This is a genomic window from Deinococcus multiflagellatus (genome assembly GCF_020166415.1).
Taxonomy (GTDB): Bacteria; Deinococcota; Deinococci; order Deinococcales; family Deinococcaceae; genus Deinococcus; species Deinococcus multiflagellatus.
In genome coordinates, this window is record NZ_JAIQXV010000004.1 from 167,640 (window position 1) to 223,075 (window position 55,436).

General features: G+C 69.2%; 51 protein-coding genes, 3 tRNA genes and 1 pseudogene (2 of these 55 cut by a window edge). 29 read left to right on the top strand and 26 right to left on the bottom strand.

From position 1 onward, the window contains the following. The 4 genes and pseudogenes from K7W41_RS07835 to K7W41_RS07845 all read right to left on the bottom strand — a co-directional run. Positions 1–230, bottom strand: partial view of a hypothetical protein gene (locus K7W41_RS07835; RefSeq protein ID WP_263489636.1) — the beginning only. It extends 1,420 nt beyond the left edge of the window; only the first 230 of its 1,650 coding nucleotides appear in the window; its start codon is at positions 228–230; its stop codon lies off the left edge, out of view. 15 nt (positions 231–245) lie between these two features. Further along, positions 246–404: pseudogene (locus K7W41_RS23480) on the bottom strand (eCIS core domain-containing protein); the annotation flags it as partial. 363 nt (positions 405–767) lie between these two features. Further along, positions 768–1,160 carry a hypothetical protein gene (locus K7W41_RS07840; RefSeq protein ID WP_224606588.1) on the bottom strand — a complete coding sequence of 131 codons (393 nt, stop codon included), beginning with the start codon at positions 1,158–1,160 and terminating at the stop codon, positions 768–770. A 73-nt stretch (positions 1,161–1,233) separates the two neighbouring features. Then, entirely contained in the window at positions 1,234–2,022 is a 789-nt protein-coding gene (locus K7W41_RS07845; RefSeq protein WP_224606591.1) for a histidinol-phosphatase HisJ family protein, read from the bottom strand. Between the two features lie 76 nt (positions 2,023–2,098). On the opposite strand from K7W41_RS07845, the gene K7W41_RS07850 reads away from it, so the two are divergent. From K7W41_RS07850 to argC, 9 genes are all read left to right on the top strand, one after another. Next, a complete protein-coding gene (locus K7W41_RS07850) occupies positions 2,099–2,458 on the top strand; it encodes a VOC family protein (RefSeq protein WP_224606594.1) in 360 nt (119 codons plus the stop codon). An 82-nt stretch (positions 2,459–2,540) separates the two neighbouring features. Next, on the top strand, positions 2,541–3,341 hold the full coding sequence (locus K7W41_RS07855; protein ID WP_224606597.1) for an ABC transporter permease subunit: 801 nt from the start codon (positions 2,541–2,543) through the stop codon (positions 3,339–3,341). A 157-nt stretch (positions 3,342–3,498) separates the two neighbouring features. Then, positions 3,499–4,329: a hypothetical protein gene (locus K7W41_RS07860; RefSeq protein ID WP_224606600.1), complete on the top strand. Its 831-nt coding sequence runs from the start codon at positions 3,499–3,501 to the stop codon at positions 4,327–4,329. A 490-nt stretch (positions 4,330–4,819) separates the two neighbouring features. Then, positions 4,820–6,820 carry a M14 family zinc carboxypeptidase gene (locus K7W41_RS07865; RefSeq protein ID WP_224606602.1) on the top strand — a complete coding sequence of 667 codons (2,001 nt, stop codon included), beginning with the start codon at positions 4,820–4,822 and terminating at the stop codon, positions 6,818–6,820. Positions 6,821–7,089: 269 nt separating this feature from the next. Continuing rightward, positions 7,090–8,013: an ornithine carbamoyltransferase gene (argF, locus tag K7W41_RS07870; protein ID WP_224606852.1), complete on the top strand. Its 924-nt coding sequence runs from the start codon at positions 7,090–7,092 to the stop codon at positions 8,011–8,013. 133 nt (positions 8,014–8,146) lie between these two features. Beyond that, complete coding sequence (locus tag K7W41_RS07875; protein WP_224606604.1) at positions 8,147–8,797, top strand: SIMPL domain-containing protein; 651 nt, start codon at positions 8,147–8,149, stop codon at positions 8,795–8,797. 9 nt (positions 8,798–8,806) lie between these two features. Further along, a complete protein-coding gene (locus K7W41_RS07880) occupies positions 8,807–9,325 on the top strand; it encodes a GNAT family N-acetyltransferase (RefSeq protein ID WP_224606606.1) in 519 nt (172 codons plus the stop codon). Beyond that, a complete protein-coding gene (locus tag K7W41_RS07885; RefSeq protein WP_224606607.1) occupies positions 9,322–9,837 on the top strand; it encodes an NUDIX hydrolase in 516 nt (171 codons plus the stop codon). The genes K7W41_RS07880 and K7W41_RS07885 overlap by 4 nt, the downstream gene beginning before the upstream one ends. Before the next feature lie 315 nt (positions 9,838–10,152). Next, the gene (gene argC / locus K7W41_RS07890) at positions 10,153–11,073 is read left to right on the top strand and encodes an N-acetyl-gamma-glutamyl-phosphate reductase (RefSeq protein WP_224606609.1); all 921 of its coding nucleotides are present in this window, start codon (positions 10,153–10,155) and stop codon (positions 11,071–11,073) included. Between the two features lie 284 nt (positions 11,074–11,357). On the opposite strand, the gene K7W41_RS07895 is transcribed toward argC, so the two are convergent. The 3 genes from K7W41_RS07895 to trpS form a co-directional block, all read right to left on the bottom strand. Further along, a complete protein-coding gene (locus tag K7W41_RS07895) occupies positions 11,358–12,530 on the bottom strand; it encodes a low temperature requirement protein A (RefSeq protein ID WP_224606611.1) in 1,173 nt (390 codons plus the stop codon). A 215-nt stretch (positions 12,531–12,745) separates the two neighbouring features. Further along, the gene (locus tag K7W41_RS07900) at positions 12,746–13,567 is read right to left on the bottom strand and encodes a segregation/condensation protein A (RefSeq protein ID WP_396115319.1); all 822 of its coding nucleotides are present in this window, start codon (positions 13,565–13,567) and stop codon (positions 12,746–12,748) included. Positions 13,568–13,579: 12 nt separating this feature from the next. Beyond that, entirely contained in the window at positions 13,580–14,578 is a 999-nt protein-coding gene (gene trpS / locus K7W41_RS07905; RefSeq protein WP_224606613.1) for a tryptophan--tRNA ligase, read from the bottom strand. Positions 14,579–14,811: 233 nt separating this feature from the next. Here trpS and K7W41_RS07910 point away from each other — a divergent pair, with 233 nt between their 5' ends. After that, the gene (locus K7W41_RS07910) at positions 14,812–15,831 is read left to right on the top strand and encodes a DUF4142 domain-containing protein (protein WP_224606615.1); all 1,020 of its coding nucleotides are present in this window, start codon (positions 14,812–14,814) and stop codon (positions 15,829–15,831) included. Between the two features lie 67 nt (positions 15,832–15,898). Here the strand turns inward: K7W41_RS07910 and K7W41_RS07915 are convergent, their stop codons facing one another. Further along, entirely contained in the window at positions 15,899–17,803 is a 1,905-nt protein-coding gene (locus K7W41_RS07915) for a peptidyl-prolyl cis-trans isomerase (protein ID WP_224606617.1), read from the bottom strand. Positions 17,804–17,843: 40 nt separating this feature from the next. On the opposite strand from K7W41_RS07915, the gene K7W41_RS07920 reads away from it, so the two are divergent. Further along, positions 17,844–17,920: transfer RNA gene (locus tag K7W41_RS07920), tRNA-Arg, on the top strand. A gap of 187 nt (positions 17,921–18,107) precedes the next feature. After that, positions 18,108–19,106, top strand: a complete 999-nt coding sequence (locus tag K7W41_RS07925) for an SIS domain-containing protein (protein WP_224606620.1) — start codon at positions 18,108–18,110, stop codon at positions 19,104–19,106. 611 nt (positions 19,107–19,717) lie between these two features. Here K7W41_RS07925 and K7W41_RS07930 read toward each other — a convergent pair. Then, positions 19,718–20,395: an NUDIX hydrolase gene (locus K7W41_RS07930; RefSeq protein ID WP_221088062.1), complete on the bottom strand. Its 678-nt coding sequence runs from the start codon at positions 20,393–20,395 to the stop codon at positions 19,718–19,720. Between the two features lie 171 nt (positions 20,396–20,566). Continuing rightward, positions 20,567–22,609 (bottom strand): amylo-alpha-1,6-glucosidase, encoded by a 2,043-nt coding sequence (locus tag K7W41_RS07935; protein ID WP_318010902.1) that lies wholly within the window; start codon positions 22,607–22,609, stop codon positions 20,567–20,569. Positions 22,610–22,733: 124 nt separating this feature from the next. On the opposite strand from K7W41_RS07935, the gene infC reads away from it, so the two are divergent. From infC to K7W41_RS07950, 3 genes are all read left to right on the top strand, one after another. Beyond that, positions 22,734–23,342, top strand: coding sequence for a translation initiation factor IF-3 (gene infC, locus K7W41_RS07940; RefSeq protein WP_221088508.1), 609 nt, complete (start codon positions 22,734–22,736; stop codon positions 23,340–23,342). Positions 23,343–23,472: 130 nt separating this feature from the next. Then, the gene (locus K7W41_RS07945; RefSeq protein ID WP_221088060.1) at positions 23,473–23,718 is read left to right on the top strand and encodes a glutaredoxin domain-containing protein; all 246 of its coding nucleotides are present in this window, start codon (positions 23,473–23,475) and stop codon (positions 23,716–23,718) included. Between the two features lie 207 nt (positions 23,719–23,925). After that, complete coding sequence (locus tag K7W41_RS07950) at positions 23,926–24,345, top strand: DUF805 domain-containing protein (protein ID WP_224606626.1); 420 nt, start codon at positions 23,926–23,928, stop codon at positions 24,343–24,345. Positions 24,346–24,413: 68 nt separating this feature from the next. Here K7W41_RS07950 and K7W41_RS07955 read toward each other — a convergent pair whose 3' ends face one another. Then, on the bottom strand, positions 24,414–25,457 hold the full coding sequence (locus K7W41_RS07955) for a metallophosphoesterase (protein ID WP_224606630.1): 1,044 nt from the start codon (positions 25,455–25,457) through the stop codon (positions 24,414–24,416). Positions 25,458–25,509: 52 nt separating this feature from the next. Here K7W41_RS07955 and K7W41_RS07960 point away from each other — a divergent pair, with 52 nt between their 5' ends. Beyond that, the gene (locus K7W41_RS07960; RefSeq protein WP_224606635.1) at positions 25,510–25,950 is read left to right on the top strand and encodes a DUF805 domain-containing protein; all 441 of its coding nucleotides are present in this window, start codon (positions 25,510–25,512) and stop codon (positions 25,948–25,950) included. Positions 25,951–26,182: 232 nt separating this feature from the next. On the opposite strand, the gene K7W41_RS07965 is transcribed toward K7W41_RS07960, so the two are convergent. Continuing rightward, entirely contained in the window at positions 26,183–27,196 is a 1,014-nt protein-coding gene (locus tag K7W41_RS07965) for a phosphotransferase enzyme family protein (protein ID WP_224606638.1), read from the bottom strand. 88 nt (positions 27,197–27,284) lie between these two features. Here K7W41_RS07965 and K7W41_RS07970 point away from each other — a divergent pair, with 88 nt between their 5' ends. Together K7W41_RS07970 and K7W41_RS07975 are read left to right on the top strand one after the other, a co-directional pair. After that, entirely contained in the window at positions 27,285–27,788 is a 504-nt protein-coding gene (locus K7W41_RS07970) for a GNAT family N-acetyltransferase (RefSeq protein ID WP_224606641.1), read from the top strand. Positions 27,789–27,888: 100 nt separating this feature from the next. Next, on the top strand, positions 27,889–28,452 hold the full coding sequence (locus K7W41_RS07975) for a GNAT family N-acetyltransferase (RefSeq protein WP_224606644.1): 564 nt from the start codon (positions 27,889–27,891) through the stop codon (positions 28,450–28,452). A gap of 1 nt (position 28,453) precedes the next feature. Here K7W41_RS07975 and K7W41_RS07980 read toward each other — a convergent pair whose 3' ends face one another. Then, positions 28,454–29,284 (bottom strand): PH domain-containing protein, encoded by an 831-nt coding sequence (locus K7W41_RS07980; RefSeq protein ID WP_224606646.1) that lies wholly within the window; start codon positions 29,282–29,284, stop codon positions 28,454–28,456. A gap of 245 nt (positions 29,285–29,529) precedes the next feature. Here K7W41_RS07980 and thrS point away from each other — a divergent pair, with 245 nt between their 5' ends. Continuing rightward, positions 29,530–31,479, top strand: coding sequence for a threonine--tRNA ligase (gene thrS, locus K7W41_RS07985; protein ID WP_224606648.1), 1,950 nt, complete (start codon positions 29,530–29,532; stop codon positions 31,477–31,479). A 71-nt stretch (positions 31,480–31,550) separates the two neighbouring features. Here thrS and K7W41_RS07990 read toward each other — a convergent pair whose 3' ends face one another. From K7W41_RS07990 to K7W41_RS08005, 4 genes are read right to left on the bottom strand one after another with little or no spacing between them, the layout of a single operon-like run. Beyond that, on the bottom strand, positions 31,551–32,807 hold the full coding sequence (locus K7W41_RS07990; RefSeq protein WP_224606650.1) for a permease prefix domain 1-containing protein: 1,257 nt from the start codon (positions 32,805–32,807) through the stop codon (positions 31,551–31,553). After that, complete coding sequence (locus tag K7W41_RS07995; RefSeq protein ID WP_224606652.1) at positions 32,804–33,145, bottom strand: PadR family transcriptional regulator; 342 nt, start codon at positions 33,143–33,145, stop codon at positions 32,804–32,806. The genes K7W41_RS07990 and K7W41_RS07995 overlap by 4 nt, the downstream gene beginning before the upstream one ends. A gap of 57 nt (positions 33,146–33,202) precedes the next feature. Then, the gene (locus K7W41_RS08000; protein ID WP_224606654.1) at positions 33,203–34,228 is read right to left on the bottom strand and encodes a DsbA family protein; all 1,026 of its coding nucleotides are present in this window, start codon (positions 34,226–34,228) and stop codon (positions 33,203–33,205) included. A 21-nt stretch (positions 34,229–34,249) separates the two neighbouring features. After that, positions 34,250–35,122: a glycerophosphodiester phosphodiesterase gene (locus tag K7W41_RS08005; protein WP_224606656.1), complete on the bottom strand. Its 873-nt coding sequence runs from the start codon at positions 35,120–35,122 to the stop codon at positions 34,250–34,252. 198 nt (positions 35,123–35,320) lie between these two features. Here K7W41_RS08005 and K7W41_RS08010 point away from each other — a divergent pair. The 4 genes from K7W41_RS08010 to K7W41_RS08025 all read left to right on the top strand — a co-directional run bounded on the left by K7W41_RS08010 (position 35,321) and on the right by K7W41_RS08025 (position 37,084). After that, positions 35,321–35,394: transfer RNA gene (locus K7W41_RS08010), tRNA-Cys, on the top strand. 26 nt (positions 35,395–35,420) lie between these two features. Beyond that, positions 35,421–35,495: transfer RNA gene (locus K7W41_RS08015), tRNA-Val, on the top strand. A gap of 112 nt (positions 35,496–35,607) precedes the next feature. Further along, the gene (locus K7W41_RS08020) at positions 35,608–35,922 is read left to right on the top strand and encodes a hypothetical protein (RefSeq protein ID WP_224606658.1); all 315 of its coding nucleotides are present in this window, start codon (positions 35,608–35,610) and stop codon (positions 35,920–35,922) included. Between the two features lie 136 nt (positions 35,923–36,058). After that, entirely contained in the window at positions 36,059–37,084 is a 1,026-nt protein-coding gene (locus tag K7W41_RS08025; protein ID WP_224606661.1) for a PIN/TRAM domain-containing protein, read from the top strand. A 98-nt stretch (positions 37,085–37,182) separates the two neighbouring features. On the opposite strand, the gene K7W41_RS08030 is transcribed toward K7W41_RS08025, so the two are convergent. Both K7W41_RS08030 and K7W41_RS08035 read right to left on the bottom strand, forming a co-directional pair. Further along, positions 37,183–39,921: an AAA family ATPase gene (locus K7W41_RS08030; RefSeq protein WP_224606664.1), complete on the bottom strand. Its 2,739-nt coding sequence runs from the start codon at positions 39,919–39,921 to the stop codon at positions 37,183–37,185. Positions 39,922–40,030: 109 nt separating this feature from the next. Beyond that, positions 40,031–41,209, bottom strand: a complete 1,179-nt coding sequence (locus K7W41_RS08035) for an exonuclease SbcCD subunit D (protein WP_224606667.1) — start codon at positions 41,207–41,209, stop codon at positions 40,031–40,033. Positions 41,210–41,346: 137 nt separating this feature from the next. On the opposite strand from K7W41_RS08035, the gene K7W41_RS08040 reads away from it, so the two are divergent. The 3 genes from K7W41_RS08040 to recR all read left to right on the top strand — a co-directional run bounded on the left by K7W41_RS08040 (position 41,347) and on the right by recR (position 43,023). Then, positions 41,347–41,928: a GNAT family N-acetyltransferase gene (locus K7W41_RS08040; protein ID WP_224606670.1), complete on the top strand. Its 582-nt coding sequence runs from the start codon at positions 41,347–41,349 to the stop codon at positions 41,926–41,928. A gap of 83 nt (positions 41,929–42,011) precedes the next feature. Further along, positions 42,012–42,302 carry a YbaB/EbfC family nucleoid-associated protein gene (locus K7W41_RS08045; protein WP_221088046.1) on the top strand — a complete coding sequence of 97 codons (291 nt, stop codon included), beginning with the start codon at positions 42,012–42,014 and terminating at the stop codon, positions 42,300–42,302. Positions 42,303–42,420: 118 nt separating this feature from the next. After that, positions 42,421–43,023, top strand: coding sequence for a recombination mediator RecR (recR, locus tag K7W41_RS08050; RefSeq protein WP_224606672.1), 603 nt, complete (start codon positions 42,421–42,423; stop codon positions 43,021–43,023). A gap of 69 nt (positions 43,024–43,092) precedes the next feature. Here the strand turns inward: recR and K7W41_RS08055 are convergent, their stop codons facing one another. Next, complete coding sequence (locus K7W41_RS08055; RefSeq protein ID WP_224606676.1) at positions 43,093–43,791, bottom strand: polysaccharide deacetylase family protein; 699 nt, start codon at positions 43,789–43,791, stop codon at positions 43,093–43,095. After that, positions 43,784–44,995: an MFS transporter gene (locus K7W41_RS08060; protein ID WP_224606679.1), complete on the bottom strand. Its 1,212-nt coding sequence runs from the start codon at positions 44,993–44,995 to the stop codon at positions 43,784–43,786. The genes K7W41_RS08055 and K7W41_RS08060 overlap by 8 nt, the downstream gene beginning before the upstream one ends. Positions 44,996–45,033: 38 nt before the next feature. Between K7W41_RS08060 and K7W41_RS08065 the strand changes: the two genes are divergently transcribed. Beyond that, the gene (locus tag K7W41_RS08065; RefSeq protein WP_224606682.1) at positions 45,034–45,708 is read left to right on the top strand and encodes a glycosyltransferase; all 675 of its coding nucleotides are present in this window, start codon (positions 45,034–45,036) and stop codon (positions 45,706–45,708) included. Here the strand turns inward: K7W41_RS08065 and K7W41_RS08070 are convergent. Beyond that, positions 45,668–46,849, bottom strand: a complete 1,182-nt coding sequence (locus K7W41_RS08070; RefSeq protein ID WP_224606685.1) for a glycosyltransferase — start codon at positions 46,847–46,849, stop codon at positions 45,668–45,670. The genes K7W41_RS08065 and K7W41_RS08070 overlap by 41 nt on opposite strands. Before the next feature lie 211 nt (positions 46,850–47,060). Between K7W41_RS08070 and K7W41_RS08075 the strand changes: the two genes are divergently transcribed. Then, a complete protein-coding gene (locus K7W41_RS08075; protein ID WP_224606688.1) occupies positions 47,061–48,083 on the top strand; it encodes a YkoP family protein in 1,023 nt (340 codons plus the stop codon). A 422-nt stretch (positions 48,084–48,505) separates the two neighbouring features. Here K7W41_RS08075 and K7W41_RS08080 read toward each other — a convergent pair whose 3' ends face one another. From K7W41_RS08080 to K7W41_RS08095, 4 genes are all read right to left on the bottom strand, one after another. Further along, on the bottom strand, positions 48,506–49,030 hold the full coding sequence (locus tag K7W41_RS08080) for a hypothetical protein (protein ID WP_224606691.1): 525 nt from the start codon (positions 49,028–49,030) through the stop codon (positions 48,506–48,508). Positions 49,031–49,353: 323 nt separating this feature from the next. Then, positions 49,354–52,326 (bottom strand): GAF domain-containing sensor histidine kinase, encoded by a 2,973-nt coding sequence (locus K7W41_RS08085; protein WP_224606693.1) that lies wholly within the window; start codon positions 52,324–52,326, stop codon positions 49,354–49,356. A 137-nt stretch (positions 52,327–52,463) separates the two neighbouring features. Further along, positions 52,464–53,144 carry a response regulator gene (locus K7W41_RS08090; RefSeq protein WP_221088038.1) on the bottom strand — a complete coding sequence of 227 codons (681 nt, stop codon included), beginning with the start codon at positions 53,142–53,144 and terminating at the stop codon, positions 52,464–52,466. 76 nt (positions 53,145–53,220) lie between these two features. After that, positions 53,221–54,966 (bottom strand): ABC transporter substrate-binding protein, encoded by a 1,746-nt coding sequence (locus tag K7W41_RS08095; RefSeq protein ID WP_224606696.1) that lies wholly within the window; start codon positions 54,964–54,966, stop codon positions 53,221–53,223. Positions 54,967–55,251: 285 nt separating this feature from the next. Here K7W41_RS08095 and K7W41_RS08100 point away from each other — a divergent pair, with 285 nt between their 5' ends. Then, positions 55,252–55,436: the 5' portion of an Hsp33 family molecular chaperone HslO gene (locus tag K7W41_RS08100; RefSeq protein ID WP_224606699.1), read on the top strand. Its footprint extends 724 nt past the window's final position; 185 of the gene's 909 nt are visible here — the first part of the coding sequence; its start codon is at positions 55,252–55,254; the stop codon falls past the right edge of the window.

The window sequence follows — 55,436 nt, forward strand, 5'->3', positions numbered from 1 at the left end:
GTAAGCGGAGGGTTCGCGGCTGCCGTTTGACGCTGCACCGCCTGAGTTCTCTGCGGTGGTGCCTTTTGCTGCACCCGCTGGGCAGCCCGTGGACCTGGAGGTGCTGGCAGCACTGCCAACCTAGCGCCCATCGTCCGGGCCTCGCGTTCCAGCCCCGCATCAGGGTCGATGCCGGTGCCCACACGCCCTTGCGACTGCTGCACGGTATGGGTGACTTCATGCGCCAGCAATTCCAGGCCAGATTGGCTGTTCGGATTGAACCGCCCACTCTGGAAAAAGATGTCGCTGCCCGTGGTAAACGCAATGGCATTGACCCCTTTCGCCAGCGTGTCCGCCTCCGCATCATCGTGAATACGAACATGGGACAGGTCGTGGTTGAGCCCTTGTTCGAGGTGCCGTTGAATCGCTTAGGGCAGAGGATTGCCTGCGCCCCGTCGGGCTTGAATGCGCTGCAAGACCGGTTGCGTCGCTTCCGCGTCCAGTTCGGCCAATTGGCGCTGCAAGCTCTGACGTTGAGCGAAGGTCGCGGCCAGCCCTGCTTCGGCCTCGTAGCGTTGCACGGCTGCGTCAACCGCCCGTTGAAGCGCGAGTCGTTCGCCAGCTGGGACCATGCCCAGCACCACGCGACTGACTGGCGCACTGATCGCATGCCGTTGCAACGTGGCCAAGTGTTCGCCGTAGGTGTCGTAGCGGGCTTGGGCGGGGCCGCGATCTGCACGGAAGCCTTGGACCAAGGTATTGGCCACCTGCCGTTGAAGCGCCGTGAACTAGGCGTATTGCCGCGTATCTAACGCTTGGCCTTCGACCTGTTCGGCTCGATGACGCATCACCGTCACCCAGTCCGCCGGACTCTGGGGCTTCGCAGGCACGGGCTGGGCGGCCCGTTGAATCGGCTGACCCTCCACCTGGGGCAGGGCAGCCAATTGCTCGTTGACGGCTTGGCGCTGAACGGCGAGCCGTGTCACCTCCTGCTGCTCTAACCCGGACGCCCGCAGCACCGGCCCCGTCACCTGCCTCTGCAGGGCCACTGGCCGGGCGGTATGCCGCTGAAGAGCCTGCTGCGCCGCCGACAGCTGAATGGCTGGATCTTGACGAGGCGCAGGCGTGATGGGGCGGGCTTGTTGCTGCCGAACCCGCTTTTTGAATTCGGGCGCGCTCATGCCCGCAGCCTATCCCACAGTTCAACTGCTGGTCAGCGCATTTGAGGCGTCAATGTAGACCACGATGTCCAGATCAGTCTGTTCGCCGCACCCCGCCCCGGTAGGTCACCACCCGGGCGCCCACATCCTGCAAGAGCTTCAGGGCGTCGGTAAAGCGGAAGCCCACCTCTACGGGCCGGTGGGCGTCGCTGCCCAGCACAAAGGGAATGCCGCGCTCGGCCGCCTGCCGGGTCAGGTTGGGGGCCGGGTAGGCTTCGGCCACCAGCTTGCGCCAGCCAGCGGTGTTGAAGTCCAGGCTCAGGCTGTGGTCCGCAATCACGTCCAGCGCGCGCAGCGCCGCAGCCCCCAGCGGGTCGCGGTGCCCGAACTTCTTGGGCAGGTCCAGGTGGCCTATAGCGTCGAACAGGCCGCTCCTGGCCGCGCCCTCCACCAGGGCGTAATACTGCGTGTACAGCGCGCCCAGGTCGCGGCTCTCGTATTCGGCCACGAACTCGGGGTTGTCAAAGCCCCAGGCGCCCAGGTAATGCACGCTGCCAATCACGTAGTCCCAGGGGTGCATGGCCAGCACCCGCTCCACAAACCGCTCGGTGCCCGGGTGAAAGTCGGCTTCCAGGCCCAGGCGCACCTCCAGGCGCCCGGCAAACTCGGCCTGCACCGCCTGAACCGTCTCGATGTACCCGGCCAGTTGATCCAGCCGCATGCGCCAGGGGGCGTCGTACCACGCGGGCATGGGCATGTGGTCGGTAAAGCACACCCCCCGCAGCCCGGCGTCCAGGGCCGCCTGCGCGTACTCGCGGGGCGAGCCACTCGCGTGCCCGCACAGGGGCGTGTGCAGGTGAGAATCAAAGAGAAGGGCGCTCATGGGCTCCAGGGTAGAGCACGGTCCCCAGTTGGGCACCTGCGCTTGAGCCGCCGGCACAGGCCCCGTACGCTGAGCCATGTCCCCAGGTCCCCTGTGCACCCTGACCCTGGCCGTGCGTGACCCGCAGGCCTCGCGCGCCTTTTATCAGGCGGCCTTTGGTCTGAAAGACGCCCCGCAGGCCGCGCCGGGCTTCGTGATGCTGGTGGCGGGCACGGACCTGACCCTGATCCTGCAGCCGCACGCCGCCAGCGGGGCGGCCCCGCAACCGGGCGGCGCCGAACTGGGCTTTGCGGTGCCTGACGTGGCGGCGGCCTGCGCCACCCTGCGCGCGCTGGGCGCCGTGGTGGGCGAAGTGCAGCGCATGGGCTGGGGCGAAGCCGCCGATGCCCGCGACCCCGACGGCCACGCCCTGACCCTCTTCCGCGCCGACGGGTGAGACGGCCTGCCGCCCATTGTCAGAAATCCGTTCCTTTCCTTCTCGCTGTGCGGCGCAGCTGGGGCAGTCCAGGGGAGGCCGCATGAGGGGGCTGGGCACCGTGCTGGGCCTGCTGGGCTGGCACGCGGCGCTGGTGGTGGGCACGCCGCGCCACCTGCCGCTGCCCGAGCGCGTGCTGGCCTATCCGGGGGTGCTGGCCTCTGTGTTTGCCCCCGAGATCCTGGGGCCGGTGGCCGAAGCCGCGCTGCAGAGTGCGGCCTACCTGCTGGGCGGGGTGGCCCTGGCCTGGGGACTGGCGGGGGTGCTGCGCCGCGCGCCGCTGGGCCTGCTGTGGGTGCTGGACACCGTGCCCCCCTTTCTGCTGCTGCTGCTGGGCGTGGCCCTGGGCCTGGCCGTGACCCTGCGCCAGGGCTGGACCTTCCCACTGACCCCCTGGTCGCCCCTGATGCTGGCCCTGATGGTGGGCAGCCTCGCCCTGCCGATGGCCGCGCGGGCCGCTGGCCAGGGGCGCGCCGCCTACCACGAGGCACTGGCGGCCGACCACAGCCGCGCGGCGCGGGCCATGGGCCTGCCCGAAGCGCAGGTGCAGCGCCGGGCCGCCGCGCTGGCCCGCCCGGTGCAGGCGGCCTCGCTGGGTGCCGACGCCCTGGGGCTGGCGCTGTCGCTGGCCCTGCTTGAAGGGCTGCTGCACTTTCCCGGCGTGGGCGACACGGTGTATCTGGCGGTGCAGGGGCAGTTCTCGGAGACGGGGCAGCTGGAAGGCGAGCGCCTGACCCTGTTCGCGGGGGCGCTGCTGGCCCTGCTGGTGCTGGCCGCCCTGGCCCACCTGGGGCTGCGCTGGGCCGCTGCGCGCCTGGACCCGCGCCCACTGGCGGAGGCGTGAGACGGCTTCGGAAGGCTGACGGCGATGCACGAATTGAGCTTCGAAAGCGCCGGGGGCAGGGAGCATCCAGACCCGCGCTGGGGGGTCTGAACAGGGCCGGCATTCGGATGGGCGCAGCACCGGGACCAACCAGAAGGGCCGGGGGCCCGCAGCCCCGATGAGATGGCTGCTGCTCCCCCTGGTGCTGCTGGCACTGCTGGCCCCGCGCCAGGAATGCGAGGTGCGCACGCTGGTGCCGCTGGCCGCCCCACAGGTCGCCCAGACCGGTGCGGAGGTGCCGTTTGCCGTGCCACCGCTGCGCCCCGGGCACCCGGCCGCGCCCCTGGGCACCGACCGCTTTGGGCGCGATCCACGCTGTCTGGCGCCGCGTGCCCTGGGCCGCTCGCTGGGACTGGCGGCCGGTACGGTGCTGCTGGGGCTGCTGCCCGGGTTGCTGCTGGGCCTGTGGCACGGCTGGGTCCGCCTGCGCCTGCCGCCCGAGGTCCCCACGCTGCTGGTGCTGGTGTTGCTGCTGGGCCGGTCCTCCTTCCGGGCAGTGCTGGTGCTGGGCGCCGCGCTGCTGACTGCCCGGCTGGTGGGGGCCCAGGTGGCGGCCCTGCGGCGCGAACCCTTCATGGACGGCGCGCGGGCCCTGGGGGGCGGCCCCTGGCATGTGTGGCGCACCCACCTGTGGCCGCACCTGCGCCACCGGGCCGCCGCTGTGGTCGCCACGGTGCTGGGCGGCGTGTTTCTGTGGCTGATGGAACTGGGCGCCCTGGGGTTTCACGACCAGCCCACGCTGCGCGTGGCCTTCAGTGACGGCCTGGACCCGGTGCCGGACATCACCGCCATTCCCCTGAACGCCGACCTGGGCCAGCTGATCAGTTTTGCGCGCTGGGCGTGGCTGGACACCCCCGAAGGCCTGCTGTGGCCCGCCGCCCTGCTGACCCTGCTGGTGCTGGCCCTGAAGGATCTGGCGCGCTGGCTGGAGGGCCGTGGGTCAGGCTAGGCCTGGGAACGCTGACGCCGGCCCCCTCCCCTTCCATAAGGATTCCGGTTCATCCATTCTTCCATAACTGGTGAACCCGACCGGAGGGGCTCGCAGAGCGGCGCAACAGAGAAGGAACAACGGTGACGGAGAGGCACGGAAGCACCGCAGCGACGCGGAGGGGCGGCAACGGATCATCCGGCATCCGTAGCAGGCACCTGTCTAGAACAGCGCACCGGGACCGTCTGGCCAGCGGCGCCCTGAAACGGAGCCCAGGTCTGGGCGGTTCACGCGCGCCAGCAGGGCCTGGGTTCTCTGCCGGCGCTAGCACGAAAGCGTCACGCTGCATGTCAGATTTCACCAGCGCGTTCGGCAAAGCAGGACAGAGGCATCCTGAAGGGCCGAAGGGGGGTGTTACAGTGCCGGGGTACCACACAACGCAGGCGCCCTGTGGCTTCCCGGCTGGTTCAGAACGGCCCTCCCGGGCAGGTGTGCCACGCCCGGAGGTTGTATGACGCGACGGTTCCCTGCCCTTCTTCTCAGCTCGTCTCTGCTGCTGGCCGCCTGCTCGCAGACCCCCACGCCCCAGGCGGTCGCCCCGGCGACCCCCGGCAGCTCCCTGGTGGCCACCGCCGACGAGTGCAGCACCTTCCAGCAGAACCCGGTGGTTGTCTCGCGCATTGATTTTCAGACCGAGCGCGACTGGATTGACATTGTCAAGACCTTCGAGCCGCTGGGCGGCAGCGCCCAGGAGAAATTCGTGCTGCTGGATGTGGGCAAAGACGACTTCGAGCGCCTGCGCGTGACGGGCCTGACCCGCGGCTGGACCATCCGCATTGACGCGGCGGAAACCGCCAAGCACAGCGGCTCTCTGAAGCAGAACCTGGGCAGCCTGTCCATCAGCGGCTATTCCTGCTACCGCACGGTGGAAGAAACCTATGCCAGCGCGCAGAGCATCGTCTCGCAGTACCCCAATCTGGCCAGCTGGTCGTCCATCGGCTCGACCTGGCTGAAAACCAAGGGGCGCGGCGGCTACGACATGAACGTGCTGAAGCTGACCAACAAGAGCATCACCGGCACCAAGCCCCGGCTGCTGATCACGGCGTCTATTCACGCCCGCGAATACACGCCCGCCGAACTGGCGACCCGCTTTGCCGAGTATCTGGTCAGCAACTACGGCAAGGACGCCGACGTGACCTGGATGCTCGATAGCCAGGAAGTCTGGCTGGTGCTGCAAAGCAATCCCGATGGCCGCAAAAAGGCCGAGGCCGGCGCCTCGTGGCGCAAGAACGTGAACGACACCCAGGCCTGCGGCAACGGCCTGTTCGGGGCCGACCTGAACCGCAACTTCACCTATGCCTGGGGCACCGGGGGCTCCAGCACCGACCCCTGCAATGAAACCTACCGCGGGGTCAGCGCCGGCTCTGAGCCCGAAACGCAGAACCTGCAAAACCTGATCCGCGCCGCCTTTGCCGACAACCGCGGCCCGGCTCGCACCGACGCCGCGCCGGCCAGCACGCCCGGCGTGTACATGGACATTCACAGCTACTCGCAGCTGGTGCTGTGGCCCTGGGGCGACACCACCACCGCAGCCCCCAACGGCGCGGCGCTGCAGTCGCTGGGGCGCAAGCTGGCCTACTTCAACGGCTACACCCCGGAGCAGTCGGTGGGCCTGTACCCCACCAGCGGCACCACCGATGATTTCGCCTACGGCGAGCTGGGCGTAGCCGCCTACACCATCGAACTGGGCACCGCGTTCTTCGAGCCGTGCAGCACCTTTACCGGCACCACCCTGCCCAAGAACCAGGCGGCGCTGCTGTACGCCCTGCGGGTGGCCCGCGCGCCCTACCAGCTGGGCAGCGGCCCGGACAGCGTGAGCCTGTCGGCGCCAGCCAGCGTGGCCACGGGGGCCAGCTTTACCCTCAGCGCCAGCGCCGATATGACCCGCTTTAACACCAGCAACGGCGCCGAGCCTGCGCGCACCATTGCGGGCGCCGAGTACTTCATTGACACGCCCCCCTGGGCCGGCGGCACGGCGCGCGCCATGACGGCCACGGACGGCAGCTTCAGCAGCAACCGTGAAGCGGTGCAGGCCACGGTGTCCACCAGCGGCCTGAGCGCCGGCAAGCACACCGTTTATGTGCGCGCCCGCAACAACAACGGCACCTATGGTCCGGTGTCGGCCCTGTTCGTGACGGTGGGCGGCAGCACCACGCCCACCCCCACCACCTACACGGGCAGCGTAAGCAGCGGCACCAACTCGTACCAGCCGGGCAGCGCGGGCTTTTCGTACGCGGGCGGCACCCTCAAGGGCAACCTGACCGGGCCCAGCGGCACCGACTTTGACCTGTACCTGCAGAAGCTCTCGGGCAGCACCTGGAGCGACGTGGGCGCCAGCGAAGGCAGCACCAGCACTGAGGCCATCACCTACGCCGCCGCCAGTGGCACCTACCGCTGGCGCGTGTACGGCTACAGCGGCTCGGGCAGCTACACCCTGACCGAAACGAAATAAGCGCGTAAAAGCGGGGCGGCGCCTTCCTGCGGGGAGGCCCGCCCCGCTCGTGCATGTTCACGCACCAATAGCGAATAAACATGCGTCGTCCGACCAGGTGATTTCGCCCTGACCCGTACAGGGTATACTTCTTCCCTATGCCGAAGGCCGACACCAAAGCCAAAAAAGGGACACAGGGGAAAAAGGGCAAGGGTGAGGTGGCTGACAGCCCCTTACCTCCCATGAATAATCCTGCGCTCCTGACCCCAGAGACCCTGCCCGCCCCCGTGATGGCCGGGCGCGACTTCCTGAGCAACCTCGATATGTCGGGGGCCGAACTGCGCGCCGTGCTGGACACCGCGCACGCCATGAAGCGCGGCGAGTGGCGGCAGGTCAAGCCGCTCGCGGGGCTGTCGCTGGCACTGGTGTTTGAAAAAGCGTCCCTGCGCACCCGCACCACCTTCGATGTGGGCATGTACCAGCTGGGCGGACACGCCATTACCCTTTCGAACACCGAGATTGGCCTGGGCACCCGCGAACGCGTGAGCGACGTGGCGCGCAACCTGGAACGCTGGGTGGACGGCGTGATGGGCCGCGTGTACCTGCAGCAGACCCTGCAGGAACTGGCGCAGCACGCCTCTATTCCGGTCATCAACGGCCTGTCGGACATGCTGCACCCGGCGCAGCTGCTGGCCGATTACCAGACCATCGAGGAGGAATTCGGCCACGACCTGCGTGGCAAGCGGGTGGTGTACATCGGGGACGGCAACAACCTCGCCAACAGCCACATTCACATGGGCATTCTCACCGGCACCGACGTAACGGTGGTGACCCCGGTGGGCTACGAACCCAACGCGGGCGTGCTGATGGACGCGGTGCGCGCGGGCGTGAAGGTGACCCTCACCAACGACCTGGGCGCGGTGGAAGGCGCCGACGTGCTGTACACCGACGTGTGGATCAGCATGGGCCAGGAGGCCGAGGCCGACATTCGCCGCCGGGCCTTCCGGGGCTATCAGGTAACGCCCGCGATGCTGGAGACCATTGCCCCAGACGGGATTTTCCTGCACTGCCTGCCCGCCCACTACGGCGAGGAAACGGTACCCGAAGCCACCGAGCACCCCAAGAGCCGCGTGTTTGATCAGGCTGAAAACCGCCTGCACGCGCAAAAGGCGCTGCTGTACCACCTGATGGGCCACCTGAAACCGCGCTGGTAAGGGCGCAGGGGTCTTGAGCCTATCCTCGCATGGCACGCTGCCGCGCACCAGACCCCGAAAAGGGGCGTTCCAGCCGGGAAAAACGCTGGGTACACTGGCGCTCCTGTCCAGACGGACAGCACCGGAGGTCAGCATGGCAGAGTACGCAATCATCGAGCGGCCCGTCGGCGTCAGTGTGTTCGGTTCCTCTGTGCAGCGGGTGCGGCCTGACCGCGTCATCCTGCAGTTCACAGTCCGGCACACCGACCCAGAGCCCCGGCAGGCGTACGCCCGGACACAGGCAGACGCGCGGGCCATTGCCGCCTTCCTGAGCGAACAGCCCTACCTGACATTCGGGCAAAGCGGCAGCGACCTGTACCCGCAAGACTGTCACCGCCGGAGTGAATCTGGTCCACCGACCTACCTGGCCAGCACGAAGTTCGAGGTGCGCCTCACCGACCTGACACGCCTCGAATCCCTTATGACCGCGCTGGTGGACTTTCAGGTGCAGCAGTTCGACCGCACGGCCTTCACCACGACCCGGCTGCGTGAGGTGCGGCAGCAGGTCCGGCGCGAGGCGGTGCACTCGGCCCGCCAGAAGGCGGCGCTCTACGCCGAGGAAGCCGGCGTGCAGTTGGGGCCTCTCCTGCACCTTCAGGACCTGAACCCCGATCACCTGCGGCGCTCTCAGGGCCATCACGCCGAACCCCGCCACGACGATCTGCTGCTGCGCGACGAAATGTCCCTGCACCCCCACGCCGTCACCGTCGGGGCCGCCGTGACCCTCGTGTACGCTCTCGCGTAAGGTCCCCCCATGACGACGCTGCACACCCCCCGCCTGACCCTCCGGCCCATCACCCCTGCCGACCTGCCCGAGGTGGTGGCCTACCGCAACGACCCGGCCGTGGCCCGCTTTCAAGCCTGGCCCCTGCCGGCGACCCTGGAAACCGTGCAGGGCCTCGTGTCGGACCGGCCCCTGGGCGCCCCCGGGTGGGTGCAGCGGGCCGTCACACTGGGCGGCGGCCCCCTGCTGGGCGACGTGGCCCTGAACACCCACGGCCCCCAGGCCGAACTGGGGGTGACCCTGGCCACGGCCGCCCAGGGCCAGGGGTACGCCGCCGAAGCCCTGCGCGCGCTGATTGACCACGCCTTCGGCCCGCTAGGGCTGCACCGCCTGCACGCCAGCATCGACCCGCGCAACGCGGCGGTGGCGCGGCTGCTGACCCGGCTGGGCTTTCGCCACGAGGGCACCGCGATACAGGGGTACTGGCACCGGGGCGAGTGGACCGACGACGCCTCTTACGCCCTGCTGGCCGCAGAATGGACCCCATGACGACCCACACCGAATGGCTGGACCTCGTGAACGAGCGCGACGAGGTGGTGGGCGCCGTCACCCGCGACGACGCCTGGGCGCGGCGCCTGCCCGTGCGGGTGGTCAATGCCTTTCTGGTGAACCGCGCCGGGCAGCTGTGGATTCCCCGCCGCACCGAGGCCAAGCGCACGTTTCCCGGGTGCCTGGACATGAGTGTGGGCGGCCATGTAGAGCGCGGCGAGAGTTACGAAGCGGCTTTCCGGCGCGAGACGCAGGAAGAACTGAACCTGGACCTGAACACGGTGCCCTGGCGCGAAATAGCCGCCTTCTCACCTGTTGAGACCACCCTGAGCGCCTTCATGCGGGTGTACGAACTGCGCTCAGAGGTGGCCCCGGCCTTCAATTCCGAAGACTTCAGCGGCGCCGAGTGGCTGACCCCGGCCGAGTTGCTCGCCCGTATTGAGGCGGGGGACCCGGCCAAGGGCGACCTGGCGGAACTGGTTGCGCGGTGTTATGGAGCCGGGCATGGCTGAGGCGCCGTTTCTCCTGGCCCGATTTCACCTGCCCGACGATTACCCCAGCGCTTTCCTGAGCCGGCAGTTCGGCGGGCATCTGGGCCCTCTGGACGGCGACATCGCCGTGTTTTCTCGTGCAGGTGAGGAAGTCCGGGCCTATACCCAGTGGACAACAGTAGAACCGGAGGGAGTGGCACGAGGCGAAATTGGTCTTGTCCGCCTCACGCCAATGCACCCGCCGCTCTGGCGCCATCTTCAGGCGGGACAGACCCTCCATCTCCACTTCGCTCGCCTGTCCCTCCAACTTACTCAACCCCTGACGGAGTCCCCTGTATGACCCTTCCCAAAGTGTTTATTGACGGTGAGGCGGGCACCACCGGCCTGCAGATTCGCGCCCGGCTGGCAGGCCGCACCGACCTGGAACTGCTGCGGATTGACCCGGCGCGGCGCAAGGACCCGGCCGCCCGCGCCGAACTGCTGAACGCCGCCGACGTGTCCATTCTGTGCCTGCACGACGACGCGGCCCGCGAGGCCGTGACCCTGACCACCAACCCATCCGCCCGGCTGCTGGACGCCAGCACCGCGCACCGCGTGAACCCGGGGTGGGTGTTTGGCTTTCCCGAACTGAATGCCGAGCAGCCTGCGCGCATCCGCGCCGCCCGCTTCGTGGCGAATCCGGGCTGCTATTCCACGGGCGCCATTGCCCTGCTGGCCCCGCTGACGGCCGCCGGGCTTCTTCCCGCCGACTTTCCGGTCAGCATTCAGGGGTACAGCGGGTACACGGGCGGGGGCCGGGCCCTGGTGGACGCACACGAAAAAGACGAGCCCCACCCCATGCGCGGCGCGTTTCTCAGTTACGCCCTGGGCTTGGCGCACAAGCACATCCCGGAAACGATGCGCTACGGCGGCTTGACCCGCACGCCCATCTTCACGCCCAACGTGGGCGCCTGGGCCCAGGGCATGACGGTGACGATTCCGCTGCACCTGCAGGACCTGGGCGTGTCGGCCGGGGCGCTGCACGCGGCCCTCAGGGGGCACTATGCCGGGCAACGCTACGTGCGGGTGTTCGACCCCGCCCAGAACCCGGACCCGCTGGACCCCCAGGCCCTGAACGACACCAACGATCTGGAAGTGTTCGTGTACGCCTCGGCCGATGGTGAGCGGGCGCTGCTGGCCGCGCGGCTGGACAACCTGGGCAAAGGGGCCGGCGGCGCCGCTGTGCAGAACCTGAACCTGATGCTGGGCCTGGACTGAGCGGGGCTGAAGCATGGGTCGGCATTCGAGCGGCGCGGGCATAAACATGCGTGGCGCTGTCCGGACTGATGGGCGTCCTGGCAGGGGCTACCCATTCCACACACGGCATCAAGAACAGCCCTCCGATTCCACTTCACCCTCTCTTAATTTGTTCGCCTCAACGTGGCCCCGGGTGCAGCCCTGGGGCCGCTTTGGATGCCTCGCTGAAAACCCGCAGAAACGCCTTTCCTCTCCCCTACTGCACAACGCGCAGGGGCCGGGCAGCCTCCTGCCCATCCCCCGCCCTAATGCACGTCGGTGCGGCCCACCTGATCGCTGCGGTACCACGCGCGCACGCCCACAGCGGCGTGTAGGACGTGCAGCCCCACCAGCGCGGCCACCAGGCCGTCCAGACCCAGGGGCAACGCGGCCAGCAGCAGGGCGGCGCCCGCCGTGCCCACACGCAGGGCCGTCACCGCACGGATGCCCAGTAAGCCGTCGTCGCGCACGGTGAATTCCAGGGCCGCCACTGCCAGATAGAACACCGCGAAGCCCAGGGCCAGCAGCCAGCGCACGCCGGGGGCGTCGTCCAGGGTGACGGCGTGGGTGGTCATGGCCCCCACCACGGTGATGCCCAGCACCAGCGGCAGGTGCAGGTAAGACCACGCGAACAGGCGCCGGGTGCGCGGCTGCGGCTCCCGGCGCCCAATAAAGTCGAAGTACACCCACCACAGCCCAAAACCCAGCAGCATCGCCAGCACAAAACGCAGGGCCACGCCCAGGTTCAGCGCCTTCAGATCGGCTAGCCCGTTGACCACGCCCACCAGGCTCTCGCCCAGCACGATGATCACGAACAGCCCAAAGCGTTCGGGCAACTTGCGAATGGCCGCCGGAAACAGCCGCCGCTGGGCTCCCAGGGTCAGGGCCGGGGTCAGCAGGTCGGCCAGCAGGCCCAGGGCGCGCAGCACCAGCCCCACGCCCGGCGGCACGAAGATGGACGCCACCCACAGCACAATGCTGAGGCTGAACCCCAGCGTAAAAACGTCGGTCACCGGGCGCAGATGCGGGTTGTGCCGCCCGGCGCGCCACCACATGAAGGTGATCAGCACGCGCGCCGCCACGTACGACAGGGCAAAGGCGGTTGCGGTTTTGCCCAGGCCGTATTCGGCGCTGGCCGCCATGCCCGACACCGCCAGCAGGTGCAGCAGCGTAAAGACCCGGAAACTCAGGTCGTAGGTTTCAAAGCGTTCGCTGTAAACGGTCAGGCCAATCCAGACCCACCACACCGGCACAAACAGCAGCGCAAAATCGCGTGCACCTGCCAGATCCGGGTGGAGGGTGAGGTGGTGGGCCAGCCGGGCAATGACCACCACGAAAATCAGGTCGGTGAACAGTTCCAGAAACGTGACGCGCCGGGCCTCGTCGCCCTCTGGGTGCAGCGCCGGTTTTTGCCACCACAGTCGGTGATTGGGCACCATCTGTCTCCCCCTTCTCTGGGCTGCCGGTTGAGACCGCCACCCCATTCCAACAGCGCTAGGGGTTGACCCCATGCCCGAAAGTCCGTTGTTCAAAGCTGCCCCGAAGGGCGGGCTCAGGCTGCTGGAACTGAACCGTTGTCGCACACGCTAGGGCTGAAATCCGTACGAAGGGACGCTGGTCCAGTGAGCGAGCGCGTCCCGCCCCCAGCTTTCGTTCAGCGGGCGCCGCTGGCCGCGCTGGCTTCGTCCCCATCCCGCTCTTCAGGCAGGTTCGAGGTCACGGCAATCTCGCCGTAGGGCTCGGCCTGTTCTGCGCTGAAGGTCCCTTCTTTCACCCCCTCCAGCAGCGCCGCGAAGTAGGTGGTGCGCTCGCCCCAGTCCTGGGCGGGAATGCCGCGAAAGGTGAAGGTGCGCAGCCGGGCGCCAAAAGCCCGCAGCGCCCCCAGGGCGCCCTGCAGCGTCAGGCGCTCGCGGGCCAGCAGGGGCACCTCCACCTGCCGCACCGCTGAGCGCGCCGCACGAACCAGCCGGGCCAGACTGCCCTGGGGGTTGCGTGGCCGCTCGCGCCGGGGCAGGGCCACCGGAACGGGCCGGGCCGGAATCAGGCCCTCGCGTTCGCGGCGCCGGGCAGCCAGAAAACCCACCAGGGCGTCCAGTTCCGCCAGGGCTTCCACGCCCTGCAGGACCTCGTCCTCCGGGGCCTCGTCAAACGCGGGGTCCGGGGGCAGGTCGTCGTCCTCGGGGGGCGGCAGCAGGAGGCGGGCCTTCAGGGCGATCACGGCCGCCAGGGTGGGCAGCAGGTCAGGGTGGGCGTCGGCCAGGCCAGTGGGGCCCGCGCCCGTCACCTGCCCGGCCCAGGCCAGCACCTCGCGGGTGAGGGCCAGCAGCGGCACCTCGGCCGGAGACACGCGCCCGGCGCGCAGGGCCGCTGCCAGTTCGCCCAGCGTGCCCGTGAACCCGGGCAGTGCCGCCACAAAGCCGCCCGCCCCTGCCTGGGGCGGTACGGGGGGAGCGGCCGGAGCCAGGGTCGCCGTCACGGGGGGGCCAGCTTAAAGGTGCAGGAAGCCGACCCTGGCCCGCGCCTCGTCCATCACCGGCTGGGCAATGGCGCGCGCTTCCTTGGCGCCCTGCACCAGGGCGTCGCGCACGTAGTCGGGGTCGGCCTTCAGCACGGCGGCGCGCTCCTGAATGGGGGTCAGGTGCCCGGTGATGTTCGCCATCAGCTTTTTCTTGCAGTCCACGCAGCCAATGCCGGCCGTGCGGCAGCCCACATAGATCTCGGCCAGCGTATCGGCGTCGCTGAACAGCTTGTGGTAGTCGCCCACCAGGCACTTGTCGGGATCGCCGGGGTCGGTGCGGCGCACACGGGCGGGGTCGGTGGGGGCCACGCGCAGCTTCTGCCAGATCGAATCCAGCGGCTCCAGAATGCCCAGGGTGCTGGCCTCGCCCTTGCTTTTGCTCATCTTGCCCTGGCCGTCCACACCGGGAATGCGCAGGGCGCCCTCGGCCAGCACCGCCTTGGGCTCGGGAAAGGTCTCGCCAAACGCGTGGTTGAACTTGCGCGCAATCTCGCGGGTCAGCTCAATGTGCTGCACCTGATCCTCGCCCACGGGCACGGTGTCGGCCTTGTAGAGCAGGATGTCGGCGGCCTGCAGCACGGGGTACATCAGCAGGCCGGCCGGGGTGCTTTCCAGTTTCTGGGCCTTGTCCTTGTACTGGGTCATGCGTTCCAGCTCGCCCACCGGGGTCAGCAGGGTAAACAGCCAGCCCAGTTCGGCGTGCTCGCGCACATGCGACTGCACGAAGAAAATCACCTTCTCGGGGTTCAGGCCCGCCGCGAAGTTCGCCACCGCCATGTCCAGGGTGCGCTGGGACAGCAGCGCCGGATCAAAGGCCGCCGGGTTGGTGGGCGCGTGCAGGTCCACCACGCAGTAAATCGAGTTTTTTCCGTACTGCTCGCCCAGCGCCACATAGTTGCGCATGGCCCCGAAGTAGTTCCCGATGTGCGGCTCACCCGTCGGCTGAATTCCAGAAAACACGCGCGGCATAACCGGCCGATTCTAGTGCATGGCGCGAGACGGCACGGCCCCCAGGGCTGCCCCCTTCATGAGGGAGGCCCCAACGGCCATTGACCCAACCCAGGCGTGGGCACGCAGCCGGGCCCCCGGGCGCTGCATGGCCTCTTCACCGCCCCCGCAGGCCACTCTCCGAAGCTGGGGACGATCCCGGCGTGGCCTGGGGGCCAGCGGGCCCTGGCGCCCGGACCATCAAAGGAGACCCCATGACTGCTCTTCGATCCCTGCTGCTGCTTCCGACCCTGCTGCTGGGCGCCGCTGCCCAGAGCACGCCCTCCCAGAGCAGCACGACCCAGAACACCTCCCAGAGCGCCAGTACGCCCTCGACCACTGTCCTCGCGCCCAGCCCCTCACCCAGCGCGCTGTGCGGTCTGGCGACCTCTGGCACCAGAGCAGCCCCCGCAACGACGACGGGCGCGGCGGCCGGCACGGGCGGCACCCGCAGCGGCGCGGCGTCGGGTTCGGGCGGGACCAGTGGTGCGGCCACCAGTGGGAGCGGCGCTGGGCAGACCGGCGGCAGCGCCAGCACGTCAGGCACCGGGACAGGCACGGGCTCATCGGGCCCCGGCTCGGCTGGCACTGGGGCAACCGGCAGTGGCAGCTCGGGCAGCGGCCAGGGCACGGGCAGCCAGGGCAGCGGCAATTCGGGGTCTGGGAGCCAGAGCACGGGAAGCGCTGGTAGCGGCAGCCAGACCCAGGGGAGCCAGGGCACTGGGGGCCGGGGGACCAGCACCCCGGGCAGCAGCGCGGCCACCGGGACCGGCAGCGGGGCAGGCACCAGCACCGCCGCCCGCACCACCGACGCCTGTTTTGCCACCCAGGCCGCCCTGAGCGACCAGTTCGAAATTCGCACCTCGGGGCTGGCCGCCAGCCGCAGCGCGCGCCCAGAAGTCAAGGCCTTTGCCCAGCGCCTGATTCAGGACCACACCGCCGCCACCCGCCGCCTGACGCCGCTGGCTACCCCTCTGTTGCAGCGCCTGCCCACGGCGCTGGACACCGCCCGCGAACTGCAGTACCGCGCGCTGCAGGTGCAGCAGGGCGACGCCTTTGACCGGGCTTTCCTGGCCGCGCAGGTCTCGGCGCACGAGCAGGCGGTCAATCTGTTTACCGCCTACAGCAAGGCGGGCACCCACGCGGGCCTGCGCGCCCACGCTGCCGCCAGCCTGCCGGCCCTGCAACAGCACCTGCAGCGCGCCCGCGAACTGCTGCGCGCTGTGGCGAAGTAACCCAGGAGCAGAACACAACGAAACCGCCGCCCCGTGAACGCGGGGCGGCGGCGCTGTGGGTTAAAGGTTAGCGGTTGCTGGTGCCGCCGGCGGGGGCGCCGGTGCTGCCCTGGCCGCTGCCTTCCTGGGCCGGGGTGTCCGTTTTAGAGGTGTCGGTCTTGGGAGCGTCCGTCTTGGCGGGGGCCTTGGGGGTCTGGGCGGCCACGCGCTTTTCCTGGGCGGCCAGCACGGCCTTCAGGTTGTCCGTGGGCTTCAGGGCGGCCACCTGGGTTTCCAGGAACTTCTGGCCGGCCTCGCTCTTCTTCTGGGCCAGCACCTGCGCTTCAATCTCGCTGCGCACGGCGCTCAGGGGCTGGGTGGTGGCGGGCTTCAGGTCGGTGACATACAGCACCACGAAGCGCTCGCCCACCTTCACCACGTCGCTCAGGCTGCCTTCGCCCGCGTCTTTCAGGCTCTTGGCGGTGAACACGGCCGCGTTCAGTTCTTCGCTCAGGGCGCCGTCGCCCGCCGTCACGGTGCCGCGCTCGCTGACGGTGCCGCCCGCCTTGCTGGCCGCCGTGACAAAGTTGCCGCCCGAGAAACCATTGCGGAACGCCACGGCCTTTGCCTGGTCCTTGAAGTTGGCTTCGGCCACCGCCGCGCTGGCGGGGTTCTCGTACTGCGCCTTGTTCTGGGTGTAAAAGGCCTGAATGTCGGCGTCGGTCACCTTGGCGCTGCGTCCGCCGTAGGCCGCCAGCGCCGCCGCCAGTTCCTGGCGGGTGCCGGTGAGGTTCAGCTTCAGGCGCTCGGCAATCGTAGGGGCCGCGTAGGCCTGAATCAGCTGCTGCACCGTCTGGGGCTTCAGAATGCCGTTTACCAGACCGGCGGCCTGTTCGGCGGGCACCTGCTGCAGCAGACCCGCGAACTGCTGGTTGTTCACCACCTGCCCCACCAGATCCGAGTAGGGAATGTCCTGGCCGGCCACGCTGGCGACGGTGGGGTTCTCCGTCTTCCAGTTGATGTCCTTGTACTCGACCTTCACGTCTTTTTTCAGGTCGCGCACCCAGGCTTCCAGGGCGGCGTTCTGCTTCTGCTCAGTCACGGCGGTCGTCAGGTCGCTCTTGGCGTCCTCAAAGGGCTTGGGGGCGGGGGGCAGGTACTTTTCCACCTTCACGATGTAGAACTTGCCGCCGCTTTCCACCACGTCGGTCAGGCCACCCTCGCGCAGCGCAAAGGCCGCCGCGCCCACCTCGCTGGGCAGGGCCACCTGCGCCACCGGCCGGGGCACGCCGTTCTCAATGGGCCCCAGGGCGCCGCCCCGGTCCTTGAACTCGGTGCTGTTCTCGCCCGCCAGCTTGGCGAAGTCGGCGCCGCCCTTCAGCTGCTTCAGCAGCTCCTGCGCCTTGGCCTTGTCGGCCACCACGATCTGGCGGCCCTGAATGCGGGCATCGGTCTGGAAGCGCTCGGGGTTCAGGTCGTAGTAGGCGCGCAGTTCAGCCTCGGTGGGAGCGGGCACGGCCTTTTTCAGTTCGTCGACCTTGCGCTCAATGGCGAGGCTCTGGCGCACCTGCTCGCGGTAGCTGGCGTCAGTCAGGCCCGCGCCCTGCAGCGCGTCGGTCCACTTCTTGTTGTCGGTCAGGTTGTTCGCCTCGCGCACTTCCTTGACCTTGGCGCTGACGTCATTGCGGCTGACCTTGATGTCCTTGACGGCATTGGTCACCAGGGTCTGCTCGACCTTCTGGGCCACCACGTAGGTCTTGAAGTCGTCGGCCAGCAGGCCGGTGTCGGTGCTGCTCAGAACCGGGTTGCTGCGGCGCACCGCTTCCAGGTCCTCCACGGTCACGGTGGTGCCGTTGACCGTCAGGGCCGGGGTGCCTTGCTGCTTGCGCCCAAACAGGTCGCCCAGGTTGGGCGTGAACTGATAGGCCATGCCCACGATGAGCAGCAGGGCCAGAACGCCCATCAGGACGTTCACGAGTTTCTTCTTGTTCACTTGATCTCCTTCATACGAAGTGCTAGGGTACCGGAGCTTTGCGCTCGTAGCTCAGGTGGATAGAGCGTTGGCCTCCGGAGCCAAAGGTCACTGGTTCGAGTCCAGTCGAGCGCGCCACCCCCCTCACCCTGCCACTCCGGCGGGGTGATGTGTTTTGCCCTCACAGGGGCCGTCCAGAAGCGCACGCGCCGGATTCTAGCATGCAAGGTTAAGTGGAGGTGAAGGCCTGCGGGCCCGTCTGGCAGGGGCTTTTTGGCCCCGGCCCAGCCGCGTGCCGGGCCCCCACTGAGCTACCCTGAACCCTATGAGCGCTCACCTCCTGACCCTGCTTGAAACCCTGCCCGGCGCCTACGCGGGCCCCGACCGCCCGGAAGAGGGGCCCTACGGCTTAGTGGGGACCGGCGAGGGCACCCTGGCCGCGCACCTCGCCCAGAGTCTGGTGCCCGGCACCCTGGCGCGCAGCGGCACCCAGTTCGTGCTGGGCAGCCCCGACGCCGGCGCCCTGGCCACCGACTACGCCGATCTGGCCACTGTGGCGGGCGCGCAGGTGCGCCGCGTGGCCACGGGCGGCACCCCCGAGGAAATTGACGTGCTGGTGCCGGGCGGCCCCCTGGCCACCTACCACTTTGCCCAGTACGTGGCCCACGCCAGCGGCCACAACGAGGACGCCCGCGCCGCCGACGCCCTGCTTCAGGACCTCGCCGCGCGTTGCGCGCCCCATGTCACGGAAGGCAACCCGGCGCGCGACCTCGCCTGGAGCCTGTGGGGCCGCACGCCCCTGCTGCTGGCTGCCCCCGACGCCGAGGCCCTGCCCCACGCGTGGCAACAGCTCCTGGCCCGCACCGCCAAGACGCTGGCCGTGCCCCTGCTGGGCGACAGCCTGCCGCTGGTGACGGGCGCCTTTGAAGCGCAGCACGAGAAGGGCGACGCCAAGGTGGCGCTGCTGCTGGGCGACGCCGACGACACCCTGCTGCTGGCGCGCGAGGTGCTGGAGTCGCGCATTGACGAGATCATTCATGTGCCCTACCCAGGGGGCGCGCAGGGCTACCCTGGGCAACTGGCCCTGTGGTACTTCGGCGCCTGGGTGGCGGCGTATCTGGCCGAGCGGTACGGAGTAGAGGCCGCCGACGTGCCGGTGCTGGCCCGCGCCCAGGGCGTGATGAGCGGCGAGGACCGCGAACAGGCCCGCCTGAGCGCCCCACGCGACGACCTGCGCCGCACGAATCTGGTCCGCGACTGGGCCGGAGACGATGACCAGACGGACGAAGACCCCGACTACGACGAGGACGAAGCAGAAGACTAAGCGAGACGCTGGTTGTGCCGTTGGCAGAAACGGTGCAGGTTGACGGGGGGCCCAGGCGGGCTTTGGGGCCTACAGCCGCAACCCGGACCACGCAGACCCTGGAGCTTGAGTGCGCTGCCCCCATTCCTGCGTCTTCCGAACCATTCTGAAAGACGTTCCAGAATGGTTTCGGCTTCAGGGAACCGCAGAACTGCGGAGCAGCGCATGAGCAACTGCGGATCTCCGCGCCTGGGCCCCAAAAGGCGCCGAACACAGAGAACATCCAGAACAGCACGGGAGGCAGAAACGGACGGCAATCCGGATTAGCCGCACCCCCCTCGCTTGGTCCTGGCCATCTGCCGCCAGGCTCGGCAGAGTGCCCCAACCGCTCTGTCCCTGATACGGCTTCCGGATGATCCGTGACGGCCCCGCCCCGTCGCTGCGGTACTTCCACGCCGCTCCGTCACCGTTGTTCCTTCTCTGCGGCGCCGCTCTGCCAGTCCCTCCGGTCGGGTTCATCCGTGAGGCAAGAACTGCTGAACCGGAACCCTTATGAGGCCACTGAGGCTGCGCTGCACTGGCGGCACCACAGTGCAGCCTGCCTTCGGCCCTGCTTGAATTCCCCCGCCCCCTTACAGCGCCGGGGTGCGGGTGCCCTTGGCGCGGCGGTACAGCTGGGCGGGGCGGCCCACGCCACTGCGGCGCTCGCCGCTGGGCATCAGGGTGCCCTGCGACAGCACGCGCTTGCGGAAATTGCGCTTGTCCAGCTTGCGGTTCAAGATGGCCTCAAAGACCCCCTGCAATTCGGGAAGGGTAAAGGTGTCGGGCAGGAATTCCAGCGCGAGGTTGGCGTATTCCAGGCGCAGCTGCAGCCGCCCCAGTGCCCGGTCCAGAATCGCCTGATGGTCAAAGGCCAGCCGGGGCGGCTGGTGGGCGCTGAGCCACGCCGCGCCCAGGGTGTGGCCCCCACCGCTGACCTCCACGGCACCGGCAGGCAGCACCGCCAGATGCGCCACGCTCACGATGCGCCCGCGCGGATCGCGGTTGACCTCGCCAAAGGTGAAGAACTGTTCCAGGTGCCGGGGTTCCAGTTCCACGGTGGTTTCGGTGCGCAGTTCGCGCAGGGCCGCCTCATGCAGTTCCTCGCCGGGGTGCACGAAGCCGCCGGGCAGCGCCCAGTCGCGGGCGTGGGGCAGTTCGCCGCGCTGCACCAGCAGCACCCGCAGTTCCCCGGCGTGCATGGCAAAGGCCGCCACATCCACCGCCAGCCCCACCTGGGTGGCCTGGGGGGGCAGCAGCAGGTCACCCACAGCGGCCAGCCTGCGAGGCGCCCGCACTGGCCCTCGCCACAGCCCTCACCGGGCAACAGGGGGCAGGACAGCAGGGGCGCAGCATGGGCTGATCGTAGAATTGGTGTCCTGGGGACGTCAAGTCACCCTCCGCGCGCACCCTGGACAGCTTTCTGCGCCCAGGGGCGACATTCAGGACCCGGTGGGCGCAGCGGCCCGCTGCGCTTCAGCACGCGAGACCAGCACGTGGGCGCGCAGCAGTTCAGCCACGCTCCAGGCCTGAAACGGGCAGCCCCCCGGGCGCAGGCTGTCGCCCGCAAACACCTCTGAAACGTGGCCCAGCCCGGCGTCCCACACATGGCCCATCAGGCCGTGGAGGGCCGCGCGCGCCGGCCCCACCTCGCCCCGGGAGAGCAGCAGTTCGACAAACGCCGTGAGCGGCCAGGGCCAGACCGTGCCCTGGTGGTAGGCCGCGTCGCGCTGCACCTGCGCGCCGCCGTAATTGCCCTTGTAGCGCGGGTCCAGCGGCGACAGGGTGTGCAGGCCCAGGGGGGTCAGCAGTTCCGTTTCCAGGTCCCCCACCGCCGCCGCCACCTGGGCCGGGGTGGCAGGCGTGTCGGGCAGGGCCAGCGCCAGGGCCACGTTGGGACGCAGGCTGTGGTCCGGCAGGCCCTGGGGGTCCAGGGTGTCGGCGTAGGCGCCTTCCTGCCAGAACCGCGCGAAGCTGGCCTGCGCCTGCGCCAGCGCCCCGGCGAACTGCGCCGGCTGGCCCAGCGCCGCCGAGAGCCGCCCCTCGGCCCCCAGCGCCGAGAGCCACAGCCCCTGAATCTCCACGGGCTTGCCGTGCCGGGGGGTCACCACCCAGTCGCCAATTTTCACGTCCATCCAGGTCAGCTGCACGCCGCCCTCGCCGGCCAACAGCAGGCCGTCAGTGTCGGCGCGGATGCCGTGGTCGGTGCCGCGCCGGTGCCAGTCCAGTAATTCGCGCAGGGCCGGGAGCGCCAAGCGCGCAAAGTCCAGGTCGCCGGTCACGGTCACGTAGCGTTCCAGGGCCACCGCCAGCCACAGGGCGCCGTCCACCGTGTTGTAGCCCGCGCCAGCGCCGTCCTCGTGAAAGTTGTTCGGAATCAGGCCCCGGCGCAGCGTGCGCAGGAAGGTGTCCAGAATCTCGCGCGCTTCGGTCCAGCGCCCCGTCAGCAGCGCTACACCAGTCAGCGCGATCATGGTGTCGCGGCCCCAGTCGGCAAACCAGGGGTAGCCCGCGATCACCGTGGTGCCGGCCGGCTGGGCGCGGCGCACAAGGTAGGCGTCGGCGGCGACCGCCAGGGTGGCCACGAGGTCGTCGCGCACCCCGGTCACGGCCTGGGCCTGCGCGGCCAGCGCGCGGCGGCGGGCGGCCTCCTGGGCGTAGGCGGCCCAGGGGTCTTCCACCGTGACCTCGCCCGTGGCGGGGGTCAGGCCCTGCACCACCAGGGCCGCGCGCCCGCCGCCAGCCGGAAAGCTCAGGTCCCACAGGGCAGCGCCGCGCACGTACTCGTGATCGGGTTCGCCGCGCGCCGCGTCGTGGCGGTAGTACACGCGCTGGGTGAAGGGGCGCGGCTCCAGGGTGCCCAGGGCCGCGCCGGGCGCGTGCACAGTCACGCGGGTCAGGCGCTCGCCCTGCACCGCCACCTCGCGGCCAGCGGCGCTGAAGGTCAGGTCCGGGGCGTGACGGTGCACCGCGTGCATGTCGCGGTCCACGAAGTAGCCGCCCAGCACGAGGCTGACGGGTTCGCGGCTCTGCACCTCGTACAGAAAGACCACCGCCCCCGAGCCACGCGGGCTGAAGGCGCGGCGGCGCACGGTTACGCCGCCCACCGCCTGTTCGCGTTCGGGCAGCAGGTCCAGCAGCGCGGCGCCGCTCAGCACGTCCAGCCCCTGCCCTTCAAAGACCCCGGGCGCAATTTCCAGGGCGTGCAGGGCCACCTCGCGCAGGCCCGCGCGGGTGCTCAGGCGCAGCACCTCGTGCGGCGAGACAAACTGCGCGGCGCGCTGCACGGGCGGCTGGGCGCTGACCACCAGGCCCGAGTAGCAGCGCGTGGGCACCCCGGCGAGGCTGCTGAGGGCAAAGCCGCCCAGGCCGTCGGTGAGCAGCACCTCCAGGTCGGGGTTGCGGGCGGCCTGGGGGCCGAAGGTGGCGGCGGTGGGCCAGGCGGGGGCGCCGGGCGCGGGCGCAGCAAAGTCAGGCGCAGTCACGCTGCCCAGCATGGCAGAGCGCCGGGGGCGAAGGCGGGGGGGCGTGGTAGACTGGGGCTGTCTCGTCCCGTCAGAGGTGGGCGAAGCCGCCCGGAGAGCCAGCGTGCCCCGGAGCGCGGCGGAGGTGATGAACATAGCGAAAGAACACAAGGTCAACGAGCAGATTCGGGTGCGCCAGATTCGCCTGATCGGCGCTGAAGGTGAGCAGGTGGGCATTATTGATACGCGTGACGCCATGCAGATGGCGCGCGAGGCCGGGATGGACCTGGTGATGGTCAGCCCCCAGGCCGTGCCCCCTGTGTGCCGCCTGCTCGACTATGGCCGGTTCCGCTACGAACAGCAGCAGAACGAGAAGGAAAACCGCAAGCGGGCCCGCGCGCAGGAAGTCAAGGCGATCAAGTTCCGCGTGAAGATTGACGACCACGACTTCAACACCAAAACCGGGCACGTCCGGCGCTTTCTGGAAGAAGGCCACAAGGTCAAGGTCACCATCATGTTCCGTGGCCGCGAGCGCACCCACCCCGAACTGGGTGAGCGCATTCTGGTCCGCGTGGCCGAAGTGCTGGCCGATGTGGGGGCCCCCGAAAGCAACCCCAGCATGATGGGCATGGACATGAACATGATCATGACCCCCAAAGCCGCGCCCGCGCCCAAGAAAGAGCGCGCCGCCGTGGCCGAGGACGGCAGCGCCCCGGCCGCGCCGGGCGACAGCGCCGCTGCAGCCAGCGCGTAAGCCTGCTCCCAGCAGCCCACCCCCCCAGCGGGCGGTGGGCTGTTCACGGCTTCCGGACAGCCTGGGCAGCCGAATGCTTTATTTTGTAAACTGGTGATGTGGGCCAAGCCGGCCCGCCCGGAGGACGACCATGATCAAGATGTACACGACGAGCTGGTGCCCCGACTGCCACGCGGCCAAACGCGCCCTGACCAGCAAGGGACTGGCCTACGAGGAAATCAACATTGAGCAGGACGAGCAGGCCGCCCAGTACGTGATGAGCGTGAACGGCGGCAAGCGCAGCGTGCCCACGCTGGTGCACGGCGACGTGGCCGCCAGCCTGAGCGGTTTCCGCCCGCAGAAGCTGGATGCGTTTCTGGCGCAGGCGGGGCTGTAAGGCAAGGAAGCAGGGGGCGGGGCGCGGGAGGCGGGAAGGTGGCCTTCCGCGCTCTGCGGTTTGGGGCAGGGTGGCGGGTGGGCGACTTTGGGTCCAGCGTACAAGCCTCTGGCGTTCCTCTTGGGCCGACTCAGCACCACAACTTCGCTTGAAGAGGGGCAGCGGTCCTCATAAACTCCCTCCACCAAGAGCTTTGTGGAGAGGCATATGAATGAATATTTGAAGGTCATACGGGGGAATTACGCCAACTTTAAAGGTCGTGCCCGCCGCCGCGAGTACTGGATGTTCGTCCTTGTCAACTTCTTTGTCTCGTTGAGCCTGAGTGTCATGAGCAATGCGCTAGGTTGGACCCTTACTCCAGATACCACTAACCCGCTGAGAAGCTTGGGCGTACTGGACGGTCTGTACACCTTGTTCATCTTGGTGCCTGGCCTGGCCGTCAGCGTGCGCCGCCTGCACGACACGGGCAGAAGCGGATGGTGGCAGCTGATTGCCCTCATTCCACTGGTGGGTCCACTGGTGTTGCTGTTTTTCCTGGTTCAGGACAGTGAGGATGACGAGAATGATTGGGGTGGCAATCCAAAGGCACTGGGCTCCCAGAGTGATGCTCCTCTGCGCCAGTGGTAGACCAGTTCTGAGACATGAGCCGTGGGAAGCGGTGCGTGCGTGGTCATGGCGACCCCACGCACCGCTGTTCATGGGCGTTTGGTCAGGCGGGCTGTCTCGGTCATGGTGACGGCGCCGCCCTCCCCCACCGTGTAGGCGCGGATGGTCAGCGTCTCTGGGGTGATGTCCAGCCACAGAAAGCCGGGCTGGCCGTACACCTCGAAGGCGGCGGGGCGCGTGCCCCGGCGGCTGCCGCCCACCTCGCCAGCGGCGCCGCTCACGGCGGTCCAGGTGCCGGGGCAACCCGGCTGCGGGGCAAACACCTGCAGGGCGTGGTCGTGGCCGCTGAGCAGCAGGTCGGCCTGGGTACAGGCCACCTTGTACAGCTCGCGCACAGCGCCGCCGCGCTGAAAGGCGAAGGGCAGGTTGTCGTAGGCCCCGGCGTCGCCGTGTTTGCCGTTGCTGTACAGGGGATGGTGCCCCAGCACCAGCCGCCAGCGGGCCACACTCTGGGCCACGCTGCGCGCCAGCCATGCGCGCTGCGCCGCGTCCCAGGGCCCACCGGGCCGCTCCTGGGGCTGCACCGAGGGCAGGTAGGCGGCCAGCGGCGCGGTGTCCACCACGAACAGGTCCAGCAGGCCGCCCACGCTGGCCTGATACTGGCGCCCCGGCATCACCCACTGCGGATTGAGGCGGCTGTAGGCCACCTGGGCCGCCGCGCCGCGCGGATCGGCACCGTCGCCGCCCCAGAGCCAGGATTCATCGTGGTTGCCGAGCACCATGACGAAAGGAATGCCCAGCGGGCCATACAGGGCTTCAAAGCGCTCGCGAAACAGGGGCGAGGTCGCCTCTCGGGGACCCGCCGGGTAGAAGTTGTCTCCCAGTGCCGCGCCCAGGTCGCAGCCCTGGGCAGCGCACACGGCGGCCATCCCCTGGGCCACCCGCCGCTGAATATCGGTGCCGGTGCCCTGGTCGCCCATCACCACGAGCCGCAGGCGCTCGGGGCGCCCAGCTTCCAGGGTCACGCGCGGCGCGTTTAGACCTGCGTCTGCTGAGCCGGTCACCGCTGGCGCACAGGCCACCAGGCTCCCCACCAGCAGTACCCCCATCGCCCGCCGCACATCGTTCCACATAGACCCAATGTGAGGCTTAGACTGTTCTCACGCAACAAGGGGAGGTTTGCCTATGAACGAGTATCTGAAGGTCATCAAGAACAACTACGCCAACTTCCGGGGCCGCGCCCGGCGCCGCGAATTCTGGATGTTTACACTGATCAACACCATCATTCTGGTGCTGCTGATGCTGCCCTGGTATCCGGCCTACATCTCGTCCATGTCGCAGGGCGAGACGGGCCTGCCGTTCGGCGCTGGTGGACTGGCGGGCATCTTCTCGATCCTGTACGCGGTGTACACGCTGGCAATGATCCTGCCCACCCTGGCCGTCACCGTGCGCCGCCTGCACGACACCGGCAAGAGCGGCTGGTGGTACCTGCTGAACCTGATTCCGTTTGGCAGCATCGTCATTCTGGTGTTCACGGTGCTCGACAGCGAGCCCGGGGCCAACAAGTGGGGGCCGAACCCCAAGGGCCTGAACACGGGCGCCGCCGCCCCCGCCAGCAACTGGTAATCCCAGGTTTTTTTCGCCCCGGCCGCCACATGGCCGGGGCGTTTGCCTTGGTGGGCCTTTCGCCGCTCTGGCCCCGTTATACGGATTCCGGATGGTCTGTTCCAGGCCCTCCGCTTCGCTACGGTGCTTCCACTCCTCTCCGTCACCGCTTCTCCTTCTCTGCTGGGCAGCTCTGCGAGTCCCTCCGGTCGGGTTCATCAGTTGCTCCACAACTGATGAACCGGAAGCCTTATTACGCCTTGTCCAGCAGGCCCGGCACGTCGTGGCGGAACACGCCGCTGTCCAGGTAGGCGCGCAGCTTGGTCACGCTGTTGGGCACGTAGCGCGGCAGGATGGCCTGCCACTCGGCGTTTGTGTTCACCAGCAGGTCGTTCAGCAGGACCACCGCCCGGCCCGCCACCAGGGTTTCGTAGTCGGGCGGGGCTACATCGGGCAGGGGGGCCACAGCGGCGTAACCGTCCAGCAGGGCCGCTTCCAGCTCTGCTTTGGGCCGCAGGTAATAGGCGCTGATGGTCAGGTCCTGCACGGGCAGGCCCAGGCCGCTGTCATCGAAATCAAAGACGCTCAGGCGCCCACGGTGCCATTTCACGTTCCACAGGTGCAGGTCCGCGTGCAGCGGGCGCGGGGCCTGCGCAGCATACAGGCGCGCCAGGACAGCGTCCACCTGGGTGCGCACCGCCTGAACCACGGCCAGCGCGTCTTCGGGGAGCAGCGGCCCGGGGCGCAGGTGGTCGCCCATGCCCATCAGGGGGTCCCGCAGGGACTGCAGGGCCGCGCCAGCGGGCAGCGTGAAGCCCTGGGCGTGGCGGTGCAGGAGGGCCGCCGCGCGCCCCACCTCGCGCAGCTGCCGGGGCGTGGCCTGTTCCCCCAGGTCCCGGCCCGGCAGCCAGGAAAACAGGGTGGCGGGCAGGGCGTGGCCCAGCGCCTCGTTCCAGACCTCGCCCAGCAGAGCGCCGTCGCGGCGGGGCTGCGGCACCGGCAGCTGCAGGTCGGTGTCCCGGGCCAGGGCCGCCAGCCACGCCACCTCGGCGGCCAGCTGAGCCGGGGACCGCCGCGAATTGACGTTCAGGCGCAGGGCGTAGCGCTCGCCGCTGGTGGTGTCCACGCGGAACGTGGTGTTGAAGCCGTGATTGAGCAGGCGCAGGCGCCGGACCTCCAGCGGGTAGGCCTGCAGGGCCGCCTGGGCCGAAGCGCGCAGGCGCGCCACCTGTGCGGGGCGGGACAGCTGGGCAAAGGGCGTGGACATACGCCAGAGCGTAGGCAGCCGCTCCCCCCAAGCGCCATGCGCCAATTGGCCGAGGCTGGGCGGGGCCCCTGTTCGCCACACTGCCCCCATGTCCCCTCCTGTGTCCCCCACCATCCGGCCCCTGCGTCCCGCAGATTTCGCGCAGGTGCGCCCCATGCTGCTGGACATGGGCTTTGTTGACGATGAAGCGGCGCTGGCCGAACGCTTTCCGGCCTTCTGCGCCCACCCCGACTGGGCGCTGCTGGGGGCCTTTCAGGGCGGGCAAGTGCTGGGCTACGCCGCCGCGCACGACACCGGCCCGGACCTGCGCTCGGGCCACGCCCACCGCACCGCCAAGCTGCACGACCTGTACACCCACCCGGCCGCCCGCCGCCAGGGCGTGGGCCGCGCCCTGATGCGCGAGGTGGAGGCCTGGGCACGGGGCCGGGGCCTGCGCCACCTGTACTGGTATGCCAACCTGCGCGAAGCGACCCCCGCTTACGTGGGCATGGGGTACACCCCAGGTGACGAGGTGCAGGAGGGCTACCGTTTCTTCGAGCTGGACTTCGGCGCCGAGAACACCCGCCGCCCGCACCCGGAGCGCGGCCAGTGATACGACTTCCGAAAAATTCCGTAACGTGTTATGGAATTTTTCCGACCAGAGGGACTCGCAGAGCTGCGAAGCAGAGAAGGAAAAGTACGGATTTCCGGAAATGGACGGAATCCGTATGACCTGGACGGCGCACCTCACCGCGCGCGCTGGAGTCACACCAGAGCTGGAACAGGACCTGCGCGCCCTGCTGCAGGCCGCCTACCCGCAATGGGCGGCGTTCTGGGCGGGCACGTCCTTCTGGGGCAGCGAGCCAGAATGGCACCTGTGGCTGGCAGGGCCAGATGGGCGCCCGGCCGCGCAACTGGGCTGTGGGCGGCGCGTGGCCGAGGTAGGCGGGCAGGCGCTGACGCTCATGGGCGTGGGCGGGGTCGCCACCCACCCAGCCGTGCAGGGGCAGGGGCTGGGCCGGCAGTTGCTGGGCGAACTCGCGGCGTTTCTGCGGGCCCAGGCCCTGGCCGACTTTGCCTTTTTGCAGTGCCGCGAAGAGGTGGCCCCTTTTTATGAACGCAGCGGTCTGAGCCGCGTGCCCAACCCCGCCCACTTTCTGGACCCCGATGAGGGCGAGTGGGTGACCAACGCCGGGCCCACGCTGATTCTGCCGGTGCGCCGCGCCCTGGGCGACTGGCCGCCCGGCACCGTGGGGCTGCGGGGCCTGCCCTGGTGAATCAGGGGGCCGGCGTGAACCAAGCAGCCAGCGTTTCCGGGTCCTGCGGCGTGAGGTAGAAGGTGGGCCCACCGGCCTCCAGCAGCAGGGCCTGCGCGGGGCGGCTGCTTCCGGCGGCGGCCTGGACCCGGCCACCGGGCACCGCGCCCGTGCTGAAGGTGCCGCTGTAATAGCCCGGCAGCGCGGTGCCAAACAGCCGCAGGCCCAGCGGCACGGTGGTGAGCGTGGCGCGCGTGCCGGCGCGGGGAAAACGGGTGGTGGTGCCGGCCGTCCGCACCACCAGCGCGTCCCCGTCCAGCAGGTAGCGCACCCGGGGCCGGCTGAACAGAAAGGCCACCAGTGGCAGCAGGGGCACCAGCAGCAGCAGCTCCCAGCCAGGGCGCGCGGGCTGCGCCGGGCGAAATGTCGCCGTCTCTCCCGCCCGCCACGCCCGCAGCAGGGCGTCTGGGTCGGCGGGGGTCAGGACGGTGGGGGGGCGGGTGGCGAACACCAGCGCCGCCACGTCCTGCGAGCTGTCGCTGAACACCTGGGCGCGCCCCAGGTCGGTGCGGAACAGGCCCACGGTGTAACCGGGCAGAACCGAGCCGACCTCCTTGCCGCGCAGCCCAACGGGACGGCGCTCCACGGGCGTTCCGGCTGGAATCACCGTGTGGGCCCCCAGCGACCTGGCCGTGATCTGGCCGCCTTGCACGCGGTAGACCGGCAGGCCCAGCAGCACTGGACCCACGGTCAGTGCAGGGAGGAACAGCAGCGGCAGCACCAGGGCCAGCCGCACCCAGGGCCACCAGCGGGGGACGGTTTCGGTCTGCACCGCCACAGGCACCGGAGACATGGGCCCATCCTAGACCCGGCGCCCGCCCTTGCCGCTGCCCCACCTGGGCCGCTATCCTGCCCCCATGAAGCCCCCCTGCCATCACTCCGGTCTGGTGATGGGCGGCGTGTGGCGGCAGCCGATGTCTGCACAGCCCGGTCTGATCACGCGAACTCTGCGCGCCTGAGAACCCCACAGCGGTTTTCAGGCGTCTTTGCTGGACACGCGGCCAGACCGGGCTTTTTTATTGTCAAACGAGGTTGAACATGCACGTAACGCTGCCCGACGGAAAACAACTTGATCTGCCCCAGGGCGCCACGGCCCTGGACGCCGCCCAGGCCATTGGCCCCCGCCTCGCAGGTGACGCCCTGGCCGCCACCGCCAACGGCGACCTCGTGGACCTGATGAGCCCGCTGCCCGACGGCGCGCGCATCACGCTGATCACCAAGAAAAACCCGGCCGACGCCGCCCCCGTGTTCCGCCACTCGCTGGGGCACGTCATGAGCCAGGCGGTGGGCGAGTTCTACCGCGCCAGGGGCCACAGCGCCGAGGCGGTCAAGCGCGGCGTGGGCCCCAGCATCGAGAACGGCTGGTATCAGGATTTCGACCTGCCCGAGCCGCTGAGAGAAGAAGACCTGCCCGAAATCGAGCGCCTGATGCGCGAGATCATCGCCCGGGGCCTGCCCTTCAGCCGCCGCGAGGTGAGCAAGGCCGAGGCCCTGGCGCAGTTTCCCCACGATCCCTACAAGCAGGAACTCATCCGCGATCTGCCCGACGATGAGGCCATCACGCTCTACCAGCAGGGCGACTACGTGGACCTGTGCCGGGGCCCGCATTTCCCCAACACGGGCAAGCTGCCGGGCAGCTTCAAGCTGATGAGCACCAGCGGCGCCTACTGGCGCGGCAACGAGAAAAACCCCATCCTGCAGCGGGTGTACGGGGTGGCCTTTGCCACGCAGAAGGAACTCGACGAGTACCTGCACGCCCTGGAAGAAGCCAAGAGGCGCGACCACCGCAAGCTGGGCAAGGAGCTGGAACTCTTCACCATTGACCCGCTGGTGGGCCGGGGCCTGCCGCTGTGGCTGCCCAACGGCACAGTGCTGCGCGAGGAACTGGCGGCCTTTCTGAAGCAGCAGCAGTTCCAGCGCGGCTACCAGGGCGTGATCACGCCGAACATCGGCAACCTGGACCTGTACAAGACCAGCGGGCACTACCAGAACTACAGTGACTCCAACTTCTCGCCCATCACGGTGGATGACGAGGAGTACATGCTCAAGCCGATGAACTGCCCGCACCACATGCGGATTTACGCCAGCAAGCCCCGCAGCTACCGCGATCTGCCGGTGCGTCTGGCGGAGTTCGGCACGGTGTACCGCTACGAGCAGTCCGGCGAACTGAACGGGCTGACCCGCGTGCGCGGCTTCACGCAGGATGACGCCCACATCTTCTGCCGCCCGGATCAGCTGAAAAGCGAATTCCTGAACGTGCTGGACCTGACGGTGCTGGTGCTGAAGACGTTTGGTATGAACGACGTGCGCTTCCGCGTGGGCACCCGCGACCCGGGGAGCGAGAAGTACGTGGGCGAGGACAGCTACTGGGAGATGGCCGAGGGGCAGATCATCGCCGCCGTGGAAGAGGTGGGGTTGCCCTACTCCATAGAGCCGGGCGACGCCGCCTTTTACGGCCCCAAGCTGGATTTCGTGGTCAAGGACGTGCTGGGCCGCGAGTGGCAGCTGGGCACCATTCAGGTGGACCCCAACCTGCCCGAGCGCTTTGACCTGAGCTACGTGGGCGAGGACGGTCAGGACCACCGCCCCATCGTGATTCACCGCGCGCCCTTCGGCAGCCTGGAGCGCTTTGTGGGCATCCTGATCGAGCACTACGCCGGGGACTTCCCGCTGTGGCTGGCGCCCCGGCAGGTGATGATCATCCCCATTGCCGACCGTCACAACGACTATGCCGAAGCCCTGCGCGCCGAACTGCACGCCGCCGGTCTGCGCGCCGAGGTGGACGACAGCTCTAACCGCATGCAGGCCAAGGTGCGCACGGCCGAGCTGAGCAAGATCCCGGTCATGCTGATTGTGGGCGACAAGGAAGCCGAGGCCCGCGAGGTGAGTGTGCGCGAGCGCACGCCCGAAGGCCACAAGGAGCGCAAGGGCGTGGCCTTTGACGACCTGAAGGCCGAACTGCTGGAGCGGTACAGAACGCGGGCGTAAACCGGAGCAACAACACTGAAGCGCCAGGGACTGTGGAGAGTCCCTGGCGTTTGTCTGCTGAGCCCCCTTCTTTACGGCACCTGCACCGTGCGCGCCTCTGGGCAGGCGCTACACCCTGCCGTCACGGGTCCCGGGGGCAGCGGCACGACATGCAGTTGGCCCATGGGCGTCAGGTCGTTGGGGACGGCCAGCAGCATGGCCGCCTCACGCCCCGCCCGAAGTTCATCCAGAAACTGTGACTGGGACGCCACGAAGTTGAGTTGAGGCCGTTCTTCACCCTGTGCCACCACTGGAAAAGAGAGACGGCCACCTTGCGAAGACACCACCCATGCATTCAGCGCAGGCAACAAGACCTGATTTGGAAACACACGCCGCGGGCTGAACGTGACCAGGGCATAGAGCTGACCAGGGCGCGACACCGCCAGATTCACCCGGTTGTACAAGATGGACCCGAGCGTTGCCGCCGCTAAGGCTCTTGCCTCGAAAGCCCAGGCCTTCGATTTAAAAGCGGGCTCACCGAGCGACTCCTGCACCTGGGCCGCAGCCCGAACCGCCGGGGTCAATTTCTGATCCAGTTCGTTTTCCAGGTAAGCCTCAATGGTGCGCAGGCCCAACTGCGTGTCTGGGGCGATGGGCCGCCCAGCCACTCGCACCCCCAAGGTGACGCCGTCTACCTGCAGCGGCCAACCCTGCCTCGCCCCCTCGGCCAGGGCCTCAGCGACGTTCAGATAACCGCGTTTCACGCCAGCGTGTCCTAATCGGCCCACCTCTACAGTAAATGGCTTGGCACTCAGCGCGGCCTCGCCGGGCATCACCAAGGTCTTCTGAAAGAGACCATGTGTCTGCACGCCCAGACCTTTCAGAAAGCCGCGTGCCTCCGAAAACGGCATAATCCCATAACTCTTAATCTCCTGGGCAGTCAGCGGACCATCGCTGTAAATGGCCAGGCACGCGGACCGTCCCTGACAGGGATCAACCCATTGGGCTGATGGAAACAGCACTCTGTTGACCAACCGCGTCACGTCCTCCTGCCCCCGGCTGTAGGCATTCGCCACCCAGCTGGTCAGCAGCACCGAGGCGGCCAGCACCCCCATGCCCGCCGACCAGCGCCAGTGGGTGCGGCGCAGGCCCCGGGCGATGTGGGCTGGCGCGCCCAGTTCACGCATTGCCTGGGCGCGGGCGTCGGCCTCGGCGGTGGCGCCCAGGATCAGTTGCAGTTGCGCGGCCCGCTCGTGGATGTGCGAGCGCAACTCGGCCTGCGCGTCGCGGCGGGCCTGGCCCCGCAGGCCCCGCGTGGCGGCGCGCACAAAGCGTTCTTCAGGAGTCATGCGAACTCCAGGAAGGGGCGCAGGGCGGCGGCGTGGGCGCGCTGGGCGTCACGCTGGCGGTGCAATTCACGCACGCCGCTGTCGGTCAGGTGGTAGTACTTGCGGGGCGGGCCGCCCACGTCGCTGGGCTGCACCTCGGCGCGGATCAGGCCGCGCTTTTCCAGGCGGTGCAGGGCCGGATACAGCGTGCCCTCCTTGAAGCTGAAGTGGCCGCCCGTCCTGTTCTGCACGTCCTGAATGATGCGCAGGCCATACAGTGCTCCGCCTTCCAGGCTGGCCAGCAGCAGGAATTCCAGGCTGCCGCGCAGCAGATTGCCGTCCCTTTCTCTACCTTGCATGACTATAGAGTGACACAAAAAAGAAGCAGGCCGGTGCCGACCTGCCTCTCCCCACGCTCAGCGCAGGCTCTTGACCCGCGCGTCAATGATGCTGGCGGCCGACGGCGTGGCCGAGGTGATGGCCTGCACCACCGCCTGCTCCTCGGCGCTGCGGTAATCCATAAGCTTGATGCCGTTCAGGAACACCGTGGGGGTGCCGCGCACGCCCAGAGCCACCCCGGCCTTGTACTGCGCCTCCACGCTGGCCTTGAAGGTGCGCTGGCCCAGGCAGGTCTTGAACGCGGCCGTGTCCAGGCCAGCCGTCTTGGCGTACGTGCTGAAGCGGCCCGACACGTCCTTGGGGTCCAGGCGGGTCCAGCTGCTGAACTGGTCGAACAGCACGTCGGCGTAGGGCCAGAACTTGCCCTGGGCGCCGGCACACTCGCTGGCCTCGGCGGCGCTGAAGGCGTTTTTATGGAAGTCCAGCGGAAACTGGTAGTGGGCGGTGCGGTACACGTTCGGCTGCCGCTCCCACTCGGGCAGGGCGGTGTCCCACAGCTGCTTGCAGTAGGGACACTGGAAATCGCTGAAGATGCGCAGGGTATTGGGCGCCGCTGCGCTCCCCGCCACGTTCCTGGTGACGGGAAAGGCGCTGTCAGGCCAGATCTGAATGGCGGTGTAGGCGCGGTAGCGGGTCTGGGCGCCGGTGCCTGTGGCCTTGATCACGAAAAAGTCCGTGGCGTTGTCGTCGCTGAAATCCTGCAGGCCCTGGGCCAGCTGCGCCTGCAGCTGCGGTTGTCCCAGGCTCTGGGCCAGCCGGGGGATGTCGGCTTCCTTCATGCCCCAGCCGGCCGCGATGCCGCGCGCCAGATCGTTCAGGTTGTCGGTTTCGGTCAGGACCCCCACCACGTATCCGCCCGCCACGTCCAGGGTGACCGTGATGGCCCCCCGGCGCAGCGCGGTGCCGTCCGGGGTAAAGCCTTTGAGAACCGCCTGGGCCGCCGTGTCCTGCGGCGTGGCAAACAGCTGGGCCTGCGCGGCGCCCCCCAGACTCAGAATCAGGGCGGCGCGGCGCAGCGCGGATGACAGAGAAGAACGCTTCACCCGCCCAGTGTAGAGCAGCGCCTAGCGTCCGCCCGGGGCTGGTTCGGCCAGCACCCGTTTCAGCAGGTCCGGCCGGTCGGTGATGATGCCGTCCACGCCCATGTCGCGCAGGCGGCGCATCTCGGCCGGGTCGTTGATCGTCCAGACCTGCACGGCCACGCCCCGCGCGTGCATGGCGCGCACGAAGCCGGGGGTCACCACTTCAATGCCGCCAGCGCGCACCGGCACCTGCGCCACCCGCCCCGGGGCGGGGGCCAGGGCGGCCAGCCCCACCTTGCTCAGCAGCACCAGGGGCCGCAGTTCGCGCTCGGTCATGGAGGTCATGACTTCCGGGCACTCGCGGCGGAACTCGTTCAGGGCCTCGTCGCTGAAGCTGGCCGCGATCACGCGCCCGGTGGCGCCCGCGTCGCGCAGCGCCTTGCAGAACGGCGCAGCGATGCTGGGCCGCGCCTGCTTGAGTTCAATGATCAGGGGCAGGCCTGGAAAGGCCGCCAGCACCTCGTTCAGCTGCGCGGCCCGCACCCCCTGGCCCCGGAAGGGAAAGGTCTGGCCGCCGTCGGTGGACAGGGCGTACCCGGCGTCGGCGGCCAGCACCTCGGCCAGCGTCAGGTCGGCAATGCGCCCTTCGCGGTCGGTCAGGCGGTCCAGCGTGTCGTCGTGCGAGAGGACCAGCGTGCCGTCGCGCGTGGCGTGCATGTCCATTTCCAGCAGGTCGACCCCCAGCGCCGCCGCATTGCGGTAGGCCAGCATGGTGTTGCTGGGCCACAGGTCCTCGCCGCCCTGGTGGGCGATATTCAGCGTTTTCCCGGTGATAAACCCATTTGCCGGGGCCTGCCCCGCGCCACACGACACCAGCAGCCCGGCCAGCGCCGCTCCCACCCATTTGTTGTGCATAGGGGTAGCGTAGTACACCGCGCGTCAGGACCGCGTGACGTTCCCAGAGCGGACGGGCAAGGTCTTGCCCCGGCTCTCCCGAGAACGGAGCGCCCGCGCCGGCCGGTTTACAGCCCCCGGGCCGCGTGCTAACATTCCTTCCGCTGGAAGAGGAAAGACCTGCCAGCCCTCCCGCAAGGGACAGCAACAGCCAGTGACGGCGCTGTAGCCAAGTGGTAAGGCAGAGGTCTGCAAAACCTCCACCACCGGTTCGAGTCCGGTCAGCGCCTCCAAGTTTACCCCGCAGACCAAACTGCACAGAACCGTAGCTCAGGGGTAGAGCACTACCTTGACACGGTAGGGGTCAGGGGTTCAAATCCCCTCGGTTCTACCAGACACCCGGCTTTCCTTAAGGAAGCCGGGGCTTTCTTTGAACGGGGTGTGTCCCGCTTTAACGGAAAACCGGGCGCACGTCCCGCCCGCACTGAATTACAATTCGCATTCGAATGACGGACGTGGAATGGTTGCTCCTGGCTGGCGCCTGCTTTTGTGCCCTCTATGCCTTCTTCACGCTGCGCTCCGGTGCGGCGCGGCTGCATTACCGTGACCGCCCGCTGTACTGGCGCGGCGCGGCGTTGCCCCTGGTGCTGCTGACGCTGGCCAGCGGCGTGGCCGCGTACGGGCTGCTGAACGAGGGGGCCACCAGCCTGTTCGTGCTGGCCGCCAGCGTGGGGGCCCTCAGCGCCGCCCTGGCGTGGTTTATTGAGCAGGAACCCAGCCGGCTGGTGCGCTGGGCCTACCGCACCGAGCGGTCGTCCTGAAGCCTGAAGAGGGGCTTGCCCCCCCCGCCCATCAGCGCTGCTGAACGACAGTTCTTCGGCAGCGCTTGATTCTGCTGAAGGTTCGCTCATGTCTGGCAGGGCGCGCCCTAAGCACCAAGCAGGTACACTGCTGGGCGTGCTTGCTGTTCGACTTTTTGTCATGCTGCTGGGGCTGGGCCTGGGCTACTTGGCTGGCCGCGCGCTGGCAACGGACCAGACCGGCGGGCTGGGCACCGTCAACACCCTGAGCCTGATGCTGGCCGGCACCCTGAGTGCCCTGCTGCTGGCCCCCCGCGCCGAGGCGCTGCTGGGCCGCGTGTCACAGCGTTTCTTGCGCTGGTACGCCGCCCTGTCGCCCCGCACGGTGGCGGCGGCGACCTTTGGCCTAATCGTGGCGCTGCTGCTCAGCGTGCTGCTCAGCAGTCTGCTGCGCAGTCTTCCCTTTTATACCTGGGTGCTGAACGTGGCGGTGACGGCCGTGCTGGCGGTGTTTTTCGTGTCCTTTGCGGTGCGCAACGCCGAGGCGTTTGGTCTGCTGGCCTTTCCGCAGGTGCGCCGCAAACCCGGGGCCAAGGTGCTCGACAGCAACGTGATTATTGACGGCCGCATACTGGACCTGATTCGCGCGGGGTTTCTGGACGGCGACCTGCTGGTGCCCTCGTTCATTCTGCGCGAGATCCAGACCCTGGCCGACCACCAGGACCCCCAGAAACGCACCCGGGGCAAACGCGGCCTGACCGTGCTGGAAGAGCTGCGTGGCCTGCGCCCCATCCAGGTGGCCGACTGGGACACCGCCCTGCCCACCACCGACGACAAGCTGATTCGCTTCGCCCGTGAAACCGGCGCGCGGATCGTGACCAACGACAGCAATCTGGGCAAGATTGCCCGCCTGCACGGGGTGGAGGTCCTGAGCATCCACGAAGCGGCGGTGGCGCTGCGCCCCCAGATTCAGGCGGGCGACCACCTGACCATCACTGTGACCAAGGGCGGCCAGCAGCAGGGCCAGGGCGTGGGTTACCTGGAAGACGGCACGATGGTGGTGGTGGAAGACGGCCTGAAACTGCGCGGCAAACCCGCCCGCGTGCTGGTGGTGAACAATGTGCAGACCAACGTGGGCCGCATGATCTTTGCCAAGGTGGACCGGGAAGAAGGCGCGGCGTAAAAACGGGGAGTGGTGCGTGGGAAGGAGAGAGTGGAACAAGCACTTGACGCCCTTCCCAGTCTGCGCAGGTGCCGTACCCACTTCCCACTCCCCACTTCCTACAACCCCTCCAGCCTCTGCACGCTGCTGCCAGCCACGCTCTTGGTGACCAGCAGGCGGCTGGGCAGGCGCTCGGAGAGGCTCTCGACGTGGGTGACCACGCCCACCATGCGGCCCTGGGTGCGCAGGTTGTCCAGGGCGCCGGCCACCGCTTCCAGGGCCTGGGGGTCCAGGGTGCCGAAGCCCTCGTCCAGAAAGAGCGCGCCCAGCACCTTGTTCCCCGCCAGGTAGTCGCTGAGGGCAATCGCCAGCGACAGGGACGCCAGGAAGGTTTCGCCGCCCGACAGGGTTTTAACGCCGCGCACCTCGCCCGCGTTCCACAGGTCCTGCACCACGTAGTCGCCGTCTTGCAGGGCGAGGCGGTAGCGGCCGTCGCTGATCTCGTGCAGCAGCAGCCCCGCGCGGGTGAGCAGTTGCGCCTCAACCTCGGCCAGCAGGAACTGCTGGAACTCGTTGGCTTTCAGGCTATTGGTCAGCGTTTGCCAGGTATCGAAAGTGTGTGAGGCCTGCTGGGCACGGGCCTCAATCTCGGCCTTGCGCTCCAGGCGCTCGCGCAGGGCACGTTCCTGTTCGGCCAGCTGCCCGGCGCGCTCGCGGGCCGCACTCAGGGCGGCGTCAGTGGCAATCAGGTCGCGTGCCACCTGGGCCAGCTCGGCCGGATCAAACGGGGCGGCGCCCAGCTGGCGGTCCAGGTCGGCCAGGGCCACGCGCCCCTGCGCCAGTTGCGCGGCGTGGGTGCGCGCGGCGTCTTCCAGGGCCGCCACCTCGGCTTCGGGCAGGGCGGCGGCGCGGGCCTGGGCGGCGTCCAGGCCCAGGCTGGTCAGGGCGCCTTGCAGGGCGGCGCGGGCGTCCTCGGCCTCCTGGGCGCGGCGCTGGGCCCCGGCCTGCAGGCCGCGCAGGGTGGCGGCAGCGGCGCTGGCTTCGGCCTGGGCCCGGCCCAGGTCGGCCTGGGCGCGCTGCAGCGCCGTGCGAATGCTGGCGATGTCCTGCAGCGTCTGCTGCCGGGCGCGGGCTGGGTCGGGGCCCGCCGCGCGCACCCGGGCGGCCAGGCCGGCCAGCAGGCGCCCGGCCTGGGTCTGGGGATCGCCGCTCACCAGGGCCTCGGCGGCGCGCAGATCGGTTTCGCGGGCGGCAAGCTGCTCTTCCCAGTCGCGCAGGGTGGCGGCGCGGGCTTCGGTGGCGCGGCGCAGGGCCCCCAGTTCCAGCCCAATTTCCTTGTAGCGCAGCCGCCGCCCTTCCAGGGCCGCCCGGCGGGCCGCCACCTCCCGTTCCAGGGCGCCCAGATCCGGCACCTCGCCCGCAGGCAGCACCCGGACCGGCTGCTCGCACAGCGGGCAGGGCTCGCCCAGGTGCAGGTGGGCGCGGTAGGCGGCGACCCCGGCGGCCACCTGCGTCTCCTTCAGCGCGGCCTCGGCGCGGTCCAGGTCGGCCTTGGCGGCCTTGCCCTCGCGCTCCACCCGGCCCTGCTCGGCCTCCAGCTGCCCCATCTGGGCCTGCTCGGTGCGCTGGCGTTCCTGATCGGCCTGCCACGCGGCGCGCTGGGCTTCAATCTGCACGCGCTCCTGGCGGTTCTTGTCGGCCCGCTGGGCGCCCTCGCGGGCGGTCAGGAAGGCGTCCTCGTCCCAGGGCAGCGGTTGGGGGTGGGTGGTCTGGGGGGTGCCCCCGGCGCGGCGCAGGCGGGCGGCGTCGCCCTCGGCCTCGCGCAGGGTGTCGGCGCGGGCCTCCAGTTCGGGAATGCGCGCCTCCTGGGCCTGGGCGGCGGCCAGGGCCTGCTGGGCCGCCTGCTCGGTCTGCTGCGCCCGGTGCAGCGCCTGTTCGGCCAGCTGGCTTTCGCGGCCCTCGCGCTCGGCGGCAATCCGGGCGCGCTCGGCGGCGTCCAGCAGCGGCAGCACCCCGGCCACCCGGCGGGCCTGCTCGGCGCGCCCGGCCCCGGCCTGCACGGTGGCGGCGCGCGCTTCTAGGGCCGTGAGGCGCCGGGCCGCCTCTTCCCGCGCCTTCCACACGCGTTCCTGCTCGCGCAGGCGGGTCTGGGCCACCTGAAGGCGCTCGCGCTCGTCGGTCAGGCGCTCGGCGCTGGACTGCACGTCCTCGCGCTCGGCGCGCAGGGCGGCGGCGGCCTCGGGGGTGACGCCCTCGTATTCGCCGGCCAGCACGGCGTTCAGACTCTGGGCCTCGTGCTTCAGTTCCTTGGCCCGGTCCGAGGCCACGCGCTGCATGGCCGCCACATGGTCCAGCCCGGTCAGTTCGCCCAGCAGGGTCTGGCGCTCCTTGCCGGTGCCGTGCAGCACGCGTGAGAACTCGCCCTGCGGCAGCATCACGCTGCGCACGAAGGTTTTGAAATCCAGCCCCACCACCCGGCGAATGCGCTCGCTGATGCCCTTGGCGCCGCCGTCCGAGAGGTTGGCCCAGCGGCCGTCCTCGTCCAGGCGCTCAAAGCGGACCTCGTTTTCGGCCTGCTTGCGCCCCTTGGTGCGCGAGGCGCGGTAGGTCTGCCCCCCCACCTCGAAGGTCAGGCTGACCGACAGCCCGCGCTCGCCCTGCGCAATCAGCGCGTCCAGCCCCGAGGCCCCCAGCCGCGCTGTCTGGCCGTACAGCGCAAAGGTCATGGCGTCCAGCAGGCTGCTCTTGCCGCTGCCCGTGGGCCCCACCAGCGCGAACAGTTCCAGGTCGCCAAAGTCCAGCGCCGTGAACTGCCGGAAGGCCGTGAAGCCCTGCAGTTCGAGTTTTAGTGGCCGCATGGGTGGCCCTCCGGGCGGCGAATGGGTGATGGGTGATGGGTGATGGAAAAAGCAGCGCGCTGCCCCTTTCTATTCCGGCTCTTTACCATCAACCGTTGACCTTCACCCATCAACATCCTTCCTCCTGCCGCGCCCATTCATCGGCCTGCTGAAACGCGGCGCGCAGGTCGCCCGGCAGTTCACCCCGGCGCTCGCGGTGGTAGCGCTCGTAGAGGTCCAGCAGGCTCAGGCCCTCGCGCTTCAGGTCCGGGGTGGCAAGGTCTTCCTGCTGGGCGTCAAGTTCCACCGCCAGGGCCGTGGGGGCCAGCCGCAGCACGCGGTCCTTCAGGCCCGGCAGGGCGGTGCCGGCGGGCGCGCGCACCACCACCTTCAGCAGGCCGGGAAAGCCCTGTTCGCGCGCCAGCCGGGCCTCCACCTGCTCCAGGTCCACCCGGACGGTGCGCAGTTCGCGGCCACTGGCCAGGGGAATGGTGTGCAGGCGGGCCGGTCGCCCCGGCTCAACCTCCACGAGGTTCACGCCCTTTTTCTCGCCGCCCTCGCCAAAATCCAGCTGAATTACGCTACCGGGGTAGGCGGCCATGGGCGAATCGCTGACCTGCTGCGGCTTGTGCACGTGCCCCAGCGCCACGTACTGCGCGCCGGGCGGCAGTTGCAGCCCCGAGAGCGTGTAGGCGTTGGTCAGGTCAAACTGCAGGGTGCGCTCTGAGCCGCTGGGCACCGCGCCGTCCATGGTGGCGTGGGCCATCAGCATGTTCACGGCCCCCGGCCGAAAGCCCTCGCCCAGACGGCGCAGAAAGAAGCCCATCCCCTCGCGGTACTTCTGGCGCCACATGCCGGTGTCGCCGCCCATCAGGTCGGCGGCCTTGACCAGCCGCCGCTCTGACAGGTGGGGCAGGGCGCCCACCACCAGCGTCTCGCCCGCCCTGGTCTGCACGGTGCGCACCATCTCGGCGGCGTTGGTGCTGGGCTGCGCCACCACCTGCACACCCACCCAGCCCAGCAGTCCGGTGACCGACTGCAACCTCGCGGCGCTGTCGTGGTTGCCAGCAATGACCACGCTGGGAATCCCCGCGTCGCGCAGGCGCAGAAAGAAGTCGAACACCGCGTGCTCGGCGTCGGCGGATGGATTGGCGGTGTCGAACAGGTCGCCCGCCACCAGCACGGCGTCGGCGCGCTCGGTGCGGGCCAACGCGGCGATTTCCGTGAGGGCCTCGTGCACTTCCGGGGTGCGGTCAAAGCCGCGCAGCGAACGGCCCGCATGGAAATCAGCGGTATGAAGTACGCGCATCACAGAAAAAATAGCATGAGGGGCTATGGGGGCAGAACGGCACCCTCTCACCGGGTCCCCGCGTGGCACAGCGCCCACCCCAAGAATCTTTGAACGCCCGCCAGCCCATCGGCTGTGCCACACCTCTACCCTGCAGCATGGCCATTGCCGCTCCATCGCCCCTGCTCACCGGTCAGCGCACGGTCCTGCGCCCTGTCGAAGAAGGCGATGCGTCCTTCATCTTGAAGCAGCGACTTGACCCACGCATTGGCGCCCACCTGCACGCTACCAGCCCTGACCTGTCCTCTCAGCAACTCTGGATTCGCCAGCAAAGAGAGAGGCCAGACGATTATTACTTTGCGATTTGCCTGCGCGGCACGGGCGAGATGAGGGGCGTGATTGGCCTCTATAACGTCACAGCGCAGGAAGCGGAACTGGGCCGCTATATCTGCATCGGTGCGCCGGAACAGGCGATGGAAGGGTCTTTGCTGCTCCAGCACTGGGCCCTGGAAACGCTGGGGCTGAACGTGGTGTACTGCACGTTTACCCCGGCCAACCGCACCACCCGCGTCCTGACCCGAGTGCAGCAGTGGTACAGGCACCCCGAGCCTGTGACCGACGCACTGACGGGCACCCTTCTTGAGCGGTGGCAAACCGACCAGCAAACCTTCAGGGCCAATCGACCCCGACTTCTACAGCGACTGGAAGCCCTACGAGAGGCGGCAGGGCCAACCCGCTAAATCTTCAGTCCGCCGCTGCCCTCTTCCCTGTTCCATACCCGCTGGCACCTTCTGCCCGGCCCAGGCCCGGTAAACTGCAAGGCATGGACATGAAGAAGCTGATGAAACAGATGCAGCAGGCCCAGGCCGCTGCCGCCAAGATTCAGGACGACCTCGCCGCCAAATCTGTGGAAGGCACCGCCAGCGGCCTGGTAACGGTGACCATGAACGGCCACGGCAAGGTGACGGCCCTGAAGATCAAGCCCGAAGCGGTGGACGCGGACGACGTGGAGGCCCTGGAAGACCTGCTTCTGGTGGCCCTGCAGGACGCCAGCGCCAAGGCCGACGCCCTGCAGCAAGACGCCACGCGCGGCCTGGGCATCCCCGGCTTCTGATGCGCGCGTTTTCCGCGTTCACCCCGCAGCGGGTGAAGCCATGCACGCTGGGCGTGGGGCCATGGGCCATGGGCCATGAGCCATCGGCCATCTCTCCTTTGCCCCAGGCGGCGCAGCCATGAAATATCCCCCCTCGCTGGTGGCCCTGATCCGCGAACTCTCGCGGCTGCCGGGCATTGGGCCCAAGAGCGCGCAGCGGCTGGCCTTTTACCTGTTCGAGCAACCCCGCGAGGACATTGAGCGGCTGTCGCGGGCGCTGCTGGAGGCCAAGCGCGACCTGCACACCTGCCCCATCTGTTTCAACATCACCGACGCGGACAAGTGCGATGTGTGCAGCGACCCCACGCGCGACCAGAGCACCATCTGCGTGGTGGAAGAACCCGGCGATGTCATCGCCATTGAGCGCAGCGGCGAATACCGGGGCCTCTACCATGTGCTGCACGGGGTCCTGAGCCCCATGAACGGTGTGGGCCCGGACCGCCTGCAAATCAAGCCTCTGCTGCCGCGCGTGCAGGAAGGCCACGAGGTCATCCTGGCGACCGGCACCACCGTGGAAGGCGACGCCACCGCCCTGTACCTGCAGCGGCTGCTGGAACCCCTGGGCGCGGTCGTCAGCCGCATCGCCTATGGCCTGCCGGTGGGCGGCGCGCTGGAATACGCCGACGAGGTGACCCTGGGCCGCGCGCTGGCCGGCCGCACCCGCGTGAGCAAGTCCGGGTAAAGAAAACTTTTTCGGAGGCCGTCCCCAATGAATGAGGACGGCCTCTTCCTGTGCCCGCGAGCGTTGCCCTTAGCCGCCGTAGCTGGCCCTCAAGCGTTGCCAGCCGGCCCGCCAGCCGATGCGCTGGGGGGGCAATTCGTGCAGCGGAACGGCACTCAGACCGCGTTCGTGCAGGCCGGCGAGCAATCTGTCCAGCAGGGCTGGCGTGACCGCTGGGCCGTCGTGCAGCAGGATCACGCTGCCGGGCTTCACGCGGGCCAGGGTCTGCCGGGCCAGGGTACTGGCGTCGGCGGCGGTCCAGTCGCGGCCCTCCACGTCCCACAGGGCCACCTGCCGCCGGGCGGCGCGGACCAGCAGCCGGGTCCAGGGACTGTGGCCGCCGTAGGGGGGGCGGTACAGCAGCGGCCCCGGCTGCCCCGGGCGGGGATGCCAGCACACCTGGGCCCACTCCTGCCAGGGGGGCAGCAGCAGGGCGTGGCGGTGCCAGCGGCCGTGGGCTTCCAGACGGTGCCCGGCCGCTTCCAGGGCTGCCAGCCCCGCCGGAAAGGCCGCGCACGCCGAGGCAGTGACGAAGAAGGTGGCGCGTACCCCATGCCGCGCCAGCACCGCCAGCAATTCCGGGGTGCGCGGGCTGGGGCCGTCATCGAAGGTCAGGGCCACGCGGGGCTGGCCCGGGTCGCCGGCCCCCAGGGCGCCCCAGCCCGCCGCGCGGCCCCACAGTTCGCCCAGCAGCGGCACCAGCAGGAGCGGCAGCCAGCGCCTAGCCACGCGCCTCCTGAAACACCCGGCGAAACACCACGTACCCGGCCGAGGTCAGGCCAGCCAGCACGGCGCCCAGCACAAAGGGGCCCGGCACCCCCGCCTTGGCCAGGGCGAGGCCTCCCAGCAGCGGTCCCAGGGCGGTGCCCGCGTTCTCCACGGTCATCAGCACGCCCCAGGCGGCGGGGCGCTGGGCCACCGGCAGCACGCGCGCCACCAGCGCGGCCCAGGCGGGCGACAGGAAGGCGTAGCCCAGTCCAGCCACCACCGCCAGCACGTACAGCAGCCACGGGGCGGGCGTCAGGGCAAAGCCCGCAAAGGCGAGGCTGACCAGGCCGTACCCGATCATCACCCCGGCGCGGGCCTGCCCCTGGTCGGCGAAGCGGCCGGTGAGCGGCATGGTGCCGTAGGCCACCGCCCCGCCCAGGCCCAGCAGGGCCACCACCCCCCAGTACGTGAGGCCCAGGCCGTCCTCGGCCATCCGGAACAGCCACGGCCCCAGCAGGGTCATGCTGAGGGTCTGCATGAAAGCGGCGGGCAGCAGCGGGAGCAGGGCCGACATCACCGAGCGGGCCTTGGGGTCGGCTGCGGCGTCACTGGCGGGCAGCACTCGGCCCAGCGGCAGCAGCAATGCCAGCGCCGCCGAGAGCAGCAGCAGCCCCAGGCCCAGCCAGAGCGCAAAGGCGTCGCCCCGCCCAGCCAGTGCGCCGAACACCAGGAACCCCAGGCCCGACAGGGGCATGATGCCGTTGCCCACCAGCGCCAGCGCCCGGCCCTGGTACCCGTCACGGGCCGCGTCGGCGGTGAGGTTCATGGCCACCGGCCACATGGCGGAAAAGCCCGCACCGTGCAGCGCCGAGGTCAGCAGCAGCGCCCACACGCTGGGCGGCGCCAGCAGCATCAGCGCCAGCGCCAGCACGCTGAGCCCTGCGCCCGCCAGGGCCACGGGCCGCAGCCCGAACCGGCCCAGCAGGGCGCCCGCCGGGCCGCGCATCAGGGTGTCGGTGAGGAAATGGGCGGTCCAGGCGCCTGCGGCGGCGGTCACGGGCAGGCCAAACTGACTGTCAATGACCTGGGTCAGGTAAGCGCCGTACAGACCGCTGCGCACGAACTCGGCGCAGGCCAGCGAGGCCGCCGCCACCCCCACTGGTCCCAGGCCCTCGGCGCGCAGGGGCAGGCGGTCACGCGGGGCGCGGGGGCGCACCGGCGTCATGGCCGCGCTCCTGGCAGGCGGTCTGCTAGGTTGTGGCCGTGCCCGCGTTTACCGTCGTGATTCCGGCCCGCAACGAGGCGAACTACCTGCCCCAGACCCTGCGGGCCCTGGACCGTCAAACGCAGGCGCCGCAGGCCGTGCTGGTGGTGGACAACGGCAGCCGTGACGACACCGTGGCCCTGGCCCGCGCCTGGGGCGCGCAGGTGCTGCAATGCAGCGAAAAGGGCGTGGCCCGCGCCCGGCAGCGCGGCCTGGAAGCCGCCCAGACCGAGTGGGTGGCCACCACCGACGCCGATTCGCTGCCCGCCCCAGAGTGGCTGGAGCGCCTGAACGCCGCGGCACCGGGCCATGTGGCCCTGTACGGCCCCATGCGCTTTTCGGGCGTGGCGCCGCACTGGTCGGGCCTTTCGCAGGCGGCTTACAGCACCTTCCTGCACGGCGCGCGGCTGCTGGGCCGGCCCAATCTGGCCGGGGCCAACATGGCCTACTCGCGCGAAGCCGCCCTGCTGGCCGGCGGCTATCCGGATGTGGAAGCCTACGAGGACGTCATTCTGGGGCAGGCGCTGGCGCGCCTGGGCGAGGTGGCCTACGTGCGCGGCGCGCTGGTGGAAACCAGCCCGCGCCGCCTGGACCGGGGCGTGGTGCCGTTTGTGTGGCAGCACCTGCGCAACATCAGCGGTCATACACGAGGCTATTTCGGGGATGACCGCTAGCCCCCTCGGGAAAGGGAATTTCCAGTGGGCGGCCCAGCACCTGCCGGTACACGTCCAGCACCTGCGACGCCACCCCAGCTGGGGTGGTGGAGGCCCCGAAGGTGCGCGCGCCCGCCGAGAGGCGCGCCCACAGTGCCGGCTCATCCAGAATCTGGCGGGTGTACCAAATCAGGGCGTTCACATCGGCCGGGCGCACCAGATAGCCGCTGCGTTCGTGCGCCACACCGCTGAGGGTGCCGCGCGCCCCCACCGCCACCACCGGCACGCCCATCAGCTGGGCTTCCTGCAGCACCAGCCCCTGCGTTTCGGTGTCGCTGGCGAACAGGAACAGTTCCGCAAGGCGGTAGTACGCCCCGATCTCGGTCCAGGGGCGCACCCCCAGGAAGGTCACCCGGTCGGCAATGCCCAGCCGGGCGGCGTGGGCCTCCAGATGGGCGCGCTCAGGGCCCTCGCCCAGCACCACAAGGTGCGCGTCGGGCAGGGCCGCCACCGTGTCCAGCACGTGGTCAAAACGCTTTTCACGGGCCAGGCGGCCCACGCTGAGCAGCCGGCGCTTGCCGTCGGGCCAGGGGTTCCCGATAGGCGGCGCGGCGCGCAGCACGCGCGGGTCAATGGACGTGGGAATCACCACGGGGCGGCGCACCCGCATGGCGCGCAGCACGTCCAGCATGCCGGCCGTGGGCGTGATTACGGCGTCGGCGCGGCCGTAGAGCAGGCTCATGGCCTTGGTGACCACGCCGGTGTGGCGCTGCAGGGCCGTGACGCCAGGCACGTAGTGGGTGTAGGCCTCAATGTGCGTGTGGTAGGTCGCCACATGCGGCACGTTCCACTTGCGGGCCAGCCGGGCGCCCGCCAGGCCCAGGGTCAGGGGCGTGTGGGTGTGCACCACGTCATACTTCTGGGTGAAGTCCTTGCGCGTGGGCCACGCGAGGCGGTAGGTGGGCAGGAACACGTAGCGCACCGAATCCACCCGCACCACGTCGGCGCGGCTGTCCACATGCTCGGGGAAGTCGGGGGCCACCACATCCACGTGGTGCCCCTGGGCGCGCAGCTCGTCACTCAGGAGCCCCACGCTGGTCACGATGCCGTTCTGATCCGGCAGGAACGTGTCCGTAAACAGCCCGATCCGCAGCGGCTTCATGCGCGCTCCAGGGCACGGCGACCGTGAAAGTTTAAGGATTCCTGAAGCATCACTAGACAGGAGCATACGACGCCAGAGATGAGAGTGGGGCCAGAAATGTGCGCCCGCCGGGGGGGCTTCTCATCTGCGCTGCTGCTCAGGGCTCAGGGCGGGCCACCTGCCCAGTGGCACGCGGTTTCCCCTCTTTGCTGCGGTGCTCTACAGTGGCGCCATGACCACGCCCCACCCGCTCTGGCTCCGCGCCGCGCTGCATGCGGGGGTGGGCGGCACGTGGCATGGCGGCCACCCCGGGGACCCGCGGGTGGGTCTGGCCGTGCCTGTTCAGACCCTGGATGAACTGGCCCGCACCCAGCAGGTGCTGCGGGACGCTGGGGTGCAGGCCACCCTGCTGGTGCCCCCGGCGCTGGCCCGGCAGGCACCGGCCGAGGTCCGTGCTGCCCGCGCCAGGGGCCACGAGGTGGGCGGCCTCGGGGACCCGGCCGGGCTCAGTGTTCTGGAGGTGGCGGCGGCGCACCCGGTGACCACCTGGGCCACCCCGGCCACCCTGGGGGCCCTGCGGCAGTTGGGGGCCCGGCACCTACGCGCCCTGCCCCCCGGCCCAGCCCAGCCGGCCCCGGGCGCCCTGCTGAGCGTGGCCCCCGAGCACTTGGCGGCCACGCTGGCGGCGCTGCAGGCTGGTGGGTATCAGCCGGTGCCGGTGGGGGCCGTGCCGGAGGTGCGCCCCGCCCAGCCCGGCGACCTGTGGCCGCGCGTGTATGCCCGGCTGGTGGAAGACCGCTTTGCCCGCCAGCACCGCGTGATTGACCTGACGGCGCGCGCCGATGGCGTGATGCGGGTGGCGCCGCTGGACCACGCACCGGCCCCTCTGCCGCTGCCCCGCCACACCCCCACCGCCGAATTGCATGTGCATTCGCCCCGGCTGGTGGGCCTGAGCTCCCGCAGCGCCCTGCTGGCCTACCGCGCCTACCGCCGCAGCCTGAAAGACGTGGCCCAGGCCCTGCAGGAGCGGCCCGAACTGCAGGCGGCCCAGGCTGTTTTTGCGGTAACGCTGCTTCACGCGCCGTTGGCCCAGTCGGGCTTTGAGCTGCTGGACCTGCCCCCGGCCCGCGCCCGCTGGTACGGCCTGGGCTTTCGCCTGCTGCGCCGGGCCTACGGCACCCACCGCGCCCCCAGCGAGGGCGTGCCAAAGATGGCGTGGCTGAGCCGGGAAGCGTTCCTGCGGCTGCATGGATAGAGGGAGTTCCGAGGCCAAGGGGCTCAGGGGGTCGGCGCGAAACTTTAGTGTTCATCGTGTGCGCCGTGACTTTGGGCCATAGTCAACTCACCTCTGCGCACGTTGCCACATTCTTTGAAGCCCATCCTCCGGCTCGTGGTGACGTTCACCCATTGATCGGTCCAACCCGAATGAGCCCAGCGTCATTCACCTGCCAGCGATGGACGGTCGCCCTGGAGACCCCAGAGCGCCTGGTTACGTTACTGACTGCGGGACACGCATCGGCCTGGACCAAGACATCAAGGCTCTCGTGTTCGCTGCACCGCTTGTGTTTCATGACCCCTGCCTGGAGACGATCTTGTCCCATTCGGAGTGGGCCGGCAAACCGGGGTCACGTCAGCTTTGCCCAGTTGTCCTCACTCAGGGAGAATCAGTCAGCGCGCTCAACGGAGGAAATCAAGGGCTTTGATCGGGTCCGGCCGCTTCACGTTCTCGGTCTTCGCTTGATCACTGAAGTACACGCTCACCACTGTCCAGTGCGCGACGTTTGGGTCCGACACCAAGCTGCCTGGGTTTGTGCCGGGGATGGTCGGCTGCACAGCATATAAGGGGATGCAGCGGTTAAGCGGCAGCGTTTTGGGCACAGCAGGGAAGGCAGTGATCACCCCATACGATGAGGTCAGCTTGACGCACATGCTGACCTTATCGCTGCCTGCAGCCATGGCCAGCCGCTGCTCGCCCGGTGCACAGCCCGTGGGCAGCAACGCCACCGTCACAGGCAGGACGCGGCGCTGCTCAAGGTCCAAATGTGCCCCACCCATGGACATGAAGAAGCTGCGCGCGCCCTTCGGAGGTGTGACCTCGAAGGTCTGAACCGAGCCTAAGACTTGTGCCAGTTCAGCGCTGGTGGGCGGTCGCTGCTGAACAGCGGCTGTTGACGTGCTGCTCAGGAGAACAGAAATCAGCATGATTGAGCGCATGCCTCCACCATGGCATGACGGCGCCACGCCAGGGGGAAGAAATGGGCTTCACAGATGCACGCTCTGTGGTAACGGGCTGATTATCCAGACACCCCAAGGGAAGTCGCACGAGTGGCTTTACGAGGGCATTGAGTTGGCCACCATCGCGCCCACTGCCAGCTTGCCGTCTGTAGCCTGTCGGCTTGCGCAGTCTTTGCCAACCAGGAGCGTTGAGGGATGAGGCGCTGCTGGATGAGCCGCCTCACGAAGCGGCCCCGTTAACAGATGTGGTGTAGATGGAAAAAGCACGCTGTCGGCTGTCTCCCCTCCCCCTACCCCGGCAGCGTGAACACCAGCGTCGTCCCCGTGCCGGGGCTGCTCTCGACCTCCAGGGTGCCGCCCGTCAGGGTCACGCGCTCGCGCAGGCCAATCAGGCCCAGGTGGCCGGCCTCGGCGCGCTGCTGGGCCTGATCGGGGGTAAAGCCCTGGCCGTCGTCGGTAATGGCGAGGCGCACATGGGCGCCGTCAAAGGCCACGCGGATGGCGGCGGTGGAGGCGCGGGCATGCTTGTCCACGTTGTTCAGGGCCTCCTGGGCCAGCCGGAACAGGGTGAGTTCGGTGGCCGGGTTCAGGCGCCGTTCCTGGCCGCTGACCTCCAGGCGCGTCAGGGTGGAGGCGGCCGAGGCCAGCCATTCCAGCGCGGGCAGCAGGCCCAGGTCGTCCAGCACGCTGGGGCGCAGGTTGCGGGCAAAGCGGCGCACGCCGTCAATGGCAGCATTGAGGTCCTGCTGAATGTCGTTGGCGCGCTCCCGCTGTTCGCCGCTGAGGTCGCGCGCCAGCCGGGCCACGCGGCGGGTGGTGGCGGTGAGCACCTGCGCGGTGTCGTCGTGCAGCTCGCGGCTGATCCGGCGGCGCTCTTCTTCCTGCGCCTGGGTGAACAGGGTCAGGAAGGCGCGCATCTCCACCGTGCGGCTGGCGGCGGCTTCCAGGGCCTGTCCCCGGCGCGCAATCTCGTCGGCCAGGGTCTGCAGCTCCGAGAGGTCGCGGCTGACGGTCAGCACGCCCCGGCCGCCGTCCACCGGGCTCAGGCGCACCTCTAAGCGGTAGGGCCCCACCTGAATATCTGCGCGGCTGCCCGACTGGGTGCGCGCCAGGTGCCACGCGGCGTTCAGGGCGCCCCGGGTCTCGGGCGTGGGCAGGGTGAGCAGGTCGGCGCCGTCCAGCGGCCCGGTCAGGGGTTCAAGCAGCGCCCGCGCCGCCGGGTTGGCGTAGGTGACCACGCCCCGGTCATCGGTGGAGATAATCAGGTCGTGGGCGCCCTCGGCCAACTGGCGGTAGCGGGCTTCCTCGCGCGCCAGCGCCGAGAGCAGCCGCTCGCGGGTGAGTGTCTGGGCAATCTGGTCGGCAATGCTGCGCGAGAGGTGCAGCAGGTGCTCGCCGGGCGGGGCGGTGCCCGGATCGTCCAGGTACAGAAAGCCCAGCAGCGGCGGCCCCGGGGGCTCGTGGTCGGGGCCCGGGGCGCGGTCCGGGCCCAGCAGCGGCACGATCAGCGCGCTGCCCGCCACCGGCAGGGTGTGGCGGCGGGTCAGGGCGCGCGGGCCCCGGCCCAGTTGCGCGGCCAGGGCCTGCAGGTCCGCGCGGGAAGGCACATGCAGGTTGTAGGTGGCGCAGCGCGAGAACTCGCCGCGTTCGTCGGTCAGGGCGATCAGGCCCCGGGCCGCGTTCAGGGCGTGGGTGACCAGCCGGGCGGTGTCGCCCAGGGCCGCGTCGCTCTGGTTCTCGCCCAGCACCCGCGCCACGCTCAGCAGGGCTGCCGCCTCGTTCTCGCGGCGCAGCTCTTCTTCGTACAGCCGGGCGTTTTCAATCGCCAGCCCCGCCTGCGAGGCGAACACGGCCGCCAGCGCCAGATCGTCGCCGTCCAGCGGCAACGGCACCTCCCAGTACAGGGTCAGCGCCCCGAACACGCCCGCGCGGGTGATCAGGGGCAGGCTCAGCACGCCCCGGTAGGGGTAGCGCCCGGCGGCCAGCAGTTGCCGGGTGTAGCGGCTGCTGCCGCCGTAGTGCTCGGTGTTCAGGTCCCGGGCGGCCACCGGGGCGCACTCGGCAATGGCGCGGCCGGTCACGCCCACGCCCACCTTGGCGCGCACCCGCAGCATGTACTCGCTGGGCAACCCCAGCGCCGAGCGGATGTTCACGGTGCGGCCGTCCGGCTGCCGTTCGTACACGGCCGCCGCGTCGGCGCGGAACAGGGTCACCGCGCGTTCGAGCACCCGCTCCAGGGTGTCCGAGAGGTGCAGGCTGCCGGCCAGGGCCTCGCCCGCCTCGCGCAGCGCCTCGGCCGCCGCGCGTTTGCGGGTCTCGATGCCGTACAGCCGGGCGTTGTCAATCGCCAGCGAGGCCTGTTCGGCCAGGGCCAGCACCAGCCGGGCGTCGTCCTCGCTGGCACTGGCGCCGGGGGCATTGGTGTCCACGTACAGCAGCCCCAGCGCCTGCCCCCGCGCCGACAGGGGCGCGATGACCGCCGCGCCCGGGTTCAGTTCGGCCAGCCCCCGTGCCAGCGGGGTGCCCGCGTCGCGGCCCCGCTCGAAGCGGATGGCCTCGCCCCGGCGCACCAGCGTTTCGAAGGTGACGGGCCCCACGCCAATGCCGCCGCTGAACGGCTCGGCAAAGCCGTGGGTGAACACCTCGCCGGTGCGCGCCCCGCCCTCGCGCAGTTCGCTGAACAGGGCCACAAACGCGCGGTGAAAGCCCAGGGCCAGCGCCGCGCTCTGGGCGGTCACGGTGAGCACCTCGGCCAGATTCAGGCTGCCCCCCAGGCGGCGCACCAGCCCTTCCACGGTTTCGGCAATGCGGCCGTGGCCGCGCCGGGCTTCTCTGGCCTGCACGCCTTCCACGGCCAGGGCCAGCAGCGGCGCGGCGCCCAGCAGCGCCCGCACGCCCCCCGGCGCGGCCCCCACGAATTCCAGCACCCCGCAGCCAAAGGGCAGCGCGCACAGCATGCCGGCTTCCTGCAGCACGCCCAGGGTCAGGGCGTCTTGCACCAGCGCCGGGTCACCCAGACCCAGGCCGCGCCCGTCCTCGGCCACCGCCACGGGGGCGCCGTCCACCACGATCCACACCCGCACCCCGTGGGCATGCGCGAGGCGGCAGGCGTAAGCGGCCAGCACCTCGCCAAACTGCCCCAGGCTGGTTGCGGCCGAGAGGCCAGGGGGAAAGGGAGGCAGCGCAAAGGCCCCCTCCGGGCCCGGCACACTGCTGCCCCGCGCCTCCCCGTGGGCCCCTGCGCCTGCTGACCACTCGGTCATCCGGCCGCCCGCCTGTGCCCTGGCCGGACTCGCCCAGCCCAGTACCTAGGCTGGGCACCGCCGGCGCCCCCGGCCACCCCCGCCCGGGGCGCCCCACAGGGTTTTGCCCACACCCCACACCCCACGTCCTACACCCCCTACAGGCTCTTGGGATCAATCCAGCCGCGCTTGATGCCGTACAGCACCGCCTCGGTGCGGCTGCCCACGCCCAGCTTGGAAAAGATGTTGGCCAGGTGCACCTGCACCGTGCGCGGGCTGATGTCCAGGTCGCGCGCAATCTCCTTGTTGGTGCGCCCGGTGGCCGCCACCCGCAGCACCTCCAGTTCACGCGGCGAGAGGTCGTCTTCGGGGGGCGTGGGCGTGGTGTGGGTGGAAAAGCGTTCGAGCACCTTCCGGGCCACACTGGGGTGCAGCGCGCTCTCGCCCGCCGCCACCGCCCGCACCGCGCCCAGCAGGTCGTCCTCCGAGGCGTTTTTCAGCAGGTAGCCGGCCGCGCCCGCTTCCAGCAGGGCGAACACGTAGGCGTCGTCGTCGTAGCTGGTGAGCACCAGCACACCCACCCCCGGCTGAATCGCCTTGATGGCCTTGGTGGCGTCAATGCCGTTCATGCCCGGCATGGAAACGTCCATCAGGATCACGTCGGGGGTGAGTTCACGGGCGCGGGCAATGGCTTCCTCGCCGCTGCCGGCCTCGCCCACCACGCGCAGGTCGCTTTCGCTTTCCAGCAGTTCGCGCGTGCCCTTGCGCACCACGGGGTGATCGTCCACCAGCAGCAGCGTGATGGGGCGGCCCGGGGTGTCCAGCGTGTGTTCCAGCATGCGCGCAGCATAGCCCGCGCGCCGCCCCTGCTGGGGAGCAGGTGGGCGGCGCGCGGGGCGAGTCAGCGGGTCAGGTTCAGCTCTTGCTAAGTTTGCGCCACAGTGTGCCAGTGGTAAACGAGGTCATGGGGTTGTAGGTGGCCTCGCTCACGCCCTGCAGGTTGTCGCGGTGCACCACGAAGCCCGGGTTACTGGGCAGAATGATGTACAGCGCCAGTTCCTGGGCGCGGCGGGCAATCTGCGAGTACAGCTCGTCGCGGCGGGCCGTGTCGGTGGTGGAGCGCGCCTCATTGATCCAGGCGTCAATCTGCTGGTCGCCGGCTCCGATGCGCGGGTTGTAGTAGCCCTCCGACGAGTAGAAGGTGTGCACGAAGTTATCCGGGTCGGCGTAGTCCGGGGCCCAGCTGGTGGTGATCATCGGCTCGGTGCCGGCGTTGCCGGCCTTGAGCAGGTCGCTCCACGCCTTGGCCACAATATTCACCTTGAACTTGGGGTTCAGGGCTTCAATGTTCTTTTTCAGGATTTCCATCGCCGTTTGGGCCGGCACGCTGCCCGCACGGTAGGAAATGTTCACGGCGAAGCCCTTGTCCCACACCTGCCCGCCCCAGGCCCGCTGGAAGGCGGCCTTGGCGATCTCGGGGTCAAACTTGGCGGCCTCCACCGAAGGGTCATAGCCAGGGAAGGTTTCCGGCAGCAGGAAGTTGCGCGGCTCGCCCTTCCCGGTCTGCACCTCCTCAATGTAGGTGGGGATATCAAAGGCCGCCACGAAGCCGCGGCGCACGTCCACATCGCTGAAGAAATTGGCGGGAATGCCCTGGCCGTCCAGTTTGCCGCTGCCAATGGCCTTGCCCTTGATGTTCTGGTTCAGGCTCAGCGCCGAGGCGGTGGTATCGGGCAGGTCGTCGAGCACCACCACGCCGTCTTTGCCCTCCAACTGCGCCTTGATGACCGCGCGTCCGCCCGTTTCGATCAGGTCGGCGTCGCCTTTCAGGAAGGCCTGAATGCGCGGGGCCAGCTCATCTGCGCGGCTGATCAGCACGTTCTTGATCTTGGGCTTTTCGCCCCAGTAGTCATCAAATGCCGTCGCCGTGACCGAAGTGGCCGACTTCTCCACCAGGCGGTAAGCCCCGGTGCCGCTGGGTTTCTGGGACAGCGGGCTGTTGGTCAGGTCGGTGCCCACGGCCTTTTTCCAGGTGGCCTCGGTGCCGTCCCACTCGCCAATTTCGGCGGCGTGTTTGCTGTCCACGATGCTCTGGCCCACGTAGGCCAGCTTGGCCAGGAACGCGGGGTCCGGCTTGGGCAGGGTGAACACCAGGGTCTGGCCGTCGCATTTCACGGCGTCCGTGATGCGCTGCCAGGTGATGGTCTTGTCGTCGTTGGCGTTGGCGCCCGTGCCCAGCAGCGACTCGGCGATGAACCAGTTGCCGCTGTCGGCGTGGTTGGTCACCAGATTGCGCCGGAAGGTGTACTCCGCGTCGGCGCAGGTCATGGGGTTGCCGGTGTGGAATTTCACGCCTTCGCGCAGGGTAAAGCGGTACTCGCGCCCGCCTTTGCCCTCGGTCCACTCGGTGGCCAGCAGGGGCTCCAGCTCGTCAAGGCTGCTTCCCTTGTAGGTCAGCAGGGTTTCGTACAGGTTTTCCACAATCTGGCCGCTGCCGGTGTCATAGGTGGCGCCGGGGTCCAGCGTAGGCACGTCGGACGACTGCTGCACCACCAAGGTGTCTTGCTTGCCGGTGGAGGCGGTGCCGCCCTTGTTGTTGCAGGCCGCCAGCGTGAGGGCCAGGGTGGCCAGCGCCAGGGCGCCGAGAGAGCTCCGTTTCATAGTGACTCCTTGGAGAAACCGGGCGGCCCGCACAGGGCCGGGGATTTCAGAGGTGAAGTGGAACGCTGCGCCCGTGTAGGGCCTGACAGCGTGACTTCTCATGCTAGGCAGCTCACGTGAGACCTTTTGTCCTGGGAACTGAAGAAAGGCCAAACAGGTGTCACTGCGCCAGTGCTCCGTTGACGGGCGTTCGTGGGCTGGCCCTCAGGTGAGCGCGGCCCTGGATTCAGGCGAATGCGAGGCCCTGCACACCCCAGCTCCCGGGCGGCAGGTAAGGTGGGCGCCATGACCCTCTCCCTCCCCGATTCCTATCTTCTGCGCGGCACCGCCGCCGGCGGCACCCTGCGGCTGGTGGGCATGGAGTCCTCGCGCATTGTGGAAGACGCCCGGCTGCGCCACGGCCTGAGCAAAACGGCCACGGCGGCCCTGGGCCGCACCCTGACCGCCAGCGCCCTGCTGGCCGTGGTGCT

Bases quoted from the DNA above. Each gene is read 5' to 3' on its own strand.
- K7W41_RS07965 (WP_224606638.1), bottom strand. From the start codon at position 27,196: ATGTCCACGCCCTTTGCCCAGCTGTCCCGCCCCGCACAGGTGGCGCGC.
- recR (WP_224606672.1), top strand. From the start codon at position 42,421: ATGAAATATCCCCCCTCGCTGGTGGCCCTGATCCGCGAACTCTCGCGG.
- K7W41_RS07955 (WP_224606630.1), bottom strand. From the start codon at position 25,457: ATGTGGAACGATGTGCGGCGGGCGATGGGGGTACTGCTGGTGGGGAGC.
- K7W41_RS07885 (WP_224606607.1), top strand. From the start codon at position 9,322: ATGACGACCCACACCGAATGGCTGGACCTCGTGAACGAGCGCGACGAG.
- K7W41_RS07850 (WP_224606594.1), top strand. From the start codon at position 2,099: ATGTCCCCAGGTCCCCTGTGCACCCTGACCCTGGCCGTGCGTGACCCG.
- K7W41_RS08035 (WP_224606667.1), bottom strand. From the start codon at position 41,209: ATGCGCGTACTTCATACCGCTGATTTCCATGCGGGCCGTTCGCTGCGC.
- K7W41_RS07895 (WP_224606611.1), bottom strand. From the start codon at position 12,530: ATGGTGCCCAATCACCGACTGTGGTGGCAAAAACCGGCGCTGCACCCA.
- argF (WP_224606852.1), top strand. From the start codon at position 7,090: ATGGCCGGGCGCGACTTCCTGAGCAACCTCGATATGTCGGGGGCCGAA.
- argC (WP_224606609.1), top strand. From the start codon at position 10,153: ATGACCCTTCCCAAAGTGTTTATTGACGGTGAGGCGGGCACCACCGGC.
- K7W41_RS07840 (WP_224606588.1), bottom strand. From the start codon at position 1,160: ATGAGCGCGCCCGAATTCAAAAAGCGGGTTCGGCAGCAACAAGCCCGC.
- K7W41_RS07990 (WP_224606650.1), bottom strand. From the start codon at position 32,807: ATGACTCCTGAAGAACGCTTTGTGCGCGCCGCCACGCGGGGCCTGCGG.
- K7W41_RS07865 (WP_224606602.1), top strand. From the start codon at position 4,820: ATGACGCGACGGTTCCCTGCCCTTCTTCTCAGCTCGTCTCTGCTGCTG.
- K7W41_RS07875 (WP_224606604.1), top strand. From the start codon at position 8,147: ATGGCAGAGTACGCAATCATCGAGCGGCCCGTCGGCGTCAGTGTGTTC.
- K7W41_RS07845 (WP_224606591.1), bottom strand. From the start codon at position 2,022: ATGAGCGCCCTTCTCTTTGATTCTCACCTGCACACGCCCCTGTGCGGG.
- K7W41_RS08045 (WP_221088046.1), top strand. From the start codon at position 42,012: ATGGACATGAAGAAGCTGATGAAACAGATGCAGCAGGCCCAGGCCGCT.
- K7W41_RS07880 (WP_224606606.1), top strand. From the start codon at position 8,807: ATGACGACGCTGCACACCCCCCGCCTGACCCTCCGGCCCATCACCCCT.
- K7W41_RS08040 (WP_224606670.1), top strand. From the start codon at position 41,347: ATGGCCATTGCCGCTCCATCGCCCCTGCTCACCGGTCAGCGCACGGTC.
- K7W41_RS07855 (WP_224606597.1), top strand. From the start codon at position 2,541: ATGAGGGGGCTGGGCACCGTGCTGGGCCTGCTGGGCTGGCACGCGGCG.
- K7W41_RS07980 (WP_224606646.1), bottom strand. From the start codon at position 29,284: ATGTCTCCGGTGCCTGTGGCGGTGCAGACCGAAACCGTCCCCCGCTGG.
- K7W41_RS07860 (WP_224606600.1), top strand. From the start codon at position 3,499: ATGAGATGGCTGCTGCTCCCCCTGGTGCTGCTGGCACTGCTGGCCCCG.
- K7W41_RS07945 (WP_221088060.1), top strand. From the start codon at position 23,473: ATGATCAAGATGTACACGACGAGCTGGTGCCCCGACTGCCACGCGGCC.
- K7W41_RS07950 (WP_224606626.1), top strand. From the start codon at position 23,926: ATGAATGAATATTTGAAGGTCATACGGGGGAATTACGCCAACTTTAAA.
- K7W41_RS08005 (WP_224606656.1), bottom strand. From the start codon at position 35,122: ATGCACAACAAATGGGTGGGAGCGGCGCTGGCCGGGCTGCTGGTGTCG.
- trpS (WP_224606613.1), bottom strand. From the start codon at position 14,578: ATGCCGCGCGTGTTTTCTGGAATTCAGCCGACGGGTGAGCCGCACATC.
- K7W41_RS08085 (WP_224606693.1), bottom strand. From the start codon at position 52,326: ATGACCGAGTGGTCAGCAGGCGCAGGGGCCCACGGGGAGGCGCGGGGC.
- K7W41_RS07910 (WP_224606615.1), top strand. From the start codon at position 14,812: ATGACTGCTCTTCGATCCCTGCTGCTGCTTCCGACCCTGCTGCTGGGC.
- K7W41_RS08020 (WP_224606658.1), top strand. From the start codon at position 35,608: ATGACGGACGTGGAATGGTTGCTCCTGGCTGGCGCCTGCTTTTGTGCC.
- K7W41_RS08030 (WP_224606664.1), bottom strand. From the start codon at position 39,921: ATGCGGCCACTAAAACTCGAACTGCAGGGCTTCACGGCCTTCCGGCAG.
- thrS (WP_224606648.1), top strand. From the start codon at position 29,530: ATGCACGTAACGCTGCCCGACGGAAAACAACTTGATCTGCCCCAGGGC.
- K7W41_RS07970 (WP_224606641.1), top strand. From the start codon at position 27,285: ATGTCCCCTCCTGTGTCCCCCACCATCCGGCCCCTGCGTCCCGCAGAT.
- K7W41_RS08090 (WP_221088038.1), bottom strand. From the start codon at position 53,144: ATGCTGGAACACACGCTGGACACCCCGGGCCGCCCCATCACGCTGCTG.
- K7W41_RS08075 (WP_224606688.1), top strand. From the start codon at position 47,061: ATGACCACGCCCCACCCGCTCTGGCTCCGCGCCGCGCTGCATGCGGGG.
- K7W41_RS08070 (WP_224606685.1), bottom strand. From the start codon at position 46,849: ATGAAGCCGCTGCGGATCGGGCTGTTTACGGACACGTTCCTGCCGGAT.
- K7W41_RS07925 (WP_224606620.1), top strand. From the start codon at position 18,108: ATGAGCGCTCACCTCCTGACCCTGCTTGAAACCCTGCCCGGCGCCTAC.
- K7W41_RS07960 (WP_224606635.1), top strand. From the start codon at position 25,510: ATGAACGAGTATCTGAAGGTCATCAAGAACAACTACGCCAACTTCCGG.
- K7W41_RS08095 (WP_224606696.1), bottom strand. From the start codon at position 54,966: ATGAAACGGAGCTCTCTCGGCGCCCTGGCGCTGGCCACCCTGGCCCTC.
- K7W41_RS08080 (WP_224606691.1), bottom strand. From the start codon at position 49,030: ATGCTGATTTCTGTTCTCCTGAGCAGCACGTCAACAGCCGCTGTTCAG.
- K7W41_RS08060 (WP_224606679.1), bottom strand. From the start codon at position 44,995: ATGACGCCGGTGCGCCCCCGCGCCCCGCGTGACCGCCTGCCCCTGCGC.
- K7W41_RS07975 (WP_224606644.1), top strand. From the start codon at position 27,889: ATGGACGGAATCCGTATGACCTGGACGGCGCACCTCACCGCGCGCGCT.
- K7W41_RS07995 (WP_224606652.1), bottom strand. From the start codon at position 33,145: ATGCAAGGTAGAGAAAGGGACGGCAATCTGCTGCGCGGCAGCCTGGAA.